45 protein-coding genes, 2 tRNA genes and 1 pseudogene (2 of these 48 cut by a window edge) are annotated in these 57,671 nt (G+C 40.6%); 31 read left to right on the top strand and 17 right to left on the bottom strand.

Features of this window, described 5'->3' with window-relative positions; translation table 11 throughout:
- From mtaB to BACCOP_RS04760, 5 genes are all read left to right on the top strand, one after another.
- Positions 1 to 232, top strand: partial view of a tRNA (N(6)-L-threonylcarbamoyladenosine(37)-C(2))-methylthiotransferase MtaB gene (gene mtaB / locus BACCOP_RS04780; protein ID WP_007566904.1) — the 3' end only. The gene continues 1,085 nt to the left of window position 1, outside the view; 232 of the gene's 1,317 nt are visible here — the last part of the coding sequence; the start codon falls outside the window, past its left edge; it ends in the stop codon at positions 230 to 232.
- Positions 232 to 1,254, top strand: a complete 1,023-nt coding sequence (locus BACCOP_RS04775; protein WP_040311836.1) for a glycosyltransferase family 2 protein — start codon at positions 232 to 234, stop codon at positions 1,252 to 1,254. Before mtaB ends, BACCOP_RS04775 begins: the two co-directional genes overlap by 1 nt.
- Before the next feature lie 187 nt (positions 1,255 to 1,441).
- Positions 1,442 to 2,323 carry a bifunctional methylenetetrahydrofolate dehydrogenase/methenyltetrahydrofolate cyclohydrolase FolD gene (folD, locus tag BACCOP_RS04770; protein ID WP_007566899.1) on the top strand — a complete coding sequence of 294 codons (882 nt, stop codon included), beginning with the start codon at positions 1,442 to 1,444 and terminating at the stop codon, positions 2,321 to 2,323.
- A gap of 123 nt (positions 2,324 to 2,446) precedes the next feature.
- A tRNA-His gene (locus BACCOP_RS04765) sits at positions 2,447 to 2,520 on the top strand.
- 29 nt (positions 2,521 to 2,549) lie between these two features.
- A tRNA-His gene (locus BACCOP_RS04760) sits at positions 2,550 to 2,623 on the top strand.
- A gap of 110 nt (positions 2,624 to 2,733) precedes the next feature.
- Here the strand turns inward: BACCOP_RS04760 and BACCOP_RS04755 are convergent.
- Positions 2,734 to 3,726, bottom strand: a complete 993-nt coding sequence (locus BACCOP_RS04755) for an ISAon1 family transposase (RefSeq protein WP_155162804.1) — start codon at positions 3,724 to 3,726, stop codon at positions 2,734 to 2,736.
- A complete protein-coding gene (locus BACCOP_RS04750; protein ID WP_007565224.1) occupies positions 3,692 to 4,078 on the bottom strand; it encodes an ISAon1 family transposase N-terminal region protein in 387 nt (128 codons plus the stop codon). Before BACCOP_RS04750 ends, BACCOP_RS04755 begins: the two co-directional genes overlap by 35 nt.
- Positions 4,079 to 4,157: 79 nt before the next feature.
- On the opposite strand from BACCOP_RS04750, the gene BACCOP_RS04745 reads away from it, so the two are divergent.
- Positions 4,158 to 4,943 carry a hypothetical protein gene (locus tag BACCOP_RS04745; protein ID WP_007566896.1) on the top strand — a complete coding sequence of 262 codons (786 nt, stop codon included), beginning with the start codon at positions 4,158 to 4,160 and terminating at the stop codon, positions 4,941 to 4,943.
- Here BACCOP_RS04745 and BACCOP_RS04740 read toward each other — a convergent pair.
- A complete protein-coding gene (locus tag BACCOP_RS04740) occupies positions 4,940 to 6,103 on the bottom strand; it encodes an IS4 family transposase (RefSeq protein WP_007564783.1) in 1,164 nt (387 codons plus the stop codon). The genes BACCOP_RS04745 and BACCOP_RS04740 overlap by 4 nt on opposite strands.
- Positions 6,104 to 6,235: 132 nt before the next feature.
- Between BACCOP_RS04740 and BACCOP_RS04735 the strand changes: the two genes are divergently transcribed.
- Entirely contained in the window at positions 6,236 to 6,622 is a 387-nt protein-coding gene (locus tag BACCOP_RS04735) for a hypothetical protein (protein WP_148315636.1), read from the top strand.
- Positions 6,623 to 6,634: 12 nt separating this feature from the next.
- Here the strand turns inward: BACCOP_RS04735 and BACCOP_RS04730 are convergent, their stop codons facing one another.
- Positions 6,635 to 7,834 (bottom strand): MFS transporter, encoded by a 1,200-nt coding sequence (locus BACCOP_RS04730; RefSeq protein WP_040311815.1) that lies wholly within the window; start codon positions 7,832 to 7,834, stop codon positions 6,635 to 6,637.
- 109 nt (positions 7,835 to 7,943) lie between these two features.
- Positions 7,944 to 8,963: a phenylalanine--tRNA ligase subunit alpha gene (gene pheS, locus BACCOP_RS04725; RefSeq protein WP_007566888.1), complete on the bottom strand. Its 1,020-nt coding sequence runs from the start codon at positions 8,961 to 8,963 to the stop codon at positions 7,944 to 7,946.
- A gap of 156 nt (positions 8,964 to 9,119) precedes the next feature.
- On the opposite strand from pheS, the gene BACCOP_RS04720 reads away from it, so the two are divergent.
- The 3 genes from BACCOP_RS04720 to BACCOP_RS04710 are packed head-to-tail and all read left to right on the top strand — an operon-like array spanning position 9,120 to position 11,815.
- Positions 9,120 to 9,977, top strand: a complete 858-nt coding sequence (locus BACCOP_RS04720; RefSeq protein ID WP_040311814.1) for a DUF4348 domain-containing protein — start codon at positions 9,120 to 9,122, stop codon at positions 9,975 to 9,977.
- Between the two features lie 33 nt (positions 9,978 to 10,010).
- Complete coding sequence (murB, locus tag BACCOP_RS04715; protein WP_007566884.1) at positions 10,011 to 11,021, top strand: UDP-N-acetylmuramate dehydrogenase; 1,011 nt, start codon at positions 10,011 to 10,013, stop codon at positions 11,019 to 11,021.
- A gap of 17 nt (positions 11,022 to 11,038) precedes the next feature.
- Positions 11,039 to 11,815: an MBL fold metallo-hydrolase gene (locus BACCOP_RS04710; protein ID WP_040311813.1), complete on the top strand. Its 777-nt coding sequence runs from the start codon at positions 11,039 to 11,041 to the stop codon at positions 11,813 to 11,815.
- Positions 11,816 to 11,821: 6 nt separating this feature from the next.
- On the opposite strand, the gene nth is transcribed toward BACCOP_RS04710, so the two are convergent.
- Both nth and corA read right to left on the bottom strand, forming a co-directional pair.
- Complete coding sequence (gene nth / locus BACCOP_RS04705; protein WP_007566880.1) at positions 11,822 to 12,469, bottom strand: endonuclease III; 648 nt, start codon at positions 12,467 to 12,469, stop codon at positions 11,822 to 11,824.
- A gap of 42 nt (positions 12,470 to 12,511) precedes the next feature.
- The gene (gene corA, locus BACCOP_RS04700; protein WP_007566878.1) at positions 12,512 to 13,561 is read right to left on the bottom strand and encodes a magnesium/cobalt transporter CorA; all 1,050 of its coding nucleotides are present in this window, start codon (positions 13,559 to 13,561) and stop codon (positions 12,512 to 12,514) included.
- Between the two features lie 155 nt (positions 13,562 to 13,716).
- Between corA and BACCOP_RS04695 the strand changes: the two genes are divergently transcribed.
- The 3 genes from BACCOP_RS04695 to queF are packed head-to-tail and all read left to right on the top strand — an operon-like array spanning position 13,717 to position 15,554.
- Complete coding sequence (locus tag BACCOP_RS04695) at positions 13,717 to 14,403, top strand: queuosine precursor transporter (protein WP_007566876.1); 687 nt, start codon at positions 13,717 to 13,719, stop codon at positions 14,401 to 14,403.
- Between the two features lies 1 nt (position 14,404).
- Positions 14,405 to 15,064: a 7-cyano-7-deazaguanine synthase QueC gene (gene queC, locus BACCOP_RS04690; RefSeq protein ID WP_007566873.1), complete on the top strand. Its 660-nt coding sequence runs from the start codon at positions 14,405 to 14,407 to the stop codon at positions 15,062 to 15,064.
- Positions 15,065 to 15,098: 34 nt separating this feature from the next.
- Entirely contained in the window at positions 15,099 to 15,554 is a 456-nt protein-coding gene (gene queF / locus BACCOP_RS04685; RefSeq protein WP_007566871.1) for a preQ(1) synthase, read from the top strand.
- Positions 15,555 to 15,645: 91 nt separating this feature from the next.
- Here queF and BACCOP_RS04680 read toward each other — a convergent pair whose 3' ends face one another.
- Positions 15,646 to 17,517: a DNA polymerase III subunit gamma/tau gene (locus tag BACCOP_RS04680; protein WP_007566869.1), complete on the bottom strand. Its 1,872-nt coding sequence runs from the start codon at positions 17,515 to 17,517 to the stop codon at positions 15,646 to 15,648.
- Positions 17,518 to 17,636: 119 nt separating this feature from the next.
- Between BACCOP_RS04680 and BACCOP_RS04675 the strand changes: the two genes are divergently transcribed.
- The 5 genes from BACCOP_RS04675 to BACCOP_RS04655 are packed head-to-tail and all read left to right on the top strand — an operon-like array spanning position 17,637 to position 22,573.
- The gene (locus BACCOP_RS04675; protein WP_007566867.1) at positions 17,637 to 18,380 is read left to right on the top strand and encodes a polyprenol monophosphomannose synthase; all 744 of its coding nucleotides are present in this window, start codon (positions 17,637 to 17,639) and stop codon (positions 18,378 to 18,380) included.
- 2 nt (positions 18,381 to 18,382) lie between these two features.
- Positions 18,383 to 19,726 (top strand): dihydroorotase, encoded by a 1,344-nt coding sequence (locus BACCOP_RS04670; protein ID WP_007566865.1) that lies wholly within the window; start codon positions 18,383 to 18,385, stop codon positions 19,724 to 19,726.
- 3 nt (positions 19,727 to 19,729) lie between these two features.
- Positions 19,730 to 20,635: a vitamin B12 dependent-methionine synthase activation domain-containing protein gene (locus BACCOP_RS04665; RefSeq protein WP_007566862.1), complete on the top strand. Its 906-nt coding sequence runs from the start codon at positions 19,730 to 19,732 to the stop codon at positions 20,633 to 20,635.
- 7 nt (positions 20,636 to 20,642) lie between these two features.
- Entirely contained in the window at positions 20,643 to 21,794 is a 1,152-nt protein-coding gene (locus tag BACCOP_RS04660) for a metallophosphoesterase (protein ID WP_007566859.1), read from the top strand.
- Between the two features lie 23 nt (positions 21,795 to 21,817).
- Positions 21,818 to 22,573 carry a lysophospholipid acyltransferase family protein gene (locus tag BACCOP_RS04655; protein ID WP_007566857.1) on the top strand — a complete coding sequence of 252 codons (756 nt, stop codon included), beginning with the start codon at positions 21,818 to 21,820 and terminating at the stop codon, positions 22,571 to 22,573.
- A gap of 252 nt (positions 22,574 to 22,825) precedes the next feature.
- Here BACCOP_RS04655 and BACCOP_RS04650 read toward each other — a convergent pair whose 3' ends face one another.
- Positions 22,826 to 23,524, bottom strand: a complete 699-nt coding sequence (locus BACCOP_RS04650) for a DUF4369 domain-containing protein (protein WP_007566853.1) — start codon at positions 23,522 to 23,524, stop codon at positions 22,826 to 22,828.
- A gap of 192 nt (positions 23,525 to 23,716) precedes the next feature.
- On the opposite strand from BACCOP_RS04650, the gene BACCOP_RS04645 reads away from it, so the two are divergent.
- Together BACCOP_RS04645 and BACCOP_RS04640 are read left to right on the top strand one after the other, a co-directional pair.
- The gene (locus tag BACCOP_RS04645; RefSeq protein WP_007566851.1) at positions 23,717 to 25,882 is read left to right on the top strand and encodes a S46 family peptidase; all 2,166 of its coding nucleotides are present in this window, start codon (positions 23,717 to 23,719) and stop codon (positions 25,880 to 25,882) included.
- Positions 25,882 to 28,044: a S46 family peptidase gene (locus tag BACCOP_RS04640; protein WP_007566849.1), complete on the top strand. Its 2,163-nt coding sequence runs from the start codon at positions 25,882 to 25,884 to the stop codon at positions 28,042 to 28,044. The genes BACCOP_RS04645 and BACCOP_RS04640 overlap by 1 nt, the downstream gene beginning before the upstream one ends.
- Before the next feature lie 144 nt (positions 28,045 to 28,188).
- Here the strand turns inward: BACCOP_RS04640 and BACCOP_RS04635 are convergent, their stop codons facing one another.
- Positions 28,189 to 28,533, bottom strand: a complete 345-nt coding sequence (locus tag BACCOP_RS04635; protein WP_007566846.1) for a hypothetical protein — start codon at positions 28,531 to 28,533, stop codon at positions 28,189 to 28,191.
- A complete protein-coding gene (locus BACCOP_RS04630; RefSeq protein ID WP_007566844.1) occupies positions 28,526 to 28,849 on the bottom strand; it encodes an FtsB family cell division protein in 324 nt (107 codons plus the stop codon). The genes BACCOP_RS04635 and BACCOP_RS04630 overlap by 8 nt, the downstream gene beginning before the upstream one ends.
- A 323-nt stretch (positions 28,850 to 29,172) precedes the next feature.
- On the opposite strand from BACCOP_RS04630, the gene BACCOP_RS04625 reads away from it, so the two are divergent.
- The 4 genes from BACCOP_RS04625 (at position 29,173) to BACCOP_RS04610 (ending at position 36,694) form a co-directional block, all read left to right on the top strand.
- Complete coding sequence (locus tag BACCOP_RS04625) at positions 29,173 to 31,431, top strand: aconitate hydratase (RefSeq protein WP_007566840.1); 2,259 nt, start codon at positions 29,173 to 29,175, stop codon at positions 31,429 to 31,431.
- A gap of 7 nt (positions 31,432 to 31,438) precedes the next feature.
- A complete protein-coding gene (icd, locus tag BACCOP_RS04620) occupies positions 31,439 to 32,698 on the top strand; it encodes an NADP-dependent isocitrate dehydrogenase (RefSeq protein WP_007566838.1) in 1,260 nt (419 codons plus the stop codon).
- Between the two features lie 18 nt (positions 32,699 to 32,716).
- Positions 32,717 to 34,057 (top strand): citrate/2-methylcitrate synthase, encoded by a 1,341-nt coding sequence (locus BACCOP_RS04615; RefSeq protein WP_007566836.1) that lies wholly within the window; start codon positions 32,717 to 32,719, stop codon positions 34,055 to 34,057.
- A gap of 171 nt (positions 34,058 to 34,228) precedes the next feature.
- On the top strand, positions 34,229 to 36,694 hold the full coding sequence (locus BACCOP_RS04610; RefSeq protein WP_022124883.1) for a glycoside hydrolase family 95 protein: 2,466 nt from the start codon (positions 34,229 to 34,231) through the stop codon (positions 36,692 to 36,694).
- Positions 36,695 to 37,103: 409 nt separating this feature from the next.
- Here BACCOP_RS04610 and folB read toward each other — a convergent pair whose 3' ends face one another.
- Positions 37,104 to 37,478, bottom strand: a complete 375-nt coding sequence (gene folB, locus BACCOP_RS04605) for a dihydroneopterin aldolase (RefSeq protein ID WP_007566833.1) — start codon at positions 37,476 to 37,478, stop codon at positions 37,104 to 37,106.
- A 1-nt stretch (position 37,479) separates the two neighbouring features.
- On the bottom strand, positions 37,480 to 40,023 hold the full coding sequence (locus BACCOP_RS04600; RefSeq protein ID WP_007566831.1) for an adenosylcobalamin-dependent ribonucleoside-diphosphate reductase: 2,544 nt from the start codon (positions 40,021 to 40,023) through the stop codon (positions 37,480 to 37,482).
- Positions 40,024 to 40,332: 309 nt separating this feature from the next.
- On the opposite strand from BACCOP_RS04600, the gene BACCOP_RS04595 reads away from it, so the two are divergent.
- Positions 40,333 to 41,073: an NADPH-dependent oxidoreductase gene (locus tag BACCOP_RS04595; protein WP_007566828.1), complete on the top strand. Its 741-nt coding sequence runs from the start codon at positions 40,333 to 40,335 to the stop codon at positions 41,071 to 41,073.
- A gap of 81 nt (positions 41,074 to 41,154) precedes the next feature.
- On the opposite strand, the gene dnaA is transcribed toward BACCOP_RS04595, so the two are convergent.
- From dnaA to BACCOP_RS04580, 3 genes are all read right to left on the bottom strand, one after another.
- Positions 41,155 to 42,564 carry a chromosomal replication initiator protein DnaA gene (dnaA, locus tag BACCOP_RS04590; protein ID WP_007566826.1) on the bottom strand — a complete coding sequence of 470 codons (1,410 nt, stop codon included), beginning with the start codon at positions 42,562 to 42,564 and terminating at the stop codon, positions 41,155 to 41,157.
- A 326-nt stretch (positions 42,565 to 42,890) separates the two neighbouring features.
- Positions 42,891 to 43,778 (bottom strand): MlaD family protein, encoded by an 888-nt coding sequence (locus BACCOP_RS04585; protein WP_007566823.1) that lies wholly within the window; start codon positions 43,776 to 43,778, stop codon positions 42,891 to 42,893.
- 19 nt (positions 43,779 to 43,797) lie between these two features.
- Positions 43,798 to 45,021, bottom strand: a complete 1,224-nt coding sequence (locus BACCOP_RS04580) for an N-acetylmuramoyl-L-alanine amidase (RefSeq protein WP_007566821.1) — start codon at positions 45,019 to 45,021, stop codon at positions 43,798 to 43,800.
- A gap of 160 nt (positions 45,022 to 45,181) precedes the next feature.
- On the opposite strand from BACCOP_RS04580, the gene BACCOP_RS04575 reads away from it, so the two are divergent.
- Positions 45,182 to 46,123 (top strand): bile acid:sodium symporter, encoded by a 942-nt coding sequence (locus BACCOP_RS04575; protein WP_007566819.1) that lies wholly within the window; start codon positions 45,182 to 45,184, stop codon positions 46,121 to 46,123.
- A gap of 236 nt (positions 46,124 to 46,359) precedes the next feature.
- Here the strand turns inward: BACCOP_RS04575 and BACCOP_RS04570 are convergent.
- Positions 46,360 to 47,578: pseudogene (locus BACCOP_RS04570) on the bottom strand (transposase).
- Between the two features lie 415 nt (positions 47,579 to 47,993).
- Between BACCOP_RS04570 and BACCOP_RS04565 the strand changes: the two are divergent.
- From BACCOP_RS04565 to BACCOP_RS04545, 5 genes are all read left to right on the top strand, one after another.
- Entirely contained in the window at positions 47,994 to 50,333 is a 2,340-nt protein-coding gene (locus BACCOP_RS04565) for a glycoside hydrolase family 20 protein (RefSeq protein WP_007566813.1), read from the top strand.
- Positions 50,334 to 50,340: 7 nt separating this feature from the next.
- Positions 50,341 to 52,398 carry a glycoside hydrolase family 20 protein gene (locus BACCOP_RS04560; RefSeq protein WP_007566811.1) on the top strand — a complete coding sequence of 686 codons (2,058 nt, stop codon included), beginning with the start codon at positions 50,341 to 50,343 and terminating at the stop codon, positions 52,396 to 52,398.
- A 173-nt stretch (positions 52,399 to 52,571) separates the two neighbouring features.
- Entirely contained in the window at positions 52,572 to 55,655 is a 3,084-nt protein-coding gene (locus BACCOP_RS04555; RefSeq protein WP_083779542.1) for a SusC/RagA family TonB-linked outer membrane protein, read from the top strand.
- Between the two features lie 20 nt (positions 55,656 to 55,675).
- Positions 55,676 to 57,223 carry a SusD/RagB family nutrient-binding outer membrane lipoprotein gene (locus tag BACCOP_RS04550; protein WP_007566807.1) on the top strand — a complete coding sequence of 516 codons (1,548 nt, stop codon included), beginning with the start codon at positions 55,676 to 55,678 and terminating at the stop codon, positions 57,221 to 57,223.
- 26 nt (positions 57,224 to 57,249) lie between these two features.
- On the top strand, positions 57,250 to 57,671 hold the start of the coding sequence (locus BACCOP_RS04545) for a glycoside hydrolase family 18 (protein ID WP_007566805.1). The gene runs 718 nt beyond the window's last position; the window shows 422 of its 1,140 coding nt (coding positions 1-422); its start codon is at positions 57,250 to 57,252; its stop codon lies off the right edge, out of view.

The raw sequence follows: 57,671 nt of genomic DNA, 5'->3' as shown, positions 1-57,671 counted from the left end.
TTTACTGGTATTATCGGACGAAAAGACAAGAAGTTTTTATGCTCGTCATATTGGTCAGGAAGCAACTGTATTGATGGAACACTCCAAGCCAGGTTGTCCTATGCATGGGTTCACCGATAATTATATCCGTGTAGAACTGGAGCAGAACGATGCTTTAGACAATCAGTTAATACGCGTACGTTTAGGTGATTTTAATGATGACGGAACCGCGTTGAAAGGTATTATATTATGATAAAAGTTTCGGTCGTTATATTAAACTGGAATGGCGCAGATATGCTGCGCCGTTTTTTGCCTTCTGTCATTTCGTGTTCGCAAGGAGAGGGAATAGAGGTTTGTGTAGCCGATAATGGCTCATCTGATGATTCCTGCCGGATAGTAGAAGGAGAGTTCCCTTCTGTCCGTCTGATTCGTCTGCCTGAGAATTATGGTTTTGCAGAAGGATATAATAAAGCATTGGAACAGGTTGATGCTGAATATGTTGTGTTGCTTAACAGCGATGTGAAAGTTTCATCAGGCTGGTTGTCAGTAATGGTATCATATATGGATTTGCATCCGGAGGTTGCAGCCTGCCAGCCTAAAATTCTCGACTGGAAAAATAAAGAATATTTTGAATATGCAGGGGCGGCTGGTGGATTTATCGACCGATATGGGTATCCGTTCTGTCGCGGCCGTGTGTTTGATACGGTAGAAAAGGATATTGCACAATATGATGCTCCGGTTTCCATTTTCTGGGCTACGGGTGCAGCTTTATTTATCAGGCTTGACAAATATCGGGAAGCAGGGGGACTCGACGGACGTTTCTTTGCACATATGGAAGAAATAGACTTGTGCTGGCGTTTGCGCAGCCGTGGCTATGAGCTGGTTTGCCTGCCTCAAAGCGTAGTCTATCATGTAGGTGGGGCCACATTGAAGAAAGAAAATCCTCGGAAGACGTTCTTGAACTTTCGCAATAACCTGCTTATGCTTTATAAAAATCTTCCGGCTGAAGAGCTTGTTTCAGTAATGCGGATACGTACATGCTTGGACTATCTCGCAGCCTTGTTCTTTCTGCTTAAAGGAGATGTTTCTAATTTTCGTGCGGTACTTCAGGCTAGAAAAGAATTTCTTCGTTTACGTCCGGAATTTGCTTCAGCTCGTCAGGAGAATTTGGATAAGACTGCTCTCGCAGATATTCCAGAACATTTTAAATTCAGCATCCTGTGGCAGTCGAAACTGCTGGGTAGAAAAAAATATGCAGATTTACCTGTGAAATAAAAAGTTTTTTTGTTTTGAGGCTTGTTTCTCGCTCTTGGAAACCTCGTCGTACCCACTGATAGATGGGTAGAATACAAACTGAATCAGTGTTAATAAAACATAAACCGTTCTTTTTCTCGGTTAAGCATCCCTGAAAAATTGTACATTTGTTAATACTACAGATAACCTAATAATTGCAGTTTATATTATGATATTAATTAATGGAAAAGAGGTTTCGGAACAAGTAAAGCAGGAAATTGCTGCTGAAGTTGCCGATATAGTTGCCCGTGGCGGTAAGCGTCCACATCTGGCTGCGGTTTTGGTAGGGCACGATGGGGGTAGTGAAACCTATGTTGCAGCAAAAGTAAAGGCTTGTGAAGTTTGCGGTTTCAAATCTACTCTTATTCGTTACGAAAGTGATGTGACCGAAGAAGAACTTCTAGCGAAAGTGCAAGAGCTGAATAATGATCCCGATGTGGATGGATTTATCGTACAATTGCCTTTGCCTAAACATATTTCAGAACAGAAAGTCATAGAAACAATCGACTATCGTAAAGATGTTGATGGCTTCCATCCGATAAACGTAGGCCGTATGTCCATCGGGCTTCCTTGTTATGTTTCTGCAACTCCCAATGGTATCTTGGAACTGCTTCGACGCTATAATATAGAAACCCAGGGTAAAAAATGTGTTGTACTTGGAAGAAGTAATATTGTCGGAAAACCAATGGCAATGCTGATGATGCAGAAAGCATATCCGGGTGATGCTACCGTAACAGTCTGCCATAGCCGTAGTAAGGATTTGGTGAAAGAATGTCGTGAAGCGGATATAATTATAGCAGCTTTGGGACAGCCTAATTTTGTAAAGGCAGATATGGTTAAGGAAGGGGCTGTTGTAATTGATGTCGGTACAACTCGTGTACCCGATGCAACAAAAAAATCAGGATTTAAACTTACCGGAGATGTGAAATTTGATGAAGTGGCTCCAAAATGCTCATATATAACTCCAGTTCCCGGTGGTGTAGGACCGATGACAATTGTATCGTTGATGAAGAATACATTGCTGGCTGGTAAGAAGGCTATATATAAATAATGCTCCTTCTAGAAGGTTTTACAGCATAAAATGAACTTTTATGAAAGATTTTTCTCAAAAGTGTTTGCAAATTCAAAATAAACATATATCTTTGCACTCGCTTTTGAAAGGGTAATCAACATGGTGACTATAGTTCAGTTGGTTAGAGCGTCAGATTGTGGTTCTGAATGTCGTGGGTTCGAGTCCCACTAGTCACCCTTTCATAGAAGCAACCATTTTTAATATGGTGACTATAGTTCAGTTGGTTAGAGCGTCAGATTGTGGTTCTGAATGTCGTGGGTTCGAGTCCCACTAGTCACCCTTCTGAAAATGAAAGCGATCTTCAAATGAAGGTCGCTTTTTTTGTGTTTCCAGTTTGCTTTTCTTTATTATTTGTTTATATTTGCATAAAAATATGGGTCAGTAGAAATTTAGTGGGGATACGCATATAGCTTCGCAATGCGGAATAAAAAGAACTTCTTATCAGCTACTCCTCTTAGATTTGCTCTGAACAGTTTAATTTTTGCATTGAACGATTCTGCCATCGCATTTGAAGAACGATGGTTGTAGAAATTCAGTATTTCATCATAGTGCTCATAGAAAGTAGCAGCAATGACATTAAAAGAATGCATCCCTGCTTCTTCTACTTTATTATACCATCGTGCCATAGCCAGACGTGCAGCGTCCTTTATGGTGTTCTTAGAGAAAATCATCCGCAGGGAATGGCACAAACCGTATGCCTTTTTGATGTCAGGGTATTCCTCAAATAGGATTGCTGCCCTTTGCTTCTGTTTTTCTGTCCATTTATCAGCTGACTTGAAAAGCAGATACCGGGAGCGTATAAGTAATTCCCTACGGGTATCGCCATTGGAATATCGGTATGGGACATAATCTTCGTTCTTCCGCTTAGCTTCTTCCATTTCCTCATTGGCCTGCTGTATGGCATCCCAACGGTGTTTGATGCGTAATTCCTGCACAGCATCACAAGCTAATCTCTGAATGTGAAAACGGTCTATCACACGGCTGGCTTCAGGAAATGCAGTCCGTACAATCTTGCGCATGGAGTCTGAAAGGTCAAGTGTCACTTCTTTAACGGCATAACGGCTTTCCTCGTCAATTCGTTGCAGCACAGCTATTACATCCTCTGATTTAGTTCCTGCCACGACAGCTACCAGGGAGCACTCTCTCGTACAGGCATCACGGTTGGTTACAAAGGTGTAAAGTTCACCGTTGGAGAGTGAGGTCTCGTCAATCGCCAGATACGGTCCCATATTTTCCGGAAACAGCATCCATTCACCGGCATGGGATAACTGTTCCCAATTACGATATCCGCTGAGAACCTCCTTGTACTGTTTTTCAAATGTATGACCATCTATATGATAGAATTCCTCAAGCGTACGGCAGGTCACTGGGGATGTCTCCATACGTTTCTTTTAAAAAAGCCCCAAATTCTTTGGAGTATCTGGTTCCCTTGGCTACAACATCGAGGTCGATGGGAATACTGAAACTTTTACCTGTGCGCAAGTCCGTCCAACGACGACGTCTGATCTTGAGGATTACCTTATGGTCCCGTATGGGAAAGTCTGTCACATTAACAGCTTCCATAAAACCTTTGGATTCAAAATGTTCGTCATTGCTTAACTTGGAATTCATCTTTTCATCCAGACTAATATGAATCTCTTGAGAGGTTTGTTCAACTCCAGAGATAAGAAAGTAATCTAATATCTGAGCCGGCAACACGAGGCTGGCTAGCATGTTCAAATAATCGTTTTTCATAATGCGAAGTAAGCAATACTTTACGAGTATAAAAAATAATCCCCACGAAATTTCTACTGACCCAAAAATATAAATAACTATGAAATTGCGTACAGTTGGTAAATTAGGTGTAATACTTTCTGTTATACTTTTTTGCATAGGAGTAGGGCTTTATAGCTTTGCTCGTTTGAGTCTTGCAGAAAGTGGAAAGGATGCTGATTTGCTTGCTGTTGTTCCTTCTGATTGTATCGGACTTTTGGAAACTGATAATATTGAGTTTATGGTCAATGAGTTTCCACAGGCTGCTTATGCAGGACAGCTTGATACACTTCAAAGCAGTGGACTTTTTTCTGTTGTGGGAGAAGACATGATTCCTTACATCGTAGAGAATGCTCACGATTTACATAATCAGATGAATTATATGATGGTGAGTTTTCATGCTCCGATTTCTTCTCGTAATTTGGTTATGTATTTTCGTACCAATGAATCTGGAAGGAACTTCATTCGCGAAATGATAACCAGAAAGGGACTTTCTTTTTCAGCTAAAAAAGAAACTTATAGAGGAAAAACGATAGAGATTTACCCCGTAAGTAATAATGATTTCATATCTTGTTACAATGGCAAGGGATTTTTGGCTGTCAGTTATCAGAAGAATCTGATAGAAAAAGTAATAGATGCCGAGAAAGACGAAAAGTCATTGCGCCAGGATGTCGGATTTACTTCTATCGCTCATGCTAAGACGGCAAATTTTTTGACTTTATACGGACATACAGCGTCGATACCTTTACTGGCAGAAGAAAATACTGATTGTTGGAGTGAATTTGATATTCATTTGAATAGTGAAGTCATTAGTGTCCCGTTAAAATCGGGACGAATTAAATATTAATCAAACAACCCCGGGAAAAGGGGATTTAATTGCTCTTTGACATCATTGAAATTAGTCTTATTGAACAACTCTTGTAAAGGTGTTTTATCCGTTAATGAAATGCTCAAAATCTGTAGGACCTCATAGGTCGAACGGCTTAAGTGCAAATCATGTTGGATAATAGCTACCAAACAATAAGTGATAATAGCCACACTTATCTGAATACGGACTGCGTTTTCTGTGGTGCCCCAGAACCTTTTGATTTTAAGGTGCTGCTTCAACCATTTGAAGAACAGTTCTACAAGCCATCTCTTTTTATAGAGATTAGCTACATCAAGTGCAGATATATGTTTGGCATTTGTCAGGAAGGTAAATTCACGATCATCTTCTTCATCATAGAACCTGATAATCCTGAATGATTCCGGATACTTCTTTTCAGAGGTATATCCTGATAATTTCACTTCAGCATCAGATAGTATATTCTTTGGTAGTCTGCGTTTCCATTTGCAGAACTTAAATTTAAGATTCGACTTGGCTCTTACGACAAAGAAAGAGCCAGTAAGATGAATCCGATATAGTTCCTTAAACGAATCATACGCTCTATCAAAAATATAGTATGCATTTGGTTCATAATGAATTGCAGACATTGCTGTTGAGTCATGTTTTGAAGCTGTGGTTACTGTAAAAAAAGCCGGAACCTGAGCCTCAATGTCATAAAGGACATGTGCCTTGACTCCACCTTTTTTACTTCGAAATTTAGCCCAAGGAAATGTTGCCAAACATAACGGAATGGTGGTTGAATCAAAAGCGTACTTCTTTCCTTCGATATCCAGAATATGAGTAGCTCGTTTATCACTGGCTTCTTTCATCATGAAGAATGCAAAATCTTCAAAGATTCTGTAATCCCTATTTTGGTTAGCTGATGCAAGTGTGGTTTTGGCCAAGGGTTCACGACCCAATCCCAAATGATAACACTTGGCTTGATGTGCTTCCAATGCAACAATCAGGTCGCGTAGGCTCTCACGATTGCTTAGCTGTCCGAACATCATAGCAAGAAGCTGGTTCCAGCAAGTGAAATGTTTGACGTAACGATTTCCATCGTATTTGTCCACGATTCTTCTGAATTTATTGTTGTTCAAAAACTCTACCAATTGAGCGAAAACATATTTGTCTTGATTCATTTGAAGCCATTTGATTTGGTTTCAAAGGTACAATTTCAAATCGTCGCGCTTTACAAATAGAGTATAATAAGCTATATTTCAGTTATTTCAAAGAACTATTTATCCACTTTTACGGGACAGTAATGTAGTGAAGTGTTTTATCTGAGTGGCTCTATGTATGCTTCCGATTCATGCCTATATAGGGTAGAAGAACGGTTAAAGTCCATTCAGCCTCTTCGTGAGGACAGTGTGCTCATCCTTTCCGGTCAGGAAAAGGTGGATTCCTGCATTTCGCAAGTATTGTCTATTCCGCAACACACGTTGTTTGATGAGTGTGTTTCGAATCTATCGCGCGATGCATCCTTTATTATGGTGGCAGATGTAGATAAGCTGGCACAGAACCTGGGTGCATATAAAAATTATCTACCTGCGTTTATTTATGACCATGTAGAATTATTCCGTTCGTTTATCTTATCAGTCCAAATTACGAATGTAAACAATAAGCTTTCGCATATATTTGTTTTTACCTATAAAGAATAGGAGATTCTTGGTTTATCTGAGTTTATTCTTCAGGAAATGCGGACCGGCTTTAAAATGGAAGTAAATAACAGAAACTACAGTCAGAAAGGCTCCAAACAGATAGGCTGCTCGGAAAGAAGCTATTTCTGCAATGTACCCTCCACTCAGCATTCCTATTCCTAATCCGACATCCCATGAGGTCAGATAAGTACTTGTAGCCGTTCCTCGTTGGCTGTTGGGGGCAAGGTTGACGAATAAGGTGTTATAAGCGGGAAACATTGTTCCAAACCCGATTCCAAGCAATAGGGAGATAAGGAAGAATAAAATAATAGTAAATGAACTGTTCCAATTGATAAGCCATCCGCAGGCTGTCAGACCGAAATAGCAGATACAGACAAGGTATAACCCAGCAGAGATGACCTGTGTAATCATTCCTTTGTCTACCAGGCGTCCACTGAAGAGTCGGCTGATAGCCATTCCTACAGCCATAAGAGTAAAGAAGAATCCTGTTTCTGCAGTGATACCTATTTGCTTGGCATACATTGCTACGTAGTTTGTTGTCATGCCGTAGGGAATAGATAACAGTAATAAGCTGAATCCGGCAGGAAGTCCTTTTAACAAAATAAACCGGTCCAATGAAATCGGCTCTCTTTTTACGGGAGGTTTATAGGGTGTTTTCACCATGGTAGCTGCCAGAAAGCCTAATATGCAAGAGACCAGTGAATAAGAAAAAATGGTGATATATGAAGCTCCTCCGCTATGAAGGAACAATCCAAACATCGGTCCGATGGACATAGCCAGATTGTTTGCCAGTCCATAATATCCCAAACCTTCTCCGCGACGGCTGGAAGGCATAATGTCTATTACTACCGTATTTCCGCCAACTGTAACCATACCGAATGATATACCGTGTATCACACGAAATATAATGAATAATGCCAGCAAGCCAGCTACCATATATCCGGCAAATATCAGTGTAAAGATAAAGTAGGCAATCAGGTAGAGAGGTTTACGGGCAAAAGTATCGAGAAAATATCCGGAAAACGGACGGATACAAAGAGAGGAAATGGTATAGCAGGAAAGCACTATACCTATTGTTGTATTTGAAGCCTCGAATATCTCTGAAAGATAAAACGGAAGGACTGGAGTCAATAGCCAAAAGCCGAAATATAAAAGGAAATTGGCTGCCAGTATACAACAATAGCTTGGTGTAATAAGACGTTCCTTTTCCATATTTGAAATTTGCAAAACGCGGATTAACATAGACTTTTACAGAATTCTTTAAGGTTGAATCTATAAAGAGCCTGCGTTAATCCGCGTTTTCTTTATATATAATAAAAAATTAGTTTGCTGCTTCGAATTCTTCGAGGAAACGAGTATCGTTTTCCGAGAACATACGCAAATCTTTTACTTTATATTTTAAGTTGGCAATACGTTCTACTCCCATACCGAATGCATAACCAGTGTAAACTTTACTGTCGATACCGTTAGCTTCGAGTACTGCAGGGTCAACCATACCGCAACCCAAAATTTCTACCCATCCTGTATATTTACAGAAAGGACATCCTTCGCCACCACAGATATCGCAGCTGATATCCATTTCCGCACTAGGTTCAGTGAACGGGAAGTATGAAGGGCGCAGACGGATTTTTGTTTCAGGACCGAACATTTCTTGTGCAAACTGAAGCAAAACTTGTTTCAAGTCTGTGAATGAAACATTCTTATCGATATACAATCCTTCTACCTGATGGAAGAAGCAGTGTGCACGATAGCTGATAGCTTCGTTACGATACACACGTCCCGGACAGATTACGCGGATAGGAGGTTTAGAAACTTCCATTACGCGGCTCTGTACAGATGAAGTATGTGTACGTAAGATAATATCAGGGTGACTTTCTATGAAGAAAGTATCCTGCATGTCACGTGCCGGATGATCTTCGGGGAAGTTCATAGATGAGAATACATGCCAGTCGTCTTCCACTTCCGGACCGTCAGCAATAGTGAATCCCAATCTGTTGAAAATATTGATTATTTCGTTACGTACGATGCTTAACGGGTGGCGTGTACCCAGCTCTATCGGGTAAGCTGTACGAGTCAGGTCCAGTTCAGTTGCGCTGTTATCCTGACATTCGAAAGCTTCTTTCAGTGTATTAATACGCTCCTGAGCATGATTCTTCAATTCATTCAGTTTCATGCCGACTTCTTTTTTCTGTTCAGCGGGTACATTGCGGAAATCCGCCATAAGCGCATTGATTATACCTTTTTTACTTAGGTATTTTATGCGCAGAGCCTCCAGCTCTTCTGCATTCGAAGCAGTTAAGTTCTCCACTTCCTGAAGTAACTGTTTTATTTTTGCTAACATATTTTCCTATATTATTATTTTTTTCTAGTGCACAAAGGTAAGGATTTAAACTGAAATTTTGTCTTTTTATGCTCATAAAAAAGAAAACTGTAAATGTTTTATTCGCCAAAAGAAAAAAAGACGTATTTTTGCACATGATTTTTCAGAAGCACTAAGATGAAAAAAATTTTATTTGGGTGTTGTGTATGTATGCTGGTCAGTTCTTGTGGGGGAGGAAAAAAGAATGTAGACCCTTTTGAAACGTTAACTAAACAAATTGACTCGCTGACAGTTGGGCATGACACATTGCAGGGAGAAGCTCCGGTTGTAGAAGAAATAGTTCCAGCTACGGCCGATGAAAGCTTTGCCGATTTCTTTTATAATTTTGCTTCCGATGAACACTTCCAACGTTCTCGGGTGAAGTTTCCTATTTCTTATTACAAAGGTGAACAGGTAGTACGAATGGCAAAGAACGAATGGATATACGATCCTATGTTCAGTCGTGAACCGGTTTATACTGTCCTTTTCGATAAGGAAGAAGATATGGAGATGGAAAAAGATACAGCTGTGCATAGTGTACAGGTGGACTGGATTTATCTGAAAGAGAGAAAAGTAAAACGGTATTATTTTGAGCGAGTTTCAGATTGCTGGTATCTGGAAGCTATAAATAAAGAGAAGCTTGCCTCGGATGCGAATGGCCGTGAAGATTTTTTCGATTTTTATAACCATTTTGTCAACGATTCCATATTCCAGCTTGAACGTTTACATCGTCCATTGAGTTTTGTGACTGTAGATCCTGAAGATGAATTTCAGATTCTCGAAACTACATTGGATGAAGGACAGTGGTTTTCATTTCGTCCTCCTATGCTTAAAGAGCGTTTGACTAATGTCCATTACGGACAGAAGGAAATGCCTGATGCCAATCAGAAAATTATTGAATTTAAAGGATTTGGTAATGGCTTTAGCAATACGCTTTATTTTGAATATCACGGAGGTAAATGGATATTGATGAAATTTGAAGATTTGAGCGACTAAGTTGCTCCGTTCAGTATAGAATAGTAATATAAAATGAAAGAACTGACAGATTATTCTCTTTTACGTCATAACACATTTGGCATGGATGTGCGTACTGCACATTTTGTTGAATATGAATCAGTAGAAGAACTTTGTGTTTTTTTGAAGCAGAAAAATTATGAACTTCCATTATTACATATTGGAAGGGGAAGTAATTTGCTCTTTTCGGGCGATTATCAAGGAACAGTACTTCATTCCTTGATAAAAGGTTATGAGGTAGTAAGTGAAACGTCAGATACTGTAGATGTGCGTGTAGGAGCCGGCGAAGTATGGGATGACTTTGTGGCGTACACTGTGCAGAAAAATCTGTATGGGGCTGTAAACCTGTCTTTGATACCTGGAGAGGTTGGAGCTTCTGCCGTACAGAATATCGGAGCCTATGGAGTTGAGGCTAAAGATTTGATAGTAAGTGTAGATACAGTTTGTGTTTCTACCGGAGAATTACGGCAGTTCTCGAATGAGGAATGCTGTTATGCATATCGTAAAAGTATATTTAAGCAAGAACTGAAAGGCAAATATATTGTCACGCATGTCACTTACCGTTTGAGTAAAGTTCCGGTATGGCATTTAGATTATGGTAATATCCGTACAGAGCTGGATAAAGCATCTTGTCCGTTGACATTAGACAATCTGCGTCGTATCATTATTCGTATCAGAGAAGAAAAACTTCCTGATCCGGCTCAAATGGGAAATGCCGGAAGTTTTTTTATGAATCCGGTCATTCCTAAAAAGCAGTTTGCTGATTTACAGTCCATATATACCGATATGCCTTCTTATCCGGCAAGCGAAGATTGCGTGAAAGTTCCTGCCGGATGGATGATAGACCGTTGCGGATGGAAAGGAAAATCGTTGGGACGTGCCGGAGTACATGCCCGTCAGGCGTTGGTCCTTGTCAATCTGGGGGGAGCTACCGGAAAGGAAATCATGGCTCTTGCAGAAGCAGTTGTTGCTTCGGTAAAGGAAAAGTTTGGTATTGATATCCATCCGGAAGTAAATTACATTTAAGACTACTTGATTATATAATGAAAGTTACTGTATTAGGAAGTGGAACATCTACGGGAGTGCCTCAAGTGGGATGCGGATGCCCGGTATGTACAAGTACCGATCCGCGCGATAACCGTTTGCGTTGTTCTGGATTGATTGAAATGGAAGGAGTGCGCATTTTGATAGATTGCGGTCCTGATTTCAGAGAACAATGTATTAGAATGAACGATTTTCGTCCTATTGACGGGGTATTGATAACTCACGAGCACTATGACCATGTGGGTGGGTTGGATGATCTTCGTCCTTTTTGCAGTTTCCGGGATGTACCTGTCTATGCGGAAGGATATACTGCCGAGCGTTTACAAAGACGTATGCCTTATTGTTTTGTAGAACATCCGTATCCGGGAGTTCCCAGTATTCCACTTTCTGTCATCGAGCCGTATAAACCGTTTCAGGTAACAAACTTGTCCCGACATTCGCTGGAGGTTGTTCCTTTTAGAGTAATGCATGGTAAACTGCCGATATTGGGTTATCGGGTGGGTAAGGTAGCTTGGATAACAGATATGCTTACAATGCCTGATGAATCGTATGAATTTTTACAAGGATTGGATTATCTGTTTATAAATGCATTACGGATAGAGCCGCATTGGACACATCAGTCGCTGGCTGAGGCTTTGGAGCAAGCTTCACGTATCGGAGCTGGCGAAACTTATTTCATACACATGAGTCATCATATGGGATTGCATGCAGAGGTCGAAAAGCAACTTCCTCCGCATGTGCATATGGCATACGACGGACTGGTTGTAGAACAATAATTGAAGCTATTTGATTTTTGCTTTCAAAGACTCTTTACATATTCCGTTGAGTCCGCATTCTTCACATTTGGGGTTGCGTGCTGTACAGACGTATCTTCCATGAAGAATCAGCCAGTGATGAGCCGTCGGTATTAAATTCTCAGGAATATATTTTACCAGATGTTTTTCTGTTGCTAAAGGGGTTGTACATGTTTTGGGTACAAGTCCGATGCGATGACTGACACGGAAGACGTGTGTGTCGACTGCCATTGCAGCTTTGTTGAATACCACACTTTGAATTACATTTGCGGTTTTTCTTCCTACTCCGGGGAGTTTTACCAGTTCTTCCAAAGTTCCTGGAACTTCACTCTGAAAGTCTTTTACCAGCATTTGAGCCATTCCTACCAGATGCTTGGCTTTGTTGTTTGGATAGCTTACACTACGTATGTATTCGTAAACTACCTCAGGGGTGGTGTTTGCCAGAGCTTCGGGAGTTGGAAATGCCGAAAAAAGAGGAGGAGTTATCATATTGACACGCTTGTCTGTACATTGCGCACTTAATATCACAGCTATAAGCAGCTGAAAAGGATTTTCATAATGCAATTCTGTTTCTGCTACCGGAATTGCCTGTTGAAAATAAGTTATTACTTGTTTATATAATTCTTGCTTTTTCATGTGTTTACAGATTGAAAATAAGTCTTATTTAGTATTTCTTATTTAATACCATCTTTTATGCTTAAAGTAGAAATATACGATTACCCCTACGGCAAGCATCAGTCCCCAGGCAAAGAAATAACCGTATTTCCATCCCAGTTCAGGCATCCATTGGAAGTTCATTCCCCATATCCCGGCTAAAAACGTCAGTGGGATAAAGATGGTAGAAACAATGGTGAGCTGTTTCATGATGCTGTTCATTCGCTGGTCGTTGTTTGCCAAATAAAAATCAACCATTGCAGAAAGCAGATCACGGCAGCCTTCCAGTGTCTGCAATACAAATTGCAGGTGGTCGTTTACATCACTGAAGAAAGGTCGGTTCGCTTTATTCAATAATTGGTTTTCACTGTGAAGTAATTTATTGATTTGCTCTTTCAGAGGAAATATGCTTTTTTTAATCAGCCGGTAATTTCTGCGGTATCTCTGTATTTCTTCTATTCCCGGTTGTTTTTCAGGTATGGGAGAAAGAGGCGATAAGAATTGTTCTTCCTGATCCTCCAGGTCATCTTCCATTTTAGAAATGATAGACATGAAACTTGCCATTACGCTGTTCAGGATTACACTTAGTAAAAAGTCGGATTGGCGGTTACGTATCTTCAAGACATTTTTTTCAAGTGCTGTATTGATTTCGTTGAAGAAATCAGTTTCTTTTTCGGTAAAGGTAAGTACAAAATTTTTCCCTTGCACGATACAGAGTTGTTGTGGTACGAATTCATTACAGTCAGTATTCGATAACTGTTTTAGAATAACCAGATTATAAGTATCGTGTTCTTCTATTTTAGTTGGATGCTCTGAGTTTAGGATATCTTGTATGGTCAGGAAATCAATGTTGAAATAGTTGCATATTTCATGTATGGTTTCTGTATTCTGTAATCCGTGCACTTGTATCCAGTTGATACAGTTTTCTTTTATTAAGGGCTGTATATCTTTTATATCGTGTCCTCGAAAAGTCTGGATTTGTTCAGCGTTGTAGCTGGAAACATGCAAATGGGTAGGAGTTTCGCTTTCTCCTATGTAATTCAGTTTTTCGCTGAGCAGGTTATTTTTCGTCATGTCTGAATGAATTTGATATGTACAAATATAACGGTTTATTTGTAAATTGGCAAAAAGTTCCTACCTTTGCAGCCAAATTAAAAAAGAGAACATTAACATGCGATGCCGTGAATAGCGGCCGTGTATTCTAGAACACCACGTAAAAAACAGGAGCGATGAAAAAAGACAACCTCGTATCAGTGCCTTTTATGGTTTTGGGCATTGTGTTTTGTGTCTGCTTAGTGGCAGCCAATCTTTTAGAAACCAAAGTAGTTCAACTAGGTCCGATTTCTATTACTGCCGGACTGCTTGTTTTTCCTATTTCTTACATTATCAATGACTGTATTGCTGAAGTCTGGGGCTTCCGTAAAGCGCGTCTTATCATTTGGATGGGATTCTTGATGAACTTTATGGTAGTTGCCTTGGGGCAGATAGCAGTAGCTTTGCCAGCAGCTCCTTTTTGGGAGGGAGAAGAAAGCTTTAACTTTGTTTTTGGTATGGCGCCACGCATTGCTGTAGCCAGCTTGCTTGCATTTTTAGTTGGTTCGTTTATCAATGCATATGTGATGAGCCGTATGAAGATTGCTTCGCATGGGAAGAATTTTTCAGCGCGTGCCATCCTTTCTACTGTATTTGGTGAAAGTGCTGATTCGCTGATTTTTTTCCCTTTGGCTTTTGGAGGACTGATGCCTATCTCTGAATTAGGAAAAATGATGTTGGTTCAGGTTGTTCTTAAGACAATGTACGAAATAATTATTCTGCCTATAACTATTCGAGTAGTGAAATACATCAAGCATGTAGACGATTGTGACGTGTACGATGAACATATTTCTTACAATGTGTTGAAAATAAAGGAGATTTGATATGAATAAAGATGCTGCACTTGTTGTCTTTAGCGGAGGGCAGGACTCTACGACCTGTCTTTTCTGGGCGAAGAAACATTTTAAAAAGGTATATGCTTTGAGTTTCCTGTATGGACAGAAACATGTGAAAGAAGTAGAACTGGCACGTGAGATAGCTCGCAAGGCAGAAGTTGATTTTCATGTGATGGATGTTTCTTTTATCGGCCATTTGGGTAAAAACTCATTAACCGATACTTCCATTCATATGGATGAAGAAAAGCCAGAAGGTACTTTTCCGAATACGTTCGTTCCCGGCCGTAATTTATTCTTTTTGAGTATTGCTGCTGTATATGCTCGTGAACGGGGTATCAATCATATTGTGACAGGAGTATCACAGACCGATTTTAGTGGATATCCGGATTGTCGTGATGCTTTTATCAAATCGTTGAATGTTACGTTGAATCTCGCCATGGAGGAACAGTTTGTCATTCATACTCCGTTGATGTGGATAGATAAGGCTCAGACATGGGCACTGGCAGATGAACTGGGTGTTCTTGATCTGGTGCGGAATGAAACGTTGACATGCTATAATGGCATTCCCGGAGATGGATGCGGACATTGTCCGGCATGCAAATTGCGCCGTGAGGGACTTGAAAAATATTTGGCAATAAAGAATAAGTAACAGATGATACTCTATTCGGTATAAATAAACGGCTATGGAAAGAAAAGACGAACTGACAATATTAGGAAAGAATACAGTTTATAAACAGGATTATGCTCCTGAAGTTCTGGAAGCATTTGTAAACAAACATCCTGAAAATGATTATTGGGTACGTTTCAATTGCCCTGAGTTTACCAGTCTTTGTCCTATTACAGGACAACCTGATTTTGCAGAAATTCGAATCAGTTATTTGCCAGATGTGAAAATGGTAGAAAGCAAAAGTTTGAAATTATATCTGTTTAGTTTCCGAAATCATGGTGATTTTCATGAAGACTGTGTGAATATTATCATGAAGGACCTGATTAAGCTGATGGATCCTAAATACATTGAGGTAACAGGTATCTTTACTCCTCGTGGTGGAATATCCATTTATCCGTATTGTAACTACGGTCGTCCTGGTACGAAATATGAGAAACTGGCAGAATATCGTATGCAGAATCACGATTTGTAAATCGTAAAGATATATTAGAACAGAGGAATGAAAAACGGACTTAGTTTCAACCGTCTTTCATTCCTCTGTTTTTTTAAGATAATTCCAATATTTAAGATAATTCCAGTCCGAAAGCCTCTTTTAATTTCAGTAGACTAGGATTCTTTTTACTCATCATCTGGAAACGCTCTACATGACTGTAGGCGCGGAGATTTTCATTGGCTGCACTTACACGGACTGTCATCTTTATTTTTCGGTTGTGCAACTGCTGGCGTAAATGTGTTTCTATTTGTGGGGCCAGTTGCGACATGTATTTCTGTACCATATCGTTGTCTACAGCCACTTCAAATGTTGTCTGGTCTTTGAGCAAGTGAGGCTGCATGTTCATCATACGTGCAGCATTGGCTGCTTCCTCTTTGGGCAGACGAGTCGCAAATTCCCGCCAGTAATAGTTCAGATTCTTTTCATTGAAGATATAATCCTCGTAGGTCTGGTCTGCCGGTACAGTTGCAGCTGTATTTACCGGTCCGTTGTTTGCAGCTTGTGGCTGGACAGCTTGTCGCCGGATTGATATACCTATGCTTCCTGCTTTCATTACAGGAATTTTCTTTTCTGTATTTGCTTTAGGTATCGGACTGGGATGTGCCGCAGCAGAAACGTTGGTAGTTGGAGCCGCTGGCTGCTGTACCGCAGCTGATCCATTAGGAGCAGATGGTTTTGCTGGCTGCTTGGGAGCTGTACTTCCGTAGTTGCCTGATACCTCATGGGTAGCCTGCGGATAAGGCTGGCTGTTTGAGGCCTGAGAGGATGAAGAAGATGGCTGTCCCTGATTAAAGGCTGGTTTTAAGGTCTGTTTGGTAGGGCCTTGCCCCCCACCAGGAACATCATTGTCGCCTGTTAGCTGGGCAAGTTGAATTAAGGTCAACTCTACCAGCAGACGTTTGTTTTTGCTTACTCGGTAATTCAGGTCACAGTCGTTACACAATTTCATGGCTTTATATAAGAACTGCGGGCTGCATTTCTGAGCCTGAGCCTGATAGCGGTCGCGTATGGATGCACCTACTTCCAATAACTGTAATGTTTCATCATCACGACTTACCAGCAAGTCGCGGAAATGTGAAGTTAATCCTGTTATAAAATGGTTGCCGTCAAAGCCTTTTTTCAGAACTTCGTTGAATGTAAGCAGGCAGTCGGAAACCCTGTTCTCTAAAAAGGCATCCGTCAGTTTGAAGTAATATTCATAATCCAGCACATTCAAGTTCTCTATTACACTTTGATAAGTGATATGCCCGTTGGTAAAACTTACAACCTGGTCGAAAATAGACAAGGCATCACGCATACCACCGTCAGCTTTCTGTGCAATAACGTTCAGAGCCTCCGGTTCTGCTTCAATATGTTCTTTTCTGGCTACATTTTCCAAGTGTTCTACCGTGTCGTTCACACTGATACGATTGAAATCGTATATCTGGCATCGACTCAGAATAGTAGGAAGAATTTTATGCTTTTCGGTTGTGGCAAGAATAAATATAGCATGATGAGGCGGTTCTTCCAATGTCTTCAGAAAGGCATTGAAAGCTGCCTGAGAAAGCATGTGTACCTCGTCGATGATATATACTTTATATTTTCCAATTTGTGGCGGGATGCGTACCTGTTCGATCAGCGAGCGTATGTCTTCTACCGAGTTATTGGATGCGGCATCCAGCTCATGAATGTTATACGAACGCTGTTCGTTGAAAGCACGGCATGACTCACATTCATTACATGCTTCTCCATCGGCAGTAGGATGCAGGCAGTTGATTGTCTTTGCAAATATTCGCGCACATGTTGTTTTTCCGACTCCTCGTGGACCGCAAAACAGATAAGCATGTGCCAGCTTTTGATTGGCAATCGCATTTTTCAGGGTGGTCGTCAGGGCGCGCTGTCCTACAACAGTATCGAATGTTGCGGGACGATATTTACGTGCCGATACGATATAATTTTCCATATGCCGATATAAGTGATTAATAGTTTTTATGTTCGGAAATACAAAAGTACATAAAATCTCGGTTTTCTCATGGGCTTGACCTGAAATATATTTATCTTTGTCACAAAATAAAGTAAGTTATGCAGACAAGTGACAGTATCGTTATTATCCCTACTTATAACGAAAAAGAAAATATCGAAAATATCATCCGTGCAGTTTTCGGTTTAGAGAAATGTTTTCATATTCTGATTGTTGAAGATAATTCTCCCGATGGTACTGCTGATATTGTACGGAAATTGCAGGCTGAATTCCCAGAACGCCTTTTCATGATAGAAAGAAAAGGAAAATTAGGCTTGGGCACAGCGTATATTGCAGGTTTCAAATGGGCTATTCAACATCAATACGATTATATATTCGAGATGGACGCTGACTTCAGCCATAATCCGAATGATTTGCCTCGTTTGTATAAGGCTTGCCACGATGAAGGAGCTGATGTTGCTATCGGTTCACGATATATAAGTGGTGTAAATGTGGTGAACTGGCCTATGGGACGTGTATTGATGTCATATTTCGCATCGAAATATGTACGGTTTATAACAGGTATTCCTGTGCATGATACAACAGCAGGATTCAAGTGTTATAAACGTAGGGTTTTAGAAACGATACCTTTAGACAATATTCGGTTTAAGGGATATGCTTTTCAGATAGAAATGAAGTTTACTGCTTATAAGTGTGGCTTTAAAGTAGTGGAAGTTCCGGTTATTTTCGTCAACCGTGAACTGGGAACTTCTAAGATGAATAGCAGTATTTTTGGTGAGGCCGTGTTCGGAGTGATACGGTTGAAATGGGACAGTTGGTTTAAAAGTTATCTAAAAAATAAGTAAATATGAAACGTACATGGATTTATAACGCAACGATTGTAAACGAAGGATTAAAATTTGCCGGTTCTGTTGTCGTTGAAGATGATACTATCTGTGAAGTGCTACAAGGAGAAGTTCGCCCTTCTGTACCTTGCGATGCCGAAATCGACGCCCGCGGTTGTTACCTCATCCCTGGAGTTATAGATGATCATGTACATTTTCGTGATCCGGGATTGACGCATAAGGCTGACATGGCAAGTGAAACTGCGGCTGCGGCAGCAGGAGGAGTAACTTCGTTTATGGATATGCCTAACTGTAATCCGCAGACAACAACTCTGGAAGCTCTGGAAAACAAGTTTGCCGATGCTGCAAACAAGTGTATCGTAAACTATTCGTTTTATTTCGGAGCAACCAATAACAATACGGAGTTGTTGCAGCAGCTGGACAAGAAACATGTGTGCGGTGTAAAACTGTTTATGGGAGCCAGTACAGGGAATATGCTTGTTGACCGTATTGAATCCTTGCGGAAAATCTTTTCGGAAGCAGGTATACTGATTGCTGCTCACTGTGAAGACCAGACTATAATTCGATGGAACACGGAACTTGTAAAATCAAAGTATGGTGAAGAAGATGTGGATATTCTCTTCCATCCTCGCATACGAAGCGAAGAGGCTTGCTGGCGTTCGTCTTCGTTGGCTGTACAGCTGGCTAAAGAAACAGGAGCACGCTTGCATATTCTCCATGTCAGTACAGCACGCGAGCTGGAACTTTTCGAAGATAAACCGATATCTGAAAAGAAGATAACTTCGGAAGCATGTGTTTCACATCTGATGTTCTGCGATGAAGACTACAAAACGTTAGGAGCACGCATTAAATGCAATCCAAGTATTAAAACAAAGAACGACCGTGATATGTTGCGCCGGGCTCTGACAACAAATCGCATTGATGTCATTGGTACAGACCATGCTCCTCATTTGTTGAAAGAAAAAGAGGGAGGAGCTTTGAAGGCTGTATCTGGTATGCCGAGCCTGCAATTCTCTCTGGTCAGCATTATGGAACTTGTACATGAAGGCGTTTTGACCGTAGAGCAGCTGGTACAGAAGATGTGTCATGCTCCTGCTGAGTTATTCCAAATAGAAAAGCGTGGATATATCCGTCCGGGATATAAAGCTGACCTGGTTCTGGTTAACCCGGATAGCGAATGGGAAGTAACGTCAGATTGTGTTTTGAGCAAGTGTGGATGGAGTCCGATGGAAGGAAGACGCTTCCATGCGAAAGTAGAAAAGACATTTGTAAACGGAACATTAGTTTACAGCGACGGCAAGGTGGATACTCTTCACCGGGGAGAGCCGCTTGCTTTTAACCGATAAGAAATGCAGACAGACATTACGACAGTAGTTTACGATATACACGATTTGACAGAGTATATTAACTGGATTTATTTTTTTCATGCATGGGGATTTCAGCCTCGTTTTGCGGCTATTGCAGATATTCATGGGTGCGATGCTTGCAGAGCGAGCTGGCTTGCCTCTTTTCCCGTGGAAGATAGGGCTAAAGCTGCCGGGGCTATGCAGCTTCATAAGGAGGCAAACCGTATGCTGAACAGTGTGGACGGAAAATATAAGGTATATGCCATTTACCGGCTCATGAATGCCAATTCGGATGGTGATAACCTGCTGTTGGAAGGAACTCGCTTTCCGCTATTGAGGCAGCAGACGCGAGTTCGTCCGGACGATCCGTTTTTATGCTTGAGCGATTTCGTGCGTCCGTTGTCATCGGGGATACCAGATACAGTAGGAGCTTTTGCTACAACCATCGACGAGAATATGGAACAACCGTTCGAGGGCGATGATTATAAATTGATGCTTGTCAAAACCTTGGGCGAGCGTCTGGCAGAAGCTGCGGCCGAAAAGGTGCATGAAACTATCCGGAAAAGCGTATGGGGGTATGCCAAGGATGAACATCTCACCATGAAACAATTGCTCAATGAGGATTATCAAGGTATACGTCCTGCTGTAGGATATCCGTCTCTTCCTGATATATCGGTCAGTTTTTTATTGGATGAGCTGCTCGATATGAAGCGTATCGGTATCAAACTCACTGAAAACGGTATGATGCAGCCTCATGCTTCAGTATGTGGGTTGATGTTTGCCCATCCTGCATCTCGTTATTTTTCTGTGGGGAAGATAGACGAAGAACAGCTTGCCGATTATGCTGCCCGACGAGGATGTGAGGTAAGTGAAATCAGAAAATACTTAGTAGCTAACCTGCAACAATAATAGGATTATGATATTGCTGAGAGTTTCGTTGTTTTTTATCGTGTTGTTACTGTTGCCCGACTGGTATATATATAAGGTATATATAAAGTATATCCAGCATAAATGGCAAAAAAGATTATATTGGCTGCCCACAGTTTTGTTGCTGATGGTATTGCTTGTTTTCATCGTAGCACATGATTCGTTACACGATGCTTTTGGCATTTATCTTATTGTTACATTGTGCGCTGCTGTTCCCAAACTGGTTTTTGTATTATGTGATATCCTGATGAAGGTGTTGCGTAAGTTTCTTCGTATACCGTTGTTTGGGAAAACCGTATCGTCTGTTGTAGCAATTGTCACGCTTGCTTATCTGCTTTTCGGAGCAATTAAAGGAAAGGAATATTTCCAGGTTAAGCAAGTTGTCTTTTCTTCACCCGATTTACCTGAGTCTTTTGACGGATATCGTATTCTTCAATTGTCCGACATACATGCCGGAAGCTGGAAAGGTAATGCTGAAGCACTCCGTCGGGCTGTTGAAATCTGTAACGCACAGCACCCTGATCTGGCCGTGTTTACGGGTGATCTGGTAAATAGTCGGGCCGATGAGATTAAGGAGTTTATGCCTGTTCTGTCAAAACTTCGTGCAAAGGATGGGGTATTTTCTGTATTGGGAAACCACGATTATGCTACGTATGTGCAGTGGGACAGTGAAGCAGACCGTCTTGCTAATATTGATACGCTTCTGGCAAGACAGGAACAGATGGGCTGGAAGATGCTTATGAATGACCATCAGATACTGCATCGTGGAAATGATTCTATCGCTTTAATAGGAGTAGAGAACAGTGGTAAACCTCCTTTTCCCGATTGTGGGGATTTACCTCGGGCACAGAAAGGCACGGAAAGTATGTTCAGGGTTTTGCTGAGTCATGATCCAACTCACTGGAGAAGAAGCGTTCTTCCGGATACCGATATTCAACTGATGCTTGCCGGACATACTCACGATATGCAGATCAACTTATTCGGCTTTTCATTTTCACAGTTTATTTATCCCGAGCATAAAGGTCTGTATCTGGAAGGTCAGCGGGGACTTTATGTCAATATCGGGCTAGGTTATGTACTCTTTCCGATGAGGCTGGGAGCATGGCCAGAGATTACAGTCATTACTTTACGAAGAAAATAATAATTCCTAAACTATAACAAGCAATGAGATTCTTATACATTATTTATCAAATCTGTATCGGGGTGCCGATTTTTCTGGTGGCAACTATACTTACTGCTTTGACTACCATGTTGGGATGTTGGTTGGGTAACGGACATTTCTGGGGATATTATCCGGGCAAATTGTGGTCACAGCTTACATGTTTTTTGTTTTTGCTTCCGGTAAAAGTCAAGGGGCATGAACACCTGGATAAGAAAACATCCTATGTATTCGTTGCCAATCATCAAGGTTCATTCGATATCTTTTTGGTTTATGGATTTTTGGGGCGTAACTTCAAATGGATGATGAAGAAAAGCCTTCGTAAACTTCCGTTCGTTGGTAAGGCGTGCGAATCTGCCGGCTTTATTTTTGTCGACAAATCTAGTCCTCGTAAGGTATACGAAACAATAAAGAGTGCGGAAAAAGTATTGCAGGGAGGAACTTCATTGGTTGTATTCCCCGAGGGAGCACGTACGTTTACAGGACATATGGCAAACTTTAAGAAGGGAGCTTTTCTGCTTGCCGACCAGTTGCAACTTCCTGTTATTCCACTTACCATAGACGGATCGTTTGATATTCTTCCCCGCACAGGTAAGCTTTTGCATTGGCATCCGATGACTCTGACGATACACGAACCTATTTATCCGTTAGGAAAAAAGGGAGAAGAGAATCTGCAAATGTTGATGGCTGAATCGTATAAGGCTATCGAAAAAGATTTACCTCAGAAATATAAAGGCAAGATGGAGAATCCCGATCAGTAATAAAAAGTTTACCCCTTTCATTTTCGCTTAAACAAAAGATCATTCTTGTTGTTGAATGATAGCGTCAGATGAAAGGGGTAAACTTTGTTATTGCTTGAAACAGAGTGATTTAATATCTGCGAAAAAACAACGTGAAATGTTGGGTGAAATTTGTACAAAAAAACGGAAAACATGCTGATGTTTTCCGTAAAATTATACCTTCTTTTTTTATTTGATTCTCTGAGATGGCGAACTTCTAAAGGAAAAAGAGTTTTATTGTACGGCTTGCAGCTTGTCCATGTTGCTGCGTGCAACCGATACATATTCCTTTATCATCGGATTGTTTTTAAAAGAATCGGGAGCATCGTTTATTATTTCCTCCATAATCGGAGTCAATACCGGATAAGGAAATCCGTTGCATAGCATCAGAAAGACTCCTGTTCCCAATACATTGTTGTAATTTTCTTGGATAAATGTCTTGGCAAGGTCGTCCATGTCGTTTCCTAATGCGGTGCGCTGTTTTTCCATCTCTTCTTGGATAAATTTAGGATCTTTGCCGTCCATAATCATACGGCTTTCCATTCTTTCCACTTCATACGCACGATCTTCCAGCGAAGTTTTCTTTATGATAAACTCATTGAAACTGTCGTTCAACGGAGTTCCTTTTACAGAAAAACCTGCTTTGTCGATATTGATACTGATATTTCCTTCCTCTATGACAACCGGCATGATGCAGTCGTCGTCCATATACAAAGAAGCAATTACGGTAGAGTCGACTTTTCCTTTCATCTTGAATATCCCGTGTACCACTTCAGCCGAGTCTATATTTACCAACTTATCTCCGGACGGCACTTTTATGAAAAGCATTTTTCCATCCAGTTTCGATACAGAAGAAATACCTTCTATTTTATATTTCTTTCCGCACGAAGCGCAAATAATGGCACAAAAGAGAAAAAAGTAAAATCTGTACATGCAATAAGCCTTTAGAAATTTCTGCGGCAAAGGTATAACGTTTAGAAATGACGTGAAAATAAATTATCAAAAATTAAACTAAATAGAGGATTATTACTGAATTAAGCTACTCAAAACGTATTTTTCGCTATCTTTGCTGGCTATTTGCTGACAACGAAAAAATATCAATTATTATTTTTAAATATCATAACAATGAAAAAACTTAAAGTATTAGCATTGGCACTGATTTGTGCTGCCTTTTCACCGGTGAAAGCCGACGAAGGAATGTGGCTTCTTCAGCTGATGAAGGAGCAGAACCTTGCCGACCGTATGAAAGCACAAGGTTTGAAAATGGATATTGCCGATATTTACAATCCGAACAGCGTAACACTAAAAGATGCTGTTGGTATATTCGGACGAGGATGTACCGGTGAAATTATTTCTCCAGACGGACTGATTCTTACTAATCACCACTGTGGTTACGATGCTATCCAGCAGCATAGTTCTGTTGAACACGATTACCTGACTGACGGATTTTGGGCAAAAAGCCGTTCAGAAGAACTTCCAACTCCGGGGTTGACATTTAAGTTTGTAGAACGAATTGTAGATGTAACCGACAAGGTGAACCAGGATATCAAAGACGGAAAAGTGACTGAAATCAATTCTTTTGGTGCAGAATATCTGGATAAGCTTGCTGCTGATGAACTGAAGAATAGTGATTTGAAGGACAAACCGGGTATTTCTACCGAAGCTCTTCCGTTCTATGAAGGAAACAGATTTTATCTGTTCTTCATCAAGACATACAGCGATGTGCGTATGGTAGCTGCTCCTCCTTCATCAATCGGTAAATTCGGTGGAGAAACAGACAACTGGATGTGGCCGCGTCATACAGGTGACTTCTCTATGTTTCGTATCTATGCCGATAAAGATGGTAACCCGGCTGAATATAGTGCCGACAATGTACCTTTGAAAGTGAAGAAGCATCTTGCTATTTCGCTGAAAGGTTTGCAGGAAGGCGACTATGCTATGATTATGGGATTCCCGGGAAGCACCAGCCGTTACCTGACTGAAAGTGAAGTGAAAATGCGTATGGAAGGAATAAACACTCCTCGTATTGAAGTTCGTGAAGCACGTCAGAACGTATTGCGTAAGGAAATGGCTGCCAGCGATAAGGTACGTATCCAGTATGCAAGTAAGTTCGCTTCTTCCAGCAACTACTGGAAAAACTCTATCGGTATGAACAAGGCTATCGTCGACAATAAAGTATTGGAAGCAAAGGCTGAACAGGAAGCTAAGTTTGCGCAGTTTGCAAAAGAACAGAACAATGCCGACTATGCTAAGGTTGTAAGCCAGATTGACGAGTATGTTCAGAAGGCTACTCCGATTACCAAGCAGATGATTTACTTCAGTGAAACTTTCAGAAGCGGTATCGAGTTTGGCGCTACATACGTTTTGTTCAACGATTTGAAAACTGCTTTGCAGAAGAACAAAAAGAAAGATATTGAAAAAGCTATCAGCAGCCTGAAAGAAGCATATGCCGATGTACACAACAAGGATTATGATCATGAAGTAGACCGTAAGGTAGCTAAAGTCTTGATTCCGCTGTATGCAGAGAGTGTACCAGCTGATGCTTTGCCTGCATTCTATCAGACTATCCAGACAAAGTATAAAGGCAATTATGATGCTTACATTGATGCTTTGTATGACAATAGCATTTTCTCTAACGATAAAAACTTCAATGCTTTCATCAGCAACCCTACCGTTAAAGCTATCGAAAACGACCTTGCAGTACAATATTCTTCTAGCAAAAATGAATTGTCGAAGAAACTGAATGAAAAGTATGATGCAGTAAGCGGCAATATCGATTTGTTGCATAAGACATATGTACGTGGCTTGTGTGAAATGTATGCTCCAACTCCGAAAGCTCCGGATGCAAACTTTACTATCCGTCTGACTTACGGTAACGTAAAATCTTACGATCCGAAGGATGGTATCCATTATAAATATTACACTACGCTGAAGGGTGTAATGGAAAAAGAAGATCCGAGCAATCCGGAATTTGTCGTTCCTGCTAAGCTGAAAGAGTTGTATGCTACAAAGAACTTCGGTCGCTATGCATTGCCTAACGGTGAAATGCCGACTTGTTTCCTTACTACCAACGATATTACCGGTGGTAACTCTGGTTCTCCGGTGTTGAATGGTAATGGTGAACTGATTGGTGCTGCATTCGACGGTAACTGGGAATCACTTTCGGGTGATATTAATTTCGACAACAATCTCCAGCGTTGTATTGCTGTAGATATTCGCTATGTATTATTCATCGTTGAAAAATTGGGTGGTTGCAAGAACCTGATTGACGAAATGACTATCGTAGAATAATGAAGAAAACCATATTATTTTCTATGCTTGCCGCATGCTCTCTCGCCGGATATGCCGACGAGGGCATGTGGATGCTGACAGACCTGAAGAAGCAGAACGCTGCCGTGATGCAGGATTTGGGTTTGGATATCAGTATAGATAAGGTATATTGTCCCGACAGCATCAGTCTGAAGGATGCTGTTGTACACTTTGGGGGAGGATGTACCGGCGAAGTAATCTCTGCAGAGGGACTGGTGCTTACCAATCATCACTGCGGATATCAGTATATTCAGCAGCACAGTGCTGTGGAACACGATTATCTGACGGATGGTTTTTGGGCGATGAGCCGTGAACAGGAACTTCCCTGTGAAGGACTGACCATTACGTTTATCGACCGCATCCTCGATGTGACTGACTATGTACAGGAGCAGTTAAAAAAGGATGAGGATCCTGAAGGATTGAATTATCTTTCTCCTTCATACTTGTCGACTGTGGCTAAACGTTTTGCCAAGAAAGAGAATATAAAGACAGACGATTTTGCTGTTCTCGAACTGAAACCGTTCTACGGAGCTAATAAATATTATCTGTTTGTAAAGACAGTATATAAGGATATTCGTATGGTAGGTGCTCCTCCTTCTTCTATCGGAAAGTTTGGAGCTGATACGGATAACTGGATGTGGCCGCGTCATTGTGGTGACTTTTCTATCTTCCGTATTTATGCATCGAAAGATGGTAAACCAGCCAATTATGCGGCAGACAATGTTCCTTTGAAAGTCAAGAAGCACCTTGCTATCAATATGAATGGCATTAAGGAAGGTGATTTTACTTTTGTAATGGGATTCCCCGGACGTAACTGGCGTTACATGATCAGTGATGAAGTGGAGGAACGTATGCAGACTACCAACTTTATGCGTGATACCGTGCGCGGAGTTCGTCTGCGTGTGCTGGGTGAGGAAATGGCAAAAGATGCCAAGACACGCATCCAGTATGCAGCCAAGTATGCTTCTTCTGCCAATTACTGGAAGAATGCCATCGGTATGAACGAAGGACTTGTATCGCTCAAGGTACTCGATCGTAAGAAAGATGAGCAGAAACGTCTTCTGGCTTTTGGCGACGAAACAGGAAATGAATCTTATCGTCAGGCTTATGAAAGTATCAAGCAGATTGTTGCAAAACGCCATGACGCTGTATATCATCAGCAGGCCATTTATGAAGCTTTGATGCTGGGTACAGAGTTTTCTAAAATACCTGATACTGATAAGCTGTTGGAAGCTTTGGAAAAGAATGACAAGAAGGGTATCAAGGCTGCCATTACTGCTTTGCAGGAACAGGGAAGGAAATTCTTTAACAAGGATTACAGTACGGTAGTCGACCGTAAGGTGTCTAAACAATTGCTTGCTTTATATGCGCAACTGATTCCTGCCGGACAACGTATCAGTATTTTTAAAGTAATAGACGGACAGTTTGCTGGCAGTACAGATGCTTTTGTTGATGCTTGCTTCGATCGTTCTATCTTTAGAAGTTCTAAAGCTTTGGCTGCGTTCTTGCAGAATCCGAGCGCTGACAAACTGAAGAAAGATCTGATGGTGCAATATGCTAAATCTGTAAAAGAAGGGTATAAGGCTACGGATGAGGCTATGAAGGCAGAAACCAATGCTTACAACCGTGCACATAAGACATGGGTGGCAGGTATGCTTGCCTTGAAGCAAAAGGAAGGAAAGGCTATTTATCCGGATGCCAACTCTACTTTGCGATTGACTTATGGTAAGATTGGTTCGTATGAACCAGCCGATGGCAAAGAATATCTGTACTATACTACATTGAAGGGAGTAATGGAAAAAGAAGATCCGGAAAATCCTGAATTTGTGGTATCTCCTAAGCTGAAAGAGTTGTACGAGAAGAAAGATTTCGGACCATATGCTATGGCTGATGGACGTATGCCGGTATGTTTTGTTACAGCGACTGACAATACGGGTGGTAACTCTGGCTCTCCGGTGTTCAACTCAAAAGGTGAATTGATTGGAGTAGGTTTCGACCGTAACTATGAAGGACTGACAGGAGATATTGCTTACAATCCGCAGTTGCAGCGTGCTGCTTGTGTTGACATTCGATATGTGTTGTTTGTCATCGATAAATATGCGGGAGCCAAGCATTTGATTGATGAACTGACCATTGTCCGTTGATTCATGTTTATAAAATCACGGTGATAAAATAAAGCCATATCATTACTCGATACTGAGTTTGATATGGCTTTTATATTTTAATAGTAACCGGTTACTGTGCTATCAAAAACTTACTCTGTTTTGTGTATATGCTCTTGAACCGGATTATTTGTTCTTTTCTTTTTCCTCTTCCTGAGGAATACGGAATACGGTGTACATTTCCAGTACGGCAGCAATAGTCAGACATACTACCCATTCATTTCGTTTCCAGAGAATCATCATTACTCCGGCAACAACCAGTAAAGTTGCTCCGATTATTTGCTGGCGGCGCAGGCGGCGGATAATGATGTTTTTCCCTTCGTAACCGCTCATTACTTGTACATAGGCAAACATAATGGCTCCTATCAGATATAAGTATGGAGCCCATGCCAGTTGGGTGATTTGCAGTGCAGCTCCCAACAGTAGTGCTACTGCCCCTACAGTAGCTATAGCAGAATAGTATTTACTCATCCTTGATCTTTTTCAAATCTTCTTCAAAAATATAAATATCTTCATTCTCTTTCTTCATCAAGTACTTTTCGCGTGCAACTTTTTCCAGTTCCTCCGGATTTGAAGTCAGTTCTTTTAGTTCGCGACTGTCCCTTTCATATTGTTTACGGTAATGCTCTATTTCCGTATTTAATGTCTGGATTTCACGCCAGTGTGAGAAGCGCTGTATCAGACTGTTTTCTTCATCTAATACACCGATTATCAGCAAAAAGACAAGTATTGTAATAAGGTATTTATGCTGACGGATATATTCCCATGCTTTTTTCAGTTTGCTCATATGATGTTCTTAATGATTTACAGGCAAAGATAGTGATAATCTATGAAGTATATATGTTCGTTGATTTTATTTTTTCAGAACTGTCGATGTAAGGTTGTTTCCGTTTTTATAATCTTATGAAACCTCCTGTTTTCTTTTCTGTAAATTGAATGAAGAAATAAAGAACTTTGTAAAGAATAGAATCTTTCTTTGTGTTATAATTATGCAATATTGCGATATTTTCTTTCAAAATGAATTAATTTATTTAATTTTTATTGATTGTTGAAAATATTTTCTATATGTTTGTGACATTATTTAAAAGGTAAAAAAGAAAGGAAAACAGAATGGTTTACGATATTGAGATGCTGAAACGCTTTTATGCATCGTATGCAGTACATGTGGATGCAGCGCGAATGAAATTAGGTAAAGCCATGACATTGGCAGAAAAAATATTATATGCACACTTATATAATGCAGATACAGTTGCTTCTTTTCGCCGTGGTGAGGATTATGTAAATTTCCGTCCTGACAGAGTAGCTATGCAAGATGCTACGGCTCAGATGGCGTTGCTGCAATTTATGAATTCAGGGAAAGAAAGTGCTGCTGTTCCGGCTACGGTACACTGTGACCATTTGATACAGGCATATCGGGGATTTAAAGAAGACTTACCTGTAGCTGAAGAGACAAATAAGGAGGTATATGACTTTCTGAAGAGTGTTGCCTCTAAATATAACATCGGTTTTTGGAAACCGGGAGCTGGTATCATTCATCAGGTTGTATTAGAGAACTATGCGTTCCCGGGCGGAATGATTGTAGGAACAGATTCTCATACTCCCAATGCCGGCGGTTTAGGAATGGTTGCCATCGGAGTAGGAGGAGCTGATGCGGTAGATGTAATGACCGGAATGGAATGGGAACTGAAAATGCCTAAAATTATCGGTGTGCGTCTGAAAGGTAAGCTTAATGGCTGGGCCTCGCCCAAAGATGTAATATTAAAGCTGGCGGGTATGCTTACTGTAAAAGGAGCTACCAATGCCATTATCGAATATTTTGGAGAAGGAACGGCTTCACTGTCTGCTACCGGTAAAGCGACCATTTGTAATATGGGCGCTGAAGTAGGAGCTACAACTTCCATATTCCCTTATGATGCGGAAATGGAGAAATATCTGTGTGCTACGGGACGTAAGGAGGTGGCTGCAATGGCTTCGGGCAATGCTTTGTATCTGAAAGCTGACGCAGAGGTAGAGGCTAATCCGGAAGTATATTATGATAAAGTTATTGATATAGATTTGTCTACATTGGAGCCATATATCAATGGTCCGTTTACACCCGATGCAGCATGTCCGATATCGGAATTTGCAGAAAAGGTGCGGACAAACGGTTATCCGCAACGGATGGAAGTGGGGTTGATTGGTTCGTGTACAAACTCTTCGTATCAAGACTTGACTCGTGCGGCTTCATTGGCCCGTCAGGTGAAGGCAAAAGGGTTGAAAATGACTGCCCAGTTAATTATAAATCCAGGTTCGGAGCAGGTTTACTGTACGACAAAGCGTGATGGAATGATAGCCGATTTTGAAGCGGTAGGAGGAGTGATTATGACAAACGCTTGTGGTCCGTGCATCGGACAGTGGAAGCGTGTAGCTGACGATCCGCAGCGTGCCAATTCTATCGTGACTTCGTTTAACCGTAATTTTGCCAAGCGTGCCGACGGCAATCCCAATACGCATGCTTTTGTCGCTTCGCCTGAGTTAGCTATGGCGCTGGCTATTGCAGGAGATTTATGTTTCAATCCGCTGACTGATACATTGACAAATGAAAGAGGTGAGCAGGTCAAGCTCGATGCTCCGGTAGGAGAAACCTTGCCGGATAAAGGATTTACGGTAGACGACAACGGATATGTAGCTCCGGCTGCTGACGGAAAGAATCTGGAAGTTTCTATCGCTCCCGATTCTAAACGTTTACAGAAACTGGCTCCTTTTGCAGCATGGGATGGAAAGGATCTGATAGATATGCCGTTGTTGATCAAGACACAGGGTAAATGTACTACTGATCATATTTCGATGGCAGGACCGTGGCTCCGTTTCCGTGGACACTTGGAAAATATTTCCGATAATATGCTGATGGGGGCTGTAAACGCATTCAATGGCAAGACCAATAGTGTATGGAACAGACTGACTGGTGATTATGAGGCTGTATCGGCTGTGGCAAAGCAATATAAGGCAAAAGGTATTCCTTCTATTGTAGTGGCAGAGGAAAACTACGGAGAAGGTTCGAGCCGTGAACATGCGGCCATGGAACCTCGATTCCTGAATGTACGTGTGATTCTTGCTAAGAGCTTTGCCCGTATTCACGAAACGAATTTGAAAAAACAAGGTATGCTGGCGCTTACCTTTATGAATAAAGATGATTACGACAAGATACAGGAACACGATTGCATCTCAATTGTAGGGCTGGATAGCTTTGTTCCGGGGAAACCCTTACAGGTAATCGTAAAACATGAAAACGGAACAGAAGATATGTTCCTGGCATCACATACATACAATGAAATGCAGATAGGTTGGTTTAAGGCAGGGTGTGCCCTGAATACATTCAGAAAACAATAAAAAGATTATGAGTAAGGTATATATGCAAGATGGTCGGCTGGTTGTACCCGACTGTGTAACTGTCCCTTTTATAGAAGGTGACGGAGTGGGAGCAGAGATAACTCCCGTATGTCAGCAAATAGTAAACGAAGCTGTAAAATTGGCTTATAGTGGAAAACGTTCCATCGAATGGAAAGAAGTACTGGCAGGAGGGAAAGCCTTCGAGCAGACCGGAGAATGGTTGCCTGAAGTTACTATGGATGCCTTCCGTGAGTATTTGATAGGTATTAAGGGCCCTCTTACTACACCGGTAGGAGGAGGTATTCGTTCGCTGAATGTTGCTTTGCGTCAGACACTCGATTTGTATGTTTGCCTGCGTCCGGTACGCTGGTTCCGTGGAGTAGTTTCTCCGGTTAAAGAACCTCAAAAAGTGGATATGCACATCTTCCGAGAAAATACAGAAGATATTTATGCCGGTATCGAATGGGAGCAGGGTACTTCCGAAGCACAGAAGTTTTATGCTTTTCTGCGTGATGAGATGGGTGTAAAGAAAGTACGTTTCCCCGAAACTTCTTCGTTCGGAGTAAAGCCTGTATCAGTAGAAGGCACGAAACGTCTGGTGCGTGCAGCTATCTTGTACGCATTGCAGCACAAATTGCCTTCGGTTACACTGGTACACAAGGGAAATATTATGAAATTTACCGAAGGAGGATTCAAGCGTTGGGGGTATGAAGTGGCAGAAACAGAGTTTGCCGGCCGTATATTTACGATGAACCAGTATAACCAGTTGAAGAAGGATCTGGGTGAAGAATCGGCAAAGGCTGCACTGGCTGAGGCTATGAATACAGGAAAAGTTATTATTAAGGACTGTATTGCTGATGCCTTCTTGCAGAATACCTTGCTTATCCCGGAAGAATATTCGGTTATTGCAACGCTGAATCTGAACGGAGATTATGTTTCCGACCAGCTGGCCGCTATGGTAGGAGGTATCGGAATCGCTCCGGGGGCCAATATCAATTACCTGACAGGACATGCTATTTTTGAGGCAACGCACGGTACGGCTCCTGATATTGCCGGAAAGAATGTAGTTAATCCTTGTTCGTTATTGCTGTCGTCTGTCATGATGCTGGAGTATCTGGGATGGAAAGAGGCTGCTTTACTCATCACAAATGCATTGGAACAATTGTTCGGAGCAGGAGAGGCAACGGTCGATCTGGCTCGTTTCATGCCCGACGGAAAAGCTTTGGCTACGAAAGAGTTCGGACAGCGTGTAATAGAGTCATTATAATCAAAAGAACGTATCAGAATGAAAAAAGAATATATCGTATATAAACTTTCGGAATGTGCCAAACAGGCATGCCGGATTGATAATGAGCTTTTCACGAAATATAATGTGAAGCGTGGTCTGCGTAATGAAGACGGCACAGGTGTTCTTGTAGGACTGACTAAGATTGGTAACGTTGTAGGTTATGAGCGTACTGAAGAGGGTTTGAAACCTATTCCCGGAAAGTTGTTCTATAGAGGATACGATTTGGATGACATCGCTCATGCATTGTTGAAGGAAAAACGTTTCGGATTCGAGGAAGTTGCCTATCTGCTGCTTTCGGGAGAACTCCCCGACAGTGAACAACTGGCTGCTTTCAAAGAGCTGATAAACGACAATATGCCACTCGACAAGAAGACGACCATGAATATCATCGACCTGGAGGGTCAGAATATCATGAACATTCTGGCGCGCAGTGTGCTCGAGATGTATACGTTCGACCCGAATCCGGACGATATTTCACGCGATAACCTGATGCGCCAGTCCATCGAGCTGATATCGAAGTTCCCTACCATCATAGCCTATGCGTACAGCATTTACCGTCATAGTATTCACGGACGTTCGCTGCATATCCGCCATCCGCATGAGAATCTCTCGATTGCCGAGAACTTTCTCTATATGATAAAGAAAGACTATACACCGCTGGAGGCTCGTATGCTCGACCTGCTGTTGGTACTTCAGGCAGAACACGGTGGTGGTAACAACTCAACATTTACGGTACGTGTTACCAGTTCTACCCGTACAGATACTTATTCCAGCATAGCGGCAGGTATCGGATCGTTGAAGGGTCCGCTGCATGGAGGTGCTAATATACAGGTAGTAAAGATGTTCCACCACTTGAAGGAGGTTATTTCCGACTGGACCAATGTGGACGAAATAGATACATATCTGATGCGTATGTTACGGAAAGAGGCATACGACGGAAGCGGACTGATTTATGGTATCGGACATGCTGTATATACCATTTCCGATCCTCGTGCAGTGCTTCTGAAGGAGCTGGCAAGTGAACTGGTAGCCGAAAAGGGATGCGAAAAGGAATTTGCTTTCCTCGAACTGCTGGAACAGCGTGCCATAGAATGTTTCAAGAAGGTGAAGGGAACGAAAAAGCAGGTTTGCTCGAATGTTGACTTCTATTCGGGATTCATTTATGAAATGATGGGACTTCCGATGGAAATTTATACGCCGCTCTTTGCCATGGCACGTATTGTGGGATGGACGGCACACCGCATTGAGGAACTGAACTTCGAAGGAAGACGAATTATTCGTCCGGCATATAAGAATGTACTCGATGAAGTAGCATATACTCCGATTGTAGAGAGATAGAATTTCTTTTAAAGAGATTAGAGAAGCTGTCTGGATTTGCGTATTGAAAACGGAAATCCGGACAGCTTTTTTATTGTATTTTCTGTTTTCGGAATAAAATATTTTGAACCGTTGGATGCTATTTCTCTTTTAGTTATCTTTGTCGTCGTAAATACAATAAGTAAACCTTATATGAAAAAACATTTGTTATTAGTGGGAGCATGTGTTTGGATGATGCTCTCGGCACACGCACAAAATTTGAAGCTGTGGTATCAGCAACCGGCAAAAACATGGGTAGAGGCACTGCCCGTAGGAAACTCATCGATGGGGGCGATGGTTTATGGAGGAACATCGCGCGAAGAATTGCAGTTGAACGAAGAAACGCTTTGGGGAGGAGGACCGTATCGGAATGACAATCCGAAAGCGCTCGAAAGTCTGGCTGAAGTACGTAACCTGATTTTCTCCGGAAAGACAATGGACGCCCAGAATCTGATTGACCAGACGTTTTATACGGGGCGCAACGGTATGCCTTATCAGACAATCGGAAGCTTGATTATTGAAGCGCCGGGCCATGAAAAAGCTAAGAATTATTATCGTGACCTTAATCTGGAAAGAGCCGTGGCGACAACCCGTTATCAGGTAGACGGAGTGAACTTTCAGCGTGAGGTTTTTGCCTCTTTTCCCGATCGGGTAATCATTGTCCGTTTCACGACCGATAAACCAGGTGAATTGAATTTTAAGGTAAGCTATGATTCTCCGCTGCAAAGTACGGTAAGAAAGCAGGGGAAAAAGCTGGTTCTTCGCGGCAAGGGTGGAGACCATGAAGGTGTGAAAGGAGTAATCGAAGTTGAAACTCAGAGTCAGGTGATAGCAGAAGGCGGTAAGGTCAGTCTGACGGATAAATATATTTCTGTTGAGCATGCGACTGCGGCTACCTTGTATATCGCTGCTGCAACCAATTTCGTCAATTATCATAATGTAAAGGGAAATGAAAGCAAGAAAGCTTCTGCTTTGCTGGCTGGTGCAATGAAAAAAGAGTATTCCGAAGCGCTGAAAGCACATACCGACTATTATCAGTCGCAGTTCAATCGTGTTTCGCTTTCGCTAGGAGGAGAAAACACTAAAACAGCCAGACAGGAAACGGTAAAGCGTATTGCCGGTTTCAGTCAGGGAAATGATCCGGCACTTGCAGCTTTGATGTTCCAGTATGGCCGTTACCTGCTGATTTCTTCTTCACAGCCGGGAGGACAGCCTGCCAATTTGCAAGGCATCTGGAATCATCAGTTGAATGCTCCGTGGGATGGAAAGTATACCATCAATATCAATACCGAAATGAATTACTGGCCGGCAGAGGTTACCAATCTGTCGGAAACCCATGAACCTTTGTTCGGTCTGGTTCAGGATTTATCTGTAACCGGACGTGAAACCGCACGTACGATGTATGGTTGCAACGGATGGGTGGCACATCACAATACTGATATCTGGCGTGTCACTGGTCCGGTAGACAAAGCTTTCTACGGAACATGGCCGGTAGGAGGAGCCTGGCTGACTACTCACTTATGGCAGCATTATCTGTATACCGGCGATAAAGATTTCCTGAGAAAATCTTATCCGGCAATGAAAGGAGCCGCCGATTTCTTCTTGGGGTATATGATTCCTCATCCGAAATATGGATGGAAAGTTACAGCTCCTTCCATGTCGCCCGAGCATGGTCCGAAGGGTGAAGACACCAAGAAAGCTTCTACTATCGTATCGGGCTGTACGATGGATAATCAGATTATTTTCGATGTATTGAGCAATACACTGGCTGCTTCTGAAATTCTGGAACTTTCGGCTGCTTACAGAGATTCGTTGAGAACCTTGCTTTCCGAAATGGCTCCTATGCAGATAGGGCGTTACAATCAGTTGCAGGAATGGCTGGAAGATCTGGACGATCCGAAAGACGGACACCGCCACGTATCGCATGCATACGGATTGTTCCCCAGCAATCAGATTTCTCCGTTTACTCATCCACAGCTTTTTCAGGCTGTAAAAAACACCTTGCTGCAACGTGGTGATAAGGCTACCGGATGGTCTATCGGATGGAAGATTAATCTGTGGGCACGCCTGCTCGACGGCAATCATGCTTATAAGATGATTTCCAATTTGCTGGTTCTGCTGCCCAATGACGAGGTAAAAGAAGAATATCCTGAAGGACGTACGTATCCTAACTTGTTTGACGCGCATCCTCCTTTCCAGATAGACGGAAATTTCGGATTTACGGCTGGAGTTGCAGAAATGTTGCTTCAGAGTCACGACGGAGCAGTGCATTTGCTTCCGGCTTTACCCGACAAATGGGAGGAAGGTAAAGTCAAAGGATTGGTTGCCCACGGAGGATTTGTTGTCGATATGGACTGGAATGGCGTACAGTTGGACACTGCTAAGATTCACTCCCGCATAGGAGGAAACCTGCGTCTGCGTTCGTATGTTCCATTGAAAGGAGAGGGGCTGAAGCCGGCATCGGGAACAAATCCTAATCCACTGTTCCGCCAGGCTGCCATTAAAGAGCCTTTGGTATCGAAGGAAATCAATCCGCAATATCCGGTTATTCCGAGAGTCTATGAGTATGATCTGGCAACAGAAGCCGGAAAAGATTACGTTGTGACAAGAGGATTATAAGGTGTTTGAGGCCGATTGCAAGAACTTGCTGGTAAGTTATGAAAAAGAAGATGAATTATTCGTATAAAGAACATGAATTTTGGCTGTTTTTTTGTACGAAGTGACACAAACTTTCGTACAGTTTTTTAGAAAATATCACGATGTTTTTGCAAAACTTCCTTGAGATATAAAAAACATGTCTTTTACCTGTTTTCAGCTCTTTCTATTACTGTTTTGGAGTTGAGACTGAATCGGTAAAGGGCATGTTTTTTAGAAGTCTTTTTAGCTTTGTTTTCAGATTTTCCTTAAGAAAAGAGATATCTTTCGGGCACTGATATTTTGCATAGTAAAGGGTATAAAAAAAGAGTCCGGATAGATGAAGTGATGATTGGTTCAGGTCACTTTCATCATCCGGACTCCTTTTCTTTATTTATCTGATGTAAGTTGCTTCTACACCTACTTGTGAACAGTCGGCCCCCATCGGAGGATTTTGCTTGTAAAGTGCAATATTGATTTCACTTATTGTCTGGAAATCATCCAATAGCCTTTGGGCAATTCTCCATGCTACATGTTCAAGCAGTTGGGAAGGAATGCGCATTTCTTCTTTTACGGCATTGAATACATCTGCGTAGTTTATGGTTCCTTCCAGCCGGTCGGTTTCAGCAGCGAGTGTAAAATCTGTCTTCAGACGTAAGTCGATTGTATATTGCGCTCCTACACGATTCTCTTGAGGCAGTACACCGTGATAAGCGTACAGTCTGATACCTTTCAGATGAATATACATGTCTGTAGCCTGCTTCATCATTTTATCCGCAGCGTGATGTTCCACAAGTCTTGCAAATCAGACAGCCTTCCTGATAAACTAAGGTTTCATGTCCGCAGTTAGGACATTTCATACCTTTGGCTTCGGTTCCGTCTTGTACGTATTTCTTCAATGCACGCTGTACACCGTTTTTCCAGGTGTTGATGTTTTCACTGTCGAGCTGCAATGAACCTACCAGTTTGATAACCTGTTCGATAGGCATTCTCCAACGTAACACACCGGATATCAGTTTTGCATAGTTCCAGTATTCCTTGTTGAACTTCTCAGAAAGTCCTTCGATGGTCATCTTGTAACCACGTTTGTTTTCAAACTGGAAGTCGTAATGTTTCGTTCCGTCTTCATCGTAACTCTTGATGATACGTCCGGAAGTTACTGATTTCGGCAGCAGGATACCTTCCTCTTCGTCTTGCAGACCTGTGAAGATTTCGTATGGATGTCCGTCGAGTAGTCCTACGAAAGCCACCCATTTTTCTTTATTATTTTGGAATCGAACGACATCAGCTTCCAGAACACGAGGACGTACTTCTGTTACCTGAGGTGGTTTGCATTGGCACTCTTCTTCTTTCTTATCCTTTTTCTTCTGTGTAGAAACGAGAACTCCGGCGCGTGAACCGTCACGGTATACGGTACATCCTTTACAGCCTGAACGCCATGCTTCTACGTAAAGGCGGTTTACCAGTTCCTCGTCAACAGAATTTGGCAGGTTGATAGTGACACTGATTGAGTGGTCTACCCATTTTTGGATACGTCCCTGCATTTTGACCTTCATCAGCCAGTCTACATCGTTTGATGTAGCTTTATAATAAGGAGATTTGGCAACCAGGTCGTCTATTTCTTCCTGTGTATAATGTTTGTCTGGATCGTATCCGTTTATTTGCATCCATGTCAGGAACTTATGGTGGAATACAACGTATTCTTCAAAAGCATCTCCAGTTTCGTCTACGAAATCTACGTGTACATTTGCATCGTTTGGATTTACTTTGCGGCGACGTTTGTACACAGGCATGAATACCGGTTCAATTCCCGATGTTGTTTGAGTCATCAAGCTTGTTGTTCCGGTTGGAGCGATTGTCAGACAGGCAATGTTACGACGTCCGTACTTTTTCATGTCTTCGTAGAGTTCCGGATCGGCGTCTTTTATACGGTTGATGAACGGGTTATTTACTTCGCGTGCAGCATCGTATATTTCGAATGCTCCACGTTCTTTTGCCATATTGACTGAAGAACGGTAAGCTTCTATTGCGATTGTTTTGTGTACTTTTTCAGAAAATTCGGTAGCCTCTTCTGTTCCGTAGCGCAATCCCATAGCGGCAAGCATATCTCCTTCGGCTGTAATACCTACTCCGGTACGGCGTCCTAGACCTGATTTGCGATAAATCTTTTCCCACAGATGACGTTCAGTTCCCTTTACTTCTTCACTTTCAGGGTCTGAATCAATCTTTTCCATGATTTTTTCGATTTTCTCAAGTTCCAGATCAATAATGTCGTCCATGATACGTTGTGCCAATCCGACATGTTTCTTGAATAATTCAAAGTCGAAATATGCCTCAGGAGTAAATGGATTTACTACATATGAGTAAAGGTTGATGGCAAGCAGACGGCAAGAGTCATACGGACACAAAGGAATTTCACCACACGGATTGGTTGAAACAGTGCGGAAACCTAGGTCTGCATAACAATCGGGTACTGATTCTCTCAGGATGGTGTCCCAGAAAAGAACTCCTGGTTCTGCCGATTTCCATGCATTGTGAACAATCTTTTTCCACAGAGCAGAAGCGTTGATTTCTTTTTTTACCTGTGGATCGTTTGAATCGATAGGGAACTGCTGTGTATAGGTACGGTTTTCTACAGCTGCCTGCATGAATTCATCGTCCAGCTTAACTGAAACATTGGCTCCAGTTACTTTCCCTTCGGTCATCTTGGCATCGATAAATGCTTCAGAGTCGGGATGCTTGATAGATACACTCAACATTAGTGCTCCACGACGTCCGTCTTGAGCTACTTCACGGGTTGAGTTTGAATAACGTTCCATAAAGGGAACCAGTCCGGTAGAAGTCAGTGCTGAGTTTTTTACAGGTGAGCCTTTCGGGCGGATATGTGAAAGGTCATGTCCTACACCACCACGGCGTTTCATCAGCTGTACTTGTTCTTCGTCGATACGAATGATAGCACCGTAAGAGTCGGCTTTCCCGTCCAGACCGATAACGAAGCAGTTGGATAATGAAGCAATTTGATAATCATTTCCGATACCTGTCATCGGGCTTCCCTGAGGAACGATGTACTTGAAGTGATCGAATAATCCAAAGAGTTCTTCCGAACTGAGTGCATTAGGATATTTTGCCTCGATACGGGCTACTTCATTGGCAATACGCCAATGCATATCCACGGGAGATTTTTCGTAAATATTTCCGAAGGAATCTTTTACAGCGTACTTGTTTACCCAAACGCGGGCAGCAAGTTCATCTCCTTTAAAATACTCTAACGATGCCTTGTAAGCCTCGTCATAGCTGTACGTTTGTTTTTCCACTTTTATATAATGATATTAGTTCGTTATTTTCTTTTTAATTTGTAGAATTGCTTTATTGAATAACAAACCGCTGCAAAGCTAAAGATGTTTTTCTTATTTGCAAAATAAAAGAGAAAGAAGTTATTAACAATCTGCAAAGTTTTCCGTCTTGTTTTTATATTTGTTTGATTATTAACTGTTTATGATTTTGTGGTTTTCTTGAAGTTTACTGTTTTGAATAACTTTGTCTTTTTGGTGTGTTTATTTGCTATTCATTGTTATATACTTATTTTTTATTTGTACCTTTGTAAATAAATCAACTTTTTAATTATGGATTCAATAAAGAACAGACGTACGATACGTAAATATAAGGCACAGGATATTCCTGTCGATTTGTTGAATGATATGCTGGAAACTTCTTTCCGTGCAGCTACAATGGGTAATATGCAATTATATAGTGTTGTTGTTACTCGTGATCCGGAAATGAAGGCACAGTTGGCTCCGGCTCATTTTAACCAGCCGATGGTAACTTCTGCTCCAGTTGTACTGACTTTCTGTGCCGATTTTAATCGTTTTAGTAAATGGTGTCGCCAAAGAAAAGCTGAACCGGGATATGATAATTTGCTTTCTTTTATGAATGCAATGACAGATGCATTGCTGGTGACACAGAATTTTTGTACGATTGCTGAGGATAAAGGATTGGGTACATGTTTTTTAGGAACTACCATTTACAATCCTCATCAGATTATAGAAATATTAAATTTGCCAGAATTGGTGATACCGGTTGCAACAATAACCGTAGGCTACCCCGATGAATCTCCTGCTCAGCCAGACCGTTTGCCGATAAAGGGTATTATCCATCAGGAAAAGTATCATGATTATACACCAGAAGAGATTGAGGACATTTTGGCTTATAAGGAATCTCTTCCTGAAAACCGTCATTTTGTAGAAATAAATCATACAGAAACCCTTGCCCAGATTTTTACAGATATCAGATATAGAAAGGCTGATAATGAAGCGATGTCGGATTTGTTGAAAAAAACATTGAAGCAGCAGTTGTTTGATAAATAATTGGGATGTTCTTGTCTGATACATAAAATAAAAGCCGTGGTATTCGAATACCACGGCTTTTATTTTATGTATCTCTTGGTCTTATTTTTGATGTAAACTAGCTTCTATTTCTTCAATTTCAGCTTTGAATGCTTTGTCTACCTCTACCTGATCCTTCACTATTTTACAAGCGTGAAGTACTGTAGCGTGGTCTTTATTACCAATCAGCTGACCGATTTTTGAAGATGATGTATCTGTATGTTTCTTGGCTAGGTACATTGCTACTTGACGTACTTGAACCACTTCACGTTTGCGGGTCTTGGTATGGATGGTAGAAGCATCCACTTTATAATGACTGCATACTTTTTCGATGATATTATCAACTGTAAGTGGTTTGACTTCAGCGCAGCGTACAGCTTTGCGGACAATACGTTGAGCTAAATCCAGATTTATTTCGCGTTTCAGCTGGATAGAATATACTAACAGTGAGTTTACAATACCTTCTAGTTCGCGAACACTTTCGTTTACGTTTTCCGCTATGTAGCAAATTACTGATTCTGGAATAACCAAACCGTCGCGACGGATTTTATTGCGCAAGATGTTTTTGCGTAATTCAATGTCTGGTTTCTCCAATTCAGCAACAAGTCCCCATTTGAAACGTGTCAGCAGTCGGTCTTCCATACCTTGCAGCATGACAGGGGCACGGTCGGAAGTTAAAATCAACTGCTTTCCGTTCTGGTGCAGGTGATTGAATATGTGGAAGAATGTATTCTGTGTCTTGGTTACACCGGCAAACTCTTGGATATCGTCGATAATCAGCACATCAATAGTTTGATAGAAACTGATGAAATCATTGAAGTGATTTGTACGCACAGAGTCTGTGTATTGTACCTGAAATAAGTGTGCAGATACATACAAAACACGCTTTTCCGGATAAAGTTCCTTTATACGTGTACCTATGGCATTGATAAGGTGTGTCTTTCCAACACCTGACGGACCATACAGAAATAAAGGGTTGAATGTACGTGCCGGATTTTGAGCTACGGTTTCGGCCACAGTTCTTGAAAACTCATTACTTGTTCCCTTTATAAAATTTTCAAAGTTATAATTAGGGTTCAAGTGTGGATCTAAGTCTTGCACAGCCGGAGCTTGTAATAGGCTGGGAGCCTTATTACCATTATGTATAGGAGCCTGAGGAGGCAAAGCTGATGAACGCTCTGTCCCTTTCATATCGATGGCTATATGGTTTGTCTTGTCTGTGAGTATAGAATACATCAACTCTGTGCCTTCACCAATTTCTTTATAAATGGCGGCACGCAAGAGCCCCACATACTTTTCTTCCAAATATTCATAGAAGAAAGGACTGGGAACCCCTATAGTCAAGGCTTTATCCTCGTATTTTAATGGAACGACGGGTTCGAACCATGTTTTATAGGCTGTCGCATTAACGTTATCTTTTATAAAGTTTAAGCAACGTTTCCACAATGCAATAGCCTGATTGTTTTCAATCATATTTAATCTGTTATTAATAAAGCGAAACTTCTACGTTTGCAAATTTCGTAATCAATTTTCAGAAAAACAAATGTCTTTTTGTTTGCTTTTTTAATTATTCTTACAATAGGTTGGGAATCAGTGGTTTGTTTGTTGAATGGCTTCTTTAGAAATATTCCCAGATTTGCTCGTTTGCAAGAAGTTGTTTCTCAAATGTTTATATATTTGTTTCTGTCTTTGAATATAATAACTTCTTGATTGCTTTTGCTTGATAATCAAGAAGTTATTATTCTATTTGTTTAGATGTTAGTCTAATTTATTATTTGGAATATTTCTATATAGTGTGTTTATTTATCTTTTTTCCCAAAAAGTGAGAAATGTACATAACGTTTTGGGTGAGACTTTAAATCCTCTAGCAGGCTGGCAGCGTTGGCTGTTGTTGCATTCAGGTTATTATACAAGCTGGAATCATTCATAAGTAATCCTAGCGTATTGTCTTTTCTGTTTAATTTATCTGTAAGCAAATATACATTTTGCAGTGTAGAATCAGCTTTGGCAAGAGTAGATGCATAGTCTACACCTTTTAAATTGTCGGTAATAGTCTTTAAGTTTTCTGTAATAGCAGTTACATTACCTGTCAGCTGAGGAACATCGGTTGACATTAACTTATTCAACTGGGCACTTGTTGAATTTAAAGAAGCTGTCAGCTGTTCTGCATTATGCAATGTTTTGCTCAATGCAGGATCTGCCAATAATTTATTTAATGAACCCAGAATGGAATCCAGTTTAGGAAGCATTTGTTCCATTTTGGGAAGCAGATCTTTTTCTGCTGCTCCTAACAGTCCTGTATTAGCTGTACCTGGTAATGTGTCTCCCTCATTATAATATGTGGTACTTTCGTGATTCAGGATGAGATTCATTTTTACAGTTCCCAGCATTTCTGTTATAAGCTCAGCTTTACTTCCTGTAGGAATCTTCATTTCCTGATCCATTTCGATACCCACAACAACATGTCCTGGCTTTTGGTAATTATATTCTATATCACGTACGATACCAACTTTAAATCCATTAGCGAATACGGGGCTGGATTGAGCAAGTCCGTTAATATCGGTAAACTCTACATGATAATAGCTTTCCGGCTTAAACATATTAATACCTTTCAGGTAATTGATGCCACAGAAAAGTATAAGTAACGCGGCAATTCCTGCTAAACCTATTTTTACTTCTTTTTTCATATTTGTCTGGATTCTATTGTTATCTGTTTTTCTTGAATTCTCTGATAGCTTGATTGATATTCATTTTTTCTCCGTTCTTGAAGGCTATAATGAAAGCATCCTTAAACTTACCGTCTACTTTACTTCGTTTTAAGCGGAGTATGCGGTTGTAATCCGTACTTTCCCCATAAGTATACTTGTAGATTCCGTTTTCCTTATAACGGCTTACAGGTGACAGTCCTTTGAATAATCTGCTTTGTGCAGGAAGTATTCTGTCTGAAGTAAGTATCTGAATTTTGAATACCGGCTTGTTATCTGTTTCTGTTTTCTTTGAAGTAGCTGTAGTGTTCTTTTCAGAAGGCTTGGATGCAACAGGAGAAGGACTTTGCATACTTTCTATGTTTGTTTGCTGTGGTTCTGATTCTGGAGTTTCTATATCTTCTTCTGGTTCACTGACTGGAGAAACTGCAGTTGCACTTTTTCGGCTATGCTGTTTATAATTTAAAAAAGCCTGATAAATGCTTTTGGCCAAAGCAGAGGAACCTTGTTCTGATAACAGATACGCTTCTTCGTTAGGATTGGTGATATATCCCAGTTCTATCAGCACGCTAGGCATTGATGTTTCACGTAGTACCAGAAAGCCAGCCTGATGCACTCCCTTATCTATACGGCGCGCACTTTGGCGGAACTGTTTTTGTATCATTGAAGCAAAGTTTACACTCTGCGACAAGTATTTATCCTGAAGAAACTCGAATATGATGTAGCTTTCAGCCGAATTTGGGTTAAATCCTGCATAACGTTGCTTGTAGTCGTCCTCTATTAAGATTACAGAGTTTTCTTTCTTGGCAACTTCCAGATTTTCTTGTGTACGGTGAAGACCTAGTGTATAGGTCTCTGTACCACTGACTTTGCTATTTCGTGATGCAAGAGAATTGGTGTGTATTGAAATAAATAAATCAGCCTTTGCGTTATTGGCTATTTCTGCTCGTCTGTGCAGTGGAACGAATGTATCCTTTTTACGGGTATATACGACGCGTGTATCATTACAGTTGTTTTCGATGAACTGTCCTAATTTTAATGCGACATTCAGGTTGATATTCTTTTCACGTCCGCGTTTTCCTATGGCACCGGGATCGTTTCCTCCATGTCCTGCATCGATAACTACAGTAAATTGCTTCTGTGCAGCAGCCTGTCCATTTTCTGATTGTCCGAAAATCAGCAGAAAACAAATAATATATAGTATGTGGAATATATTCTTTTTCATATAGTTCATTCGTTGCAAAGTTAATATTTTTTTTGCACTCTGTTTCTATTTACATTGACAAGAATTAGTTTTCAGTAGATAACGCCTATAAAAACAATTAAAATTACAATATGTTTTGATGGTTTTGCGTACTTTTGTCGGTTGAATAAACAGAGTGATTATGTTACAGTTTATAAAGAATTGGACACTTCCTCTTGCAATGCTTGCAGGAGTTATAGGTTATTTTTGTTTTGCGACATTCGATTTTCTGACTCCGACTCGGCCGGTTGTGAAAATTCTGATAGCATGGCTTACACCATTTCTTATTTTTGCCCAGTTGTTGCTGACTTTCTGTAAGGTTGAGGTAAAAGAACTTGTTCCGCAATGCTGGCAGGGATGGTTGTTGCTTGTCCAGTTCCTGTCTTGTTTGCTAGTAGCATGTCTGTTGCTTTTTTTGCCGCTGGATGAATATTGGCGTGCTGCATTGCAAGGAGCTATGGTATGTTTGATTTGTCCTACTGCTACAGCAGCAGCTGTTATTACTGGAAAGCTGGGAGGAAGTGCTGCTGCGCTTACTACTTATACATTGTTGTCAAATTTGCTTGCGGCTATCATGGTTCCATTGGTCTTTCCTTTGGTAGAACCAACTGATATTGCTTTTGGAGAATCTTTTTTGCGTATATTAGGAAAGGTCTTTCCATTGCTGTTGTTCCCATTTTTTACAGCTGTCCTTTTGCGCCGTTTCTTTCCTTCTGTTCACCGTTTTCTTGTAGGATTGAAAGATATGGCTTTTTATTTGTGGGCCTTAGCTCTGATTATTGTAATGGGACAGACTACCCGCTCGGTTGTTGAAGGAAACATTTCTGTGGGTGAAGAACTTCTGATTGCTTTCTGGGCTCTTGTTGTGTGTGTGTTGCAGTTCTGGCTTGGAAAGTATATTGGTGGCCGACACGACAACCGTATCAGTGGTGGCCAGGCATTAGGACAAAAAAATACGGTACTTGCAATATGGATGGCATACACTTATTTGAATCCGGCATCGGCGATAGCTCCTGGGAGTTATGTGGTATGGCAGAACATAATCAATAGCTGGCAGTTGTGGAAGAAAAGAAGGAATGGGTAATTTTTATACTCCTTATTATATATGCTGCATAAGCCGATGGTTATTTTGTTGAGTTCTGTTTCTGGTTTTGGCTTTTGAATCTGTATTGACTGATTTTATCTTATTGGCTGATTAAACAGCAATAGTCCTTAAAAATCAGAATAGGAATAAACTTTTTTGTATATGTTTTTTATTTCTATCAGCAATTTCTATTGAGCTTCTTTTATTGACAATAGTTCGTTAAAAATTCGCCAAGCCTAAGCGGCTTTGGCGGTAAATAAAATGAGTTCTTTGAAAAGTTTGTCAATTAATTGCGTGTTTGGCTCAATCCCAGACACGCAAATAAATCGTTCAAGCATGTAAGCATTGTGTATGACTGACTTGCATGATGATATGGAATATTTTATTCCCATCTTCTTACAGGCAGCTTTGGCAAGGTTTATCGCTGCAAGTGACGCATTGAAGTGAAATGCCAGTTTTCTGAAGTCGGTTGCCTGACAGTTCGTCATTCCGGCATGTTGCTTGGCATCGCGAAAGCAGAATTCGAGCTGGAAACGTGTCCTGTAGAAGTCTAAAACCTCCTTGGCATCCTGCATCTCGTCCGTGGAGAAATACAGCTGCCATTTGTCCGTTCTTCCATCCATAGGATACCATACAGCTAAGCTCACAAAAACGTTTGAGTGCTTTGGAGTATGCTTTCAGTCCATAAAGTTTACCCTTGTTCACTTTATACTCGGTACATCTTGTGATGTCCAGATTTTCAAAATCAATCTTTCCGTCATACAATTTTGGACGTCCGCGTTTTCCTGTCCTATTTTCTAAGGTGGGATAAAACAACACTGCATCATTTCTGAAGCGGCTTATAACGTGGAATCCGTTCTCACACAATGGTTTGATGAAAGTTGCCTTTGAAAAGAACGCATCACATACGACAGTGCCAGAAATACGTTTCAGATGTTCCTGTATGCTGATAAGGTAAGAACTGTACCAGTCTACAAGATTCTTCCCGTAGCTTTCCAACGTTGCGTTATCAGGTGTCTGTACAGAGCCCAAAGTCATACATTCATGGTTGTCAACGTCTATAACTCCAATACCGGTTATTTCCAGTCCACGTTTGTATTCACCGGCACAACCGGACCAGAAATAGCCAATCCACGGCGTTTTGCTGCCTGATTTTGGAATGAAAGACGGATCAACGGCTATCGCCTTGCGACCACCTTTAAGGTGTTCCCTGATGATGGCTTCATTGAAGGAAAACCAGTCAAAGTCATCATTCTCAAAATTGTTCCGGTATGTCTGTTCCGAGAAACATCCATATCGTCCCATTTGAAGGAAATTGACGCGGTTAGGTATAGCCATGAACAATTTCATTGCATCCATGAATACTTTCTGAAAAGATTTGCTTATATTTACAACTGATTCGAGAGCGTTTCTGCACTCGGATTGGTATTGCATAAGGAGTGATTCTTTAGTCATAATTAAAAGTGGTGGAATACTTCTAATTTACTAATAATCAACAAATTATGCAATACTTTTCTGTTGGTTTTCAGCTGTTTAGCATATCTTTTTCATCCCTTTTCTTACTCCTTGACGATTCATTCTTGACAGTATTTCAATGATCTCTTGAATATATTTTTGAACCGGATTATGCCGATTCTATGTTTAATTTTAATTTATCGGTAAAAATTTACCGAAGTATTGTTTATTGATATATTGATGATGTCAATTATATATGTTATAATTATTTAAATACAGAAATAAGGATTTGTTTATTATTAAAATATTTAATTAATATTCTTGCTATTGTTATTTAAATTTATACCTTTGCATAAGGTAATTGCAAAAATAGATGGAATTGCCATTTTGTTATACTTAAATCTTTACTTGCTGTATGAAAAGGATTTCATTTAATTTGATGGGCGTGCTGTGTATATTGTTTTCTACTTGTTTTTATGCATGCTCCGAAAAAAGAACGTTGAATTCTGATTATGAAATCATTCCCAAGCCACTAGATGTAAATTGTAAAGGAGATGCTTCTTTTTTGTTGAAAGACGGAGTTGCTGTTATATATCCTGAAAACAATCGGAAGATGCAGGATAATGCAGAGTTCTTGGTTGATTATGTAGAAAGACAGACAGGAGTAAAGCTGACTTCCCATGCTGGTATGCCGGTAGATGGAGCGATTTGCCTGACTCTTGATCTGAGTGACGATAACGCAGAAGCATATAAATTGATTGTTAATGATAAAAGAGTTTGCATTTCCGGAGCTTCCGAAGCTGGTGTCTTTTATGGCATCCAGACTTTAAGAAAATCTTTACCTGTGGCTCAGGATATAAACGTGAATTTATCTGCAGTAGAGATTTATGATAAGCCTCGGTTTGCTTATCGTGGTGCGATGCTGGATGTGGCTCGTCATTTCTATACGGTAGATGAAGTCAAGACTTTTATTGATATGCTCGCATTGCATAATATTAACCGTTTCCACTGGCATTTGACTGACGATCAGGGTTGGCGTATTGAAATAAAGAAATATCCCAAACTGATGTCTGTTGCTTCAGAGCGTAAAGAAACGGTAGTCGGTCGTTGGTATAGTGGTATATACGATGGGAAACCTTATGGTGGATATTATACTCAGGATGAATTGCGTGATGTAATTGATTATGCAGCCAAGCGTCATATTACTATCATTCCTGAAGTTGATTTGCCGGGACATATGCAGGCTGCACTGACAGCTTATCCAGAATTGGGCTGTACCGGAGGACCTTATGAAGTAAGAACGATATGGGGGGTATCTCAGGATGTTTTATGTGTAGGAAATGATTTTACATTGCAGTTTGTAAAAGACGTGTTGTCTGAAGTTGCTGATATATTCCCGTCTGAATATATTCATATTGGCGGAGATGAGTGTCCGAAAGTTCGTTGGGAGAAGTGTCCGAAGTGTCAGGAGCGAATCAAGAGTCTGGGATTGAAATCGGATGCCAAACATACAAAGGAACAACGTTTGCAGAGTTATATGATTCAGGAAGCTGCAAAATATCTGAAAGAGAAAGGAAAACGTATCATTGGTTGGACAGAGATACTGGAAGGAGGTTTGGTGCCTGATGCTACATTGATGTCGTGGATTGGTGAAAGTGGAGGCATTGAAGCTGCTCATCAGCATCACGATGTGATAATGACTCCCAATACATATTTGTATTTCGATTATTATCAGTCTAAGAAAGTGGAAGATGAGCCTCTGGCTATCGGTGGATATCTGCCTATTGAGAAGACTTATAATTATGAACCGATGCCTAAGGAACTGACGAAAGAAGAGCAGCAATATATAAAAGGTGTACAGGCTAATTTATGGACAGAATATATTCCTGTATTCTCTCAGGTTCAATATATGGTTCTTCCTCGTCTAGGAGCAGCTGCGGAAGTTCAGTGGACTGATCCTTCTAAAAAAGATTATAAAGATTTTCTGCGGAGAGTTCCTCATCTGGTTGCTGTATACGATTGTTATGGCTGGAATTATGCTACACATGTGTACGATGTAAATGTTGACATGAAAGCTGATACGGTAAATCATGTATTGAATGTACAGTTAAGTACGATGGCCGATGATCCTATTTATTATACACTTGATGGTCAGGATCCAACAGAAAAATCATTGAAATATACAAAACCTTTTACGATAGACCAGTCTGTTGTATTAAAAACAATGGCAGTTCATCCGGACCGTACAAGTAAAATATCTGTTGATACCATTCGTTTCAATAAAGCTACCTTGAAACCTGTTGTGCTGTTGCAGCCCAATGAATTCCGTTTTAGCCCTGACGGACCGGTCGTTTTGGTCGACGGAAGAAATGGTAATCACAGTTTCGATACAGGAGCATGGCTGGCTGTAGCAGGTAATGATTTGGAGGCTGTCATAAATATGCAGGCTGAAACTATATTGAGCTCAGCTTCAGTTCATGTATATGTCAGAAAAGATGCATGGCTTTTCGATGCCAGAGGTTTTTCTGTTTCTGTATCCTCCGACAATAAGAATTATAAAGAAGTTGCTTCTCAAGAGTATAAGCAAATGCAGGAGTCTGACTCAGATGGAATTATAGAACATGAGCTTTCATTTGATCCTTGTAAGGCTACATATGTTAAAATAAAGGTAATCAGTGAAAAGAGTATGCCCGATTGGCACTGGGATGCAGGTAAGGCTCCATTTTTATTGGTAGACGAAATAATTTTAAATTAATGATTATATGAAAAAATCACTGTTGGCTCTTTTGAGTCTGGTGCTGTTGCTGGCTGGCAGCTGTACAAAGAAAGATGAAGTAGCTATAACACCTTTGCCGCTTTCATGTTCTTTTGGTAACGGTACGTTCGAATGGAACAAGGACACTCGTGTTTCTTTTGAGGGAAATGAAGATGATTGGGCTATAGTTAAAACGGCATTTACTGAGACTAACTTACCAGTATCGTACGAAGCGGATAATACAAAGACAAATTCTATTCGTCTGGAACTGGTAGATGCTATTGAGGGTATTTCTTCTCCCGAAGGTTATTCTGTACATGTTGGCGAAGATGGAGTTTCTATAAAAGCTTTGTCTGATGCCGGTTTGTTCTATGGTGTACAGAGTTTAATCCAGTTGGCGGAGCAGGGTAAAGGACGTGTGCAGTTTGTTGATATAGTAGATGAACCTCGTTTTCCCTATCGAGGAATTATGCTTGATGTTTCGCGTCATTTCCGTTCGAAAGAATTTGTAAAGAAGCAGATAGATCTGTTATCTCATTATAAATTTAACAGATTGCATCTGCATCTTACTGATGCAGCAGGATGGAGAATTGCTATTGATAAATATCCTCGTTTGACTCAGTTGGCTGCATGGCGTAAAGGAAAGACTTGGAAAGAGTGGTGGAATGGTGATAGAGGATATTGTGAAGAAACAGATCCGGAAGCACAAGGAGGTTATTATACAAAAGATGATATCCGTGAGATGGTAGAGTATGCACGGTTACATTGTGTCACTATCATTCCAGAGATAGAAATGCCTTCTCATTCAGAAGAGGTGCTTACTGCATATCCGGAGTTATCGTGTACCCATGAACCGGGAAAGCAATCTGATTTTTGTGTCGGCAATGAAAAGACATTTGAATTTCTTGAAAATGTGCTGACAGAAGTAATGGAGTTGTTCCCTTCCGAATATATCCATATTGGAGGTGATGAAGCTTCGAAAGCTGCATGGAAAAGCTGTCCCTTGTGTCAGAAGTGTATGAAAGAAGAAGGGTTGAAGGATGTTGATGAATTGCAGAGTTATCTGATTCATCGTATGGAGCGTTTCCTGAACGAACATGGACGCAGTTTGCTGGGATGGGATGAAATACTTCAGGGTGGATTAGCTCCTAATGCAACTGTTATGTCATGGCGTGGTGAACAAGGCGGAATTGATGCCGTATTATCTGGTCATCATGCAATTATGACTCCTGGAGAATATTGTTATTTCGACAGTTATCAGGATGCACCATATTCTCAGCCTGAGGCTATTGGCGGTTATCTGCCGTTGGAAAAAGTATATTCTTATAATCCTGTTCCTGATTCCATTAGTGCAGACAAACAAGATTTTATATTGGGAGTCCAAGCAAATTTGTGGGCAGAATATATTCCAACTGATGAGCATATGGAATATATGCTTTATCCGCGTGCCATTGCATTGTCGGAAGTAGCATGGACTGCACCTGAAAAAAAATCTTGGGATTCTTTCCACGAAAGAATATTAAAGATAATACCGGTACTTAAAGAGAAAGGATATAATACTTTTGATTATGCTAAGGAAATAGGTAATAGAAAAGAATATAGCCAGCCGGTAGAACATTTGGCATTGGGTAAAAAAGTGACTTTCAATATTCCGTATTGGCCTAATTATCCGGCAAATGGAGAAAAAACATTGACTGATGGTCTGCGTGGAGGATGGAATTATAATGATAAACGTTGGCTGGGATTTGCAAATAATCATCGGATGGATGTAGTGATTGACTTGGAGAAGGTTACAAAGATTCATTCTGTCTCTGCTGATTTCATGCAGATTTGGGGACCTTATGTATACATGCCATCAAAAGTTGTCATATCATCTTCTGTTAATGGTAAAGATTATACTCAGCTAACTGCTATTGATCATCAGGTTCAAAAAGATGATTCAGTGTCATTTAAAAAATTCAGTTGGGAAGGTGAAACTGATGCACGATATATCAGATATCAGGCAATGGCTGATTCTTTATATAAAGATGGTATACAGTTTGTCGATGAAATCATTGTGAAATGATAGGTAATTAAATATCTTAAATTCGTTCTTAACATTTTTAAGATATTTAATTATTATAAAATATATATATAATTATTTTGTTTTTATACTATCGATAATGTAAAATAATTATATTTGCATCTGCTTTAAAAAAAATAGGATACCTTTTTTAATAACAAATTAAATCTTAATCTATGAAACGAAGTAAATTATCAAAATTACTCTTGTTCTTGCTGATTGCTTCCGGTCATAATGCAGCATTGTATGCTTCATCAAGTAGCAGTTCAGTATCAAATGAATCGTTGTCATCGAGTTCTGTGGCAAAGGTTACCACAACAGGTCAGGTAGTTGACGCAAAGGGTGAGCCCTTGATTGGCGTAAGTATCCTTGAAGTTGGAACAACAAACGGTACTATTACCGATATTGATGGTAATTTTACCTTGTCTGTGAATGAAGGAGCAACTCTTGAGATTTCTTATATCGGCTATAAGACTCAGACAATGACAGTTCGTCCTCAGTTGGGACAGATTGTAATGAAGGAAGACACAGAAGTCTTGGATGAGGTTGTCGTAACTGCCTTAGGTATCAAGCGTTCACAGAAAGCTTTGAGTTATAATGTGCAGGAAGTGAAAGGTGATGCTTTGACTGCTGTAAAAGATGCGAACTTTATGAATTCTTTGGCTGGTAAAGTTGCTGGTGTACAAATCAGTAGCGGTGCAACTGGTGCCGGTGGTGCTGCTCGTGTCGTTATGCGTGGTATGAAATCTTTGACAAAGGATAACAATGCCTTGTATGTAATAGATGGTGTGCCTATCTTTAATACAGGTTCGAGTGGTGGTGAAGGTCAGTACGGTGATATGGGTGGCTCTGATGCTGTTGCCGATTTGAACCCGGATGATATTGCCAGTGTTAGTATGATGACTGGTCCTTCTGCTGCTGCCTTGTATGGTTCTGCTGCTGCAAATGGTGTCGTATTGATTACTACAAAGAAAGGTCAGACTGAAAAAACTAATATTACAGTATCAAACAGTACAACTTTCTCTAAGGCATATATCATGCCTGAAATGCAAAATCGTTATGGTACAAGTTCTGGTTTGTTTAGCTGGGGAGCTGCTACAGCTAACAGATATGATCCTTCGGATTTCTTCAATGTAGGAACAAACATCATTAACTCAATTGCTTTATCTACAGGTAATTCAAAGAACCAGACTTATTTGTCTGCATCTACAACAAATTCAGATGGTATCCTTCCTAATAATAGTTATAACCGTTATAACTTTACGGCTCGTAATACAACAAACTTCTTGAATGATCGTTTGACTTTGGACATCGGTGCTCAATACATTATTCAGAATAATAAGAATATGGTGTCACAGGGACAGTATTACAACCCATTGCCAGCTCTGTATTTATTCCCTCGTGGTGATAACTTCGATGAAATCCGTTTGTATGAACGTTATGATACAGATTATGGATATATGAGGCAATATTGGCCATATGGTGATGGTGGTATGTCTTTACAAAATCCGTATTGGATTCAAAATAAAATTTTGCGTACTTCTGAAAAGAAACGTTATATGTTGAGCGCTTCTTTAAAATGGAAAGTTACCGATTGGTTCAATATTACAGGACGTGTAAATTTGGATAACTCAGATTATCGTAACCGTAATGAAAAATCGGCTTCTACTCTTACTACTTTCTGTGGTGTGAATGGTGGTTTGGAAGATGCAATGCGCCAGGAACGTTCGCTGTATGCTGATGTTTTAGGTAATATTGATAAAACTTTTGGTGAGTTTAGACTGAATGCAAACTTTGGTGCATCTATCTATCATACTTCGATGGATGAATTGTTCCTTGCCGGTGACTTGATTATTCCGAATTTCTTCCAAATTAATAACATTAACTTCTCTGCTAACTACAAACCGGATCCTCAAGGATACCAGGATGAAATTCAGAGTGTATTTGCTAGTGCTGAGTTAAGCTGGAGAAATCAGTTGTATTTAACATTAACAGGACGTAATGACTGGGATTCTAAATTAGCTTTCTCTGATCAGGCTTCTTTCTTCTATCCATCAGTTGGTTTGTCTGCTGTATTGTCTGAGATGTTTGAACTGCCGGAGGTTATTACTTATGCAAAGGTTCGTGGTTCATATACAGTTGTAGCTTCATCATTTGATCGTTATCTGACAAATCCTGGTTATGAATATAATGCTCAAACTCACAACTGGGAAAATCCGACTGTATACCCGATGGATAATATGAAACCAGAAAAGACTAAGTCTTGGGAAATCGGTCTTAATTTGAAGTTCTGGGAAAACCGTTTCAATTTAGATGCAACTTATTATCGGTCAAATACTTTAAATCAAACATTTAAGGTTGATATACCTTCTTCTTCTGGTTATAATAAAGCGATTGTACAAGCTGGTAACGTACAAAACCAAGGTCTGGAATTAGCTCTTGGCTTCCAGGATGAATGGGCTGGATTTGGATGGTCTTCAAATGCAACATTCACATTGAACCGTAATAAAGTTGTACGTTTGGCTAGTGGTAGTATAAATCCTGTGACCGGAGAAGAAATCCAAATGGATAATATGCCTGTTGGTTGGTTAGGAAAAGAAAATGTTGCTCCCCGCGTTATTTTGACAGAAGGTGGTTCAATGACTGATATTTATGTATACAATCAGTTAACTCGTGACAACAATGGTAACATTAAAGTAGACCAGAATGGAAATCTTTCAATGACATCTTCTTCTACGCCGACTAAAGTTGGAGATTTGGATGCAGATTTCAATTTGGGATGGACTAACCACTTTACTTATAAAGGTATTGATTTAGGAGTTGTTTTATCTGCTCGAGTTGGTGGATTGGCTTATTCAGCAACACAAGGTATTTTGGATTATTACGGTGTATCTGAAGCTTCTGCTACAGCTCGTGATAATGGTGGTATTCCTATTAATAATGGTATGGTTGATGCTCAGAAATACTATCAGACAATTGGTACAGGTGAAGGTGGATATGCTCGCTATTATTTGTATAGTGCAACAAATGTACGTTTGCAGGAATTGAGCTTGAACTATACTCTGCCTAAAAAATGGTTTAAGAATGTAGCTAATGTTACTTTAGGTGTTGTAGGACGTAACTTGTGGATGATTTATTGTAAAGCTCCTTTCGATCCAGAATTGTCTGCAGCTACTTCAAGTAACTATTATATGAATGTGGACTATTTTATGCAGCCAAGTTTGCGTAATATTGGTTTTAATGTAAAAGTTCAATTCTAATTTTAAAGGAGATTCACGTTATGAAAAATTATTTGAAACATATAACATTGGGAGCAGCTTTACTGATGTTGGCAGGAGGTTGTACCGATAAATTTGAAGAATATAATACTAATCAGTATCAGATCCATGAAGCCGATCCTGCTACACTGATGAAATCAATGATTGAAACTATTGTCAATATTCAGCAGAATGATTCTCAGATGATGGATCAGATGGTAGGACAGTTAGGTGGTTATCTTTGTTGTTCTAATACATGGAGTGGAACAAACTTTGGAACATTTAATCCAAGTGACGCATGGAGTGCAGGTCCATGGAATACTCCGTTTGAAAAGATTTATGGAAACTTTTTCCAAATTCAGGAAGCAACAAACTCTACAGGTCATTATTATGCATTTGCTTGCATGATTCGTGCCATTACCATGTTGCGTGTAGCAGACTGTTATGGTCCTCTTCCTTATAGTCAGGTAAAGAAAGGTAATTTCTATGTAGCTTACGATTCTCAGGAAGAAGTTTACAAGCATATTTTGGAAGACTTGGCAAATGCTGCAAGTGTGCTTTATGACTATTATGTAGGTACAAGTGGATTTGCTCCTCTAGGTTCAAATGATCCGGTGTTTGGCGGTAATTATGCAAGTTGGGCTAAATTGGCCAATTCTATGCGTTTACGCGTTGCAATGCGTATCAGCAATGCTTGGCCTGATATGGCAAAGGAAGCAGCTGAGGCTGCTGTTGCCGATAAGGCTGGATTAATTGAAACTAATGCTGACAATGCTATGATGGACTGTGGCACACAGACTAATCCTTATCAATTGGCTGCTGTCAGCTGGGGTGACTTGCGTGTAAATGCTAATATTGTCGATTATATGAATGCTTATAACGATCCTCGTATGCCTAAGTATTTTAATAAGTCGACTATGACAGGCAAAACAGATCAGTATGTCGGTATGCGTACAGGTGATAGCAATTTTGATAAAGGAGCTGCTTCTGCTTTCTCTACACCTGCCATTTCTGGATCTGATAAGTTGCTGGTATTTTGTGCTGCAGAAACAGCATTCTTACGTGCAGAAGGTATTTTAAGAGGCTGGAATGTTGGTAATAAATCTGCTAAGGAATATTATGAAACAGGTATTAATCTTTCTATGGAACAATATACTGTAGCTGCTGATGATTATTTAGCTATAGATCAAGCTCCTGTCGTATCACATGCTAGTGATGATGTACAAAACGCACCGGCTTCTATTACTAATACAGTATCTGTGAAATGGGATGACAACGATAATTCGCTTACAGGTAAAAACTTCCAGCGTATTATTACTCAGAAGTGGATTGCCAATTATCCTTTGGGTATGGAAGCATGGGCAGAATATCGTAGAACAGGTTATCCTGAACTTTATCCTTGCATTGATAATCTTTCCGATTGTGGCGTAAGTAGTATAAGAGGTATGCGTCGTTTGAGCTTCCCATATACAGAAGCACAGAATAATACAGCAAACTATAATCAGGGTGTAGCTGAATTGGGTGGCGCTGACAATGAAGCTACTGATTTGAAATGGGCAAAGAAAAATTAATTGAATATTCAAAAAAGAAATAATCTATGAAAAAGAGATATTATATATACGCATTGTTACTTTCCTTAGCCGCTCCTTTTGTAGCAAGCTGTAGCGATTGGACGGAAACCGAAGCAGAGAGCTTTCCTGAAGAAATTACATCTGAAGAATATTATGCTGCATTAAGAGCGTATAAGCAGACTGATCATCAGGTTGCTTTCGGATGGTATAGTGGATGGAATGCTGAAGGTGCTTTTATGAAAACATCTTTAGCTGGTATCCCGGATAGTATGGATATTGTATCTATTTGGGACAATGGCTTGGATTTATCTGATGCTCAAAAACGAGATATGCAGTTTGTACAGCAGGTAAAAGGTACTAAAATCATATATTGCTCTATTATAGATAATATTGGCAAAGGTATGACTCCTAAATCTGTTACTGCCAACTGGGAAGAAAATGGATATGC

The sequence above is a fragment of the Phocaeicola coprocola DSM 17136 genome, from assembly GCF_000154845.1.
Classification (GTDB): Bacteria; Bacteroidota; Bacteroidia; order Bacteroidales; family Bacteroidaceae; genus Phocaeicola; species Phocaeicola coprocola.
Note: the sequence above shows the minus strand (reverse complement) of the source record. Positions and strands in the feature narration are given on the sequence as shown.

Bases quoted from the DNA above. Each gene is read 5' to 3' on its own strand.
- BACCOP_RS04645 (WP_007566851.1), top strand. From the start codon at position 23,717: ATGAAAAAACTTAAAGTATTAGCATTGGCACTGATTTGTGCTGCCTTT.
- BACCOP_RS04595 (WP_007566828.1), top strand. From the start codon at position 40,333: ATGGATTCAATAAAGAACAGACGTACGATACGTAAATATAAGGCACAG.
- BACCOP_RS04730 (WP_040311815.1), bottom strand. From the start codon at position 7,834: ATGGAAAAGGAACGTCTTATTACACCAAGCTATTGTTGTATACTGGCA.
- BACCOP_RS04550 (WP_007566807.1), top strand. From the start codon at position 55,676: ATGAAAAATTATTTGAAACATATAACATTGGGAGCAGCTTTACTGATG.
- BACCOP_RS04630 (WP_007566844.1), bottom strand. From the start codon at position 28,849: ATGAGCAAACTGAAAAAAGCATGGGAATATATCCGTCAGCATAAATAC.
- BACCOP_RS04560 (WP_007566811.1), top strand. From the start codon at position 50,341: ATGAAAAAATCACTGTTGGCTCTTTTGAGTCTGGTGCTGTTGCTGGCT.
- BACCOP_RS04740 (WP_007564783.1), bottom strand. From the start codon at position 6,103: ATGAATCAAGACAAATATGTTTTCGCTCAATTGGTAGAGTTTTTGAAC.
- pheS (WP_007566888.1), bottom strand. From the start codon at position 8,963: ATGTTAGCAAAAATAAAACAGTTACTTCAGGAAGTGGAGAACTTAACT.
- folD (WP_007566899.1), top strand. From the start codon at position 1,442: ATGATATTAATTAATGGAAAAGAGGTTTCGGAACAAGTAAAGCAGGAA.
- nth (WP_007566880.1), bottom strand. From the start codon at position 12,469: ATGAAAAAGCAAGAATTATATAAACAAGTAATAACTTATTTTCAACAG.
- BACCOP_RS04695 (WP_007566876.1), top strand. From the start codon at position 13,717: ATGAAAAAAGACAACCTCGTATCAGTGCCTTTTATGGTTTTGGGCATT.
- BACCOP_RS04640 (WP_007566849.1), top strand. From the start codon at position 25,882: ATGAAGAAAACCATATTATTTTCTATGCTTGCCGCATGCTCTCTCGCC.
- BACCOP_RS04585 (WP_007566823.1), bottom strand. From the start codon at position 43,778: ATGAAAAAAGAAGTAAAAATAGGTTTAGCAGGAATTGCCGCGTTACTT.
- corA (WP_007566878.1), bottom strand. From the start codon at position 13,561: ATGACGAAAAATAACCTGCTCAGCGAAAAACTGAATTACATAGGAGAA.
- BACCOP_RS04660 (WP_007566859.1), top strand. From the start codon at position 20,643: ATGATATTGCTGAGAGTTTCGTTGTTTTTTATCGTGTTGTTACTGTTG.
- BACCOP_RS04745 (WP_007566896.1), top strand. From the start codon at position 4,158: ATGAAATTGCGTACAGTTGGTAAATTAGGTGTAATACTTTCTGTTATA.
- BACCOP_RS04580 (WP_007566821.1), bottom strand. From the start codon at position 45,021: ATGAAAAAGAATATATTCCACATACTATATATTATTTGTTTTCTGCTG.
- BACCOP_RS04655 (WP_007566857.1), top strand. From the start codon at position 21,818: ATGAGATTCTTATACATTATTTATCAAATCTGTATCGGGGTGCCGATT.
- BACCOP_RS04670 (WP_007566865.1), top strand. From the start codon at position 18,383: ATGAAACGTACATGGATTTATAACGCAACGATTGTAAACGAAGGATTA.
- BACCOP_RS04750 (WP_007565224.1), bottom strand. From the start codon at position 4,078: ATGAAAAACGATTATTTGAACATGCTAGCCAGCCTCGTGTTGCCGGCT.
- BACCOP_RS04650 (WP_007566853.1), bottom strand. From the start codon at position 23,524: ATGTACAGATTTTACTTTTTTCTCTTTTGTGCCATTATTTGCGCTTCG.
- queF (WP_007566871.1), top strand. From the start codon at position 15,099: ATGGAAAGAAAAGACGAACTGACAATATTAGGAAAGAATACAGTTTAT.
- queC (WP_007566873.1), top strand. From the start codon at position 14,405: ATGAATAAAGATGCTGCACTTGTTGTCTTTAGCGGAGGGCAGGACTCT.
- murB (WP_007566884.1), top strand. From the start codon at position 10,011: ATGAAAGAACTGACAGATTATTCTCTTTTACGTCATAACACATTTGGC.
- BACCOP_RS04755 (WP_155162804.1), bottom strand. From the start codon at position 3,726: ATGGAGACATCCCCAGTGACCTGCCGTACGCTTGAGGAATTCTATCAT.
- BACCOP_RS04625 (WP_007566840.1), top strand. From the start codon at position 29,173: ATGGTTTACGATATTGAGATGCTGAAACGCTTTTATGCATCGTATGCA.
- BACCOP_RS04615 (WP_007566836.1), top strand. From the start codon at position 32,717: ATGAAAAAAGAATATATCGTATATAAACTTTCGGAATGTGCCAAACAG.
- BACCOP_RS04665 (WP_007566862.1), top strand. From the start codon at position 19,730: ATGCAGACAGACATTACGACAGTAGTTTACGATATACACGATTTGACA.
- icd (WP_007566838.1), top strand. From the start codon at position 31,439: ATGAGTAAGGTATATATGCAAGATGGTCGGCTGGTTGTACCCGACTGT.
- folB (WP_007566833.1), bottom strand. From the start codon at position 37,478: ATGATGAAGCAGGCTACAGACATGTATATTCATCTGAAAGGTATCAGA.
- BACCOP_RS04710 (WP_040311813.1), top strand. From the start codon at position 11,039: ATGAAAGTTACTGTATTAGGAAGTGGAACATCTACGGGAGTGCCTCAA.
- BACCOP_RS04610 (WP_022124883.1), top strand. From the start codon at position 34,229: ATGAAAAAACATTTGTTATTAGTGGGAGCATGTGTTTGGATGATGCTC.
- BACCOP_RS04565 (WP_007566813.1), top strand. From the start codon at position 47,994: ATGAAAAGGATTTCATTTAATTTGATGGGCGTGCTGTGTATATTGTTT.
- BACCOP_RS04575 (WP_007566819.1), top strand. From the start codon at position 45,182: ATGTTACAGTTTATAAAGAATTGGACACTTCCTCTTGCAATGCTTGCA.
- BACCOP_RS04555 (WP_083779542.1), top strand. From the start codon at position 52,572: ATGAAACGAAGTAAATTATCAAAATTACTCTTGTTCTTGCTGATTGCT.
- dnaA (WP_007566826.1), bottom strand. From the start codon at position 42,564: ATGATTGAAAACAATCAGGCTATTGCATTGTGGAAACGTTGCTTAAAC.
- BACCOP_RS04720 (WP_040311814.1), top strand. From the start codon at position 9,120: ATGAAAAAAATTTTATTTGGGTGTTGTGTATGTATGCTGGTCAGTTCT.
- BACCOP_RS04680 (WP_007566869.1), bottom strand. From the start codon at position 17,517: ATGGAAAATTATATCGTATCGGCACGTAAATATCGTCCCGCAACATTC.
- BACCOP_RS04675 (WP_007566867.1), top strand. From the start codon at position 17,637: ATGCAGACAAGTGACAGTATCGTTATTATCCCTACTTATAACGAAAAA.
- BACCOP_RS04635 (WP_007566846.1), bottom strand. From the start codon at position 28,533: ATGAGTAAATACTATTCTGCTATAGCTACTGTAGGGGCAGTAGCACTA.